Annotated in this window: 53 protein-coding genes and 1 tRNA gene (1 of these 54 running past the window's edge); 35 read left to right on the forward strand and 19 right to left on the reverse strand. The window is 53.5% G+C overall.

Annotated elements, in window-relative coordinates:
* Positions 1-91: 91 nt before the first annotated feature.
* From adhP to TH19_RS19895, 5 genes are all read right to left on the reverse strand, one after another.
* Complete coding sequence (gene adhP / locus TH19_RS19875) at positions 92-1114, reverse strand: alcohol dehydrogenase AdhP (RefSeq protein ID WP_114104110.1); 1023 nt, start codon at positions 1112-1114, stop codon at positions 92-94.
* 135 nt (positions 1115-1249) lie between these two features.
* A complete protein-coding gene (locus TH19_RS19880) occupies positions 1250-2074 on the reverse strand; it encodes a ferritin-like domain-containing protein (protein WP_114104111.1) in 825 nt (274 codons plus the stop codon).
* A 141-nt stretch (positions 2075-2215) separates the two neighbouring features.
* Positions 2216-2986, reverse strand: coding sequence for a response regulator (locus tag TH19_RS19885; protein WP_114104112.1), 771 nt, complete (start codon positions 2984-2986; stop codon positions 2216-2218).
* Positions 2987-3236: 250 nt separating this feature from the next.
* Entirely contained in the window at positions 3237-3701 is a 465-nt protein-coding gene (gene bcp, locus TH19_RS19890; protein ID WP_114104113.1) for a thioredoxin-dependent thiol peroxidase, read from the reverse strand.
* 116 nt (positions 3702-3817) lie between these two features.
* Positions 3818-6799, reverse strand: coding sequence for a bifunctional [glutamine synthetase] adenylyltransferase/[glutamine synthetase]-adenylyl-L-tyrosine phosphorylase (locus TH19_RS19895; protein ID WP_114104114.1), 2982 nt, complete (start codon positions 6797-6799; stop codon positions 3818-3820).
* 274 nt (positions 6800-7073) lie between these two features.
* Here TH19_RS19895 and TH19_RS19900 point away from each other — a divergent pair, with 274 nt between their 5' ends.
* Positions 7074-10613, forward strand: coding sequence for a YhdP family protein (locus TH19_RS19900; protein WP_114104115.1), 3540 nt, complete (start codon positions 7074-7076; stop codon positions 10611-10613).
* Between the two features lie 82 nt (positions 10614-10695).
* Here the strand turns inward: TH19_RS19900 and tyrS are convergent, their stop codons facing one another.
* Positions 10696-11949, reverse strand: coding sequence for a tyrosine--tRNA ligase (gene tyrS / locus TH19_RS19905; RefSeq protein WP_114104116.1), 1254 nt, complete (start codon positions 11947-11949; stop codon positions 10696-10698).
* Between the two features lie 187 nt (positions 11950-12136).
* Between tyrS and TH19_RS19910 the strand changes: the two genes are divergently transcribed.
* Positions 12137-13252 (forward strand): anhydro-N-acetylmuramic acid kinase, encoded by a 1116-nt coding sequence (locus tag TH19_RS19910; protein WP_114104117.1) that lies wholly within the window; start codon positions 12137-12139, stop codon positions 13250-13252.
* A gap of 44 nt (positions 13253-13296) precedes the next feature.
* Here the strand turns inward: TH19_RS19910 and TH19_RS19915 are convergent, their stop codons facing one another.
* The gene (locus TH19_RS19915) at positions 13297-13935 is read right to left on the reverse strand and encodes an alpha/beta hydrolase (protein ID WP_114104118.1); all 639 of its coding nucleotides are present in this window, start codon (positions 13933-13935) and stop codon (positions 13297-13299) included.
* Between the two features lie 245 nt (positions 13936-14180).
* On the opposite strand from TH19_RS19915, the gene cysE reads away from it, so the two are divergent.
* The 17 genes from cysE to TH19_RS20000 all read left to right on the forward strand — a co-directional run bounded on the left by cysE (position 14181) and on the right by TH19_RS20000 (position 29066).
* Positions 14181-14918 carry a serine O-acetyltransferase gene (gene cysE / locus TH19_RS19920; protein WP_114104119.1) on the forward strand — a complete coding sequence of 246 codons (738 nt, stop codon included), beginning with the start codon at positions 14181-14183 and terminating at the stop codon, positions 14916-14918.
* An 87-nt stretch (positions 14919-15005) separates the two neighbouring features.
* The gene (locus TH19_RS19925) at positions 15006-15488 is read left to right on the forward strand and encodes an Rrf2 family transcriptional regulator (RefSeq protein WP_114104120.1); all 483 of its coding nucleotides are present in this window, start codon (positions 15006-15008) and stop codon (positions 15486-15488) included.
* Between the two features lie 50 nt (positions 15489-15538).
* Positions 15539-16666, forward strand: a complete 1128-nt coding sequence (locus tag TH19_RS19930; RefSeq protein ID WP_114104121.1) for a cysteine desulfurase family protein — start codon at positions 15539-15541, stop codon at positions 16664-16666.
* 28 nt (positions 16667-16694) lie between these two features.
* Entirely contained in the window at positions 16695-17918 is a 1224-nt protein-coding gene (locus TH19_RS19935; RefSeq protein ID WP_114104122.1) for an IscS subfamily cysteine desulfurase, read from the forward strand.
* Between the two features lie 61 nt (positions 17919-17979).
* A complete protein-coding gene (gene iscU / locus TH19_RS19940) occupies positions 17980-18378 on the forward strand; it encodes a Fe-S cluster assembly scaffold IscU (RefSeq protein ID WP_114104123.1) in 399 nt (132 codons plus the stop codon).
* Between the two features lie 44 nt (positions 18379-18422).
* A complete protein-coding gene (locus TH19_RS19945; protein WP_068518526.1) occupies positions 18423-18764 on the forward strand; it encodes a HesB/IscA family protein in 342 nt (113 codons plus the stop codon).
* Positions 18765-18907: 143 nt separating this feature from the next.
* Entirely contained in the window at positions 18908-19528 is a 621-nt protein-coding gene (hscB, locus tag TH19_RS19950; protein ID WP_114104124.1) for a Fe-S protein assembly co-chaperone HscB, read from the forward strand.
* Between the two features lie 31 nt (positions 19529-19559).
* Complete coding sequence (hscA, locus tag TH19_RS19955; RefSeq protein ID WP_114104125.1) at positions 19560-21458, forward strand: Fe-S protein assembly chaperone HscA; 1899 nt, start codon at positions 19560-19562, stop codon at positions 21456-21458.
* A 144-nt stretch (positions 21459-21602) separates the two neighbouring features.
* Positions 21603-21938, forward strand: a complete 336-nt coding sequence (locus TH19_RS19960; protein ID WP_114104126.1) for a ferredoxin family 2Fe-2S iron-sulfur cluster binding protein — start codon at positions 21603-21605, stop codon at positions 21936-21938.
* A 53-nt stretch (positions 21939-21991) separates the two neighbouring features.
* Positions 21992-22189, forward strand: a complete 198-nt coding sequence (gene iscX, locus TH19_RS19965; protein WP_114104127.1) for a Fe-S cluster assembly protein IscX — start codon at positions 21992-21994, stop codon at positions 22187-22189.
* 137 nt (positions 22190-22326) lie between these two features.
* A complete protein-coding gene (gene tenA, locus TH19_RS19970) occupies positions 22327-23031 on the forward strand; it encodes a thiaminase II (RefSeq protein ID WP_114104128.1) in 705 nt (234 codons plus the stop codon).
* A 129-nt stretch (positions 23032-23160) separates the two neighbouring features.
* Positions 23161-24309 carry a tRNA 2-thiouridine(34) synthase MnmA gene (gene mnmA, locus TH19_RS19975; RefSeq protein WP_114104129.1) on the forward strand — a complete coding sequence of 383 codons (1149 nt, stop codon included), beginning with the start codon at positions 23161-23163 and terminating at the stop codon, positions 24307-24309.
* 220 nt (positions 24310-24529) lie between these two features.
* The gene (locus TH19_RS19980; protein WP_114104130.1) at positions 24530-24991 is read left to right on the forward strand and encodes a hypothetical protein; all 462 of its coding nucleotides are present in this window, start codon (positions 24530-24532) and stop codon (positions 24989-24991) included.
* Between the two features lie 213 nt (positions 24992-25204).
* Positions 25205-25672, forward strand: a complete 468-nt coding sequence (locus TH19_RS19985; RefSeq protein WP_147250801.1) for a hypothetical protein — start codon at positions 25205-25207, stop codon at positions 25670-25672.
* Positions 25673-25912: 240 nt separating this feature from the next.
* Positions 25913-25989 (forward strand) — tRNA-Met (locus tag TH19_RS19990).
* A gap of 374 nt (positions 25990-26363) precedes the next feature.
* Positions 26364-26570 carry a hypothetical protein gene (locus TH19_RS19995; protein WP_114104132.1) on the forward strand — a complete coding sequence of 69 codons (207 nt, stop codon included), beginning with the start codon at positions 26364-26366 and terminating at the stop codon, positions 26568-26570.
* An 18-nt stretch (positions 26571-26588) separates the two neighbouring features.
* Positions 26589-29066 (forward strand): AAA family ATPase, encoded by a 2478-nt coding sequence (locus tag TH19_RS20000; protein ID WP_114104133.1) that lies wholly within the window; start codon positions 26589-26591, stop codon positions 29064-29066.
* A 361-nt stretch (positions 29067-29427) separates the two neighbouring features.
* Here TH19_RS20000 and TH19_RS20010 read toward each other — a convergent pair whose 3' ends face one another.
* The 3 genes from TH19_RS20010 to TH19_RS20020 all read right to left on the reverse strand — a co-directional run bounded on the left by TH19_RS20010 (position 29428) and on the right by TH19_RS20020 (position 31268).
* Positions 29428-29931, reverse strand: a complete 504-nt coding sequence (locus TH19_RS20010; protein ID WP_114104135.1) for an SRPBCC family protein — start codon at positions 29929-29931, stop codon at positions 29428-29430.
* Complete coding sequence (locus TH19_RS20015; protein ID WP_114104136.1) at positions 29921-30265, reverse strand: ArsR/SmtB family transcription factor; 345 nt, start codon at positions 30263-30265, stop codon at positions 29921-29923. The genes TH19_RS20010 and TH19_RS20015 overlap by 11 nt, the downstream gene beginning before the upstream one ends.
* Before the next feature lie 130 nt (positions 30266-30395).
* Entirely contained in the window at positions 30396-31268 is an 873-nt protein-coding gene (locus tag TH19_RS20020) for a LysR family transcriptional regulator (RefSeq protein WP_114104171.1), read from the reverse strand.
* Between the two features lie 112 nt (positions 31269-31380).
* Here TH19_RS20020 and gstA point away from each other — a divergent pair, with 112 nt between their 5' ends.
* The 3 genes from gstA to TH19_RS20035 are packed head-to-tail and all read left to right on the forward strand — an operon-like array spanning position 31381 to position 32591.
* A complete protein-coding gene (gene gstA, locus TH19_RS20025) occupies positions 31381-31989 on the forward strand; it encodes a glutathione transferase GstA (protein ID WP_114104172.1) in 609 nt (202 codons plus the stop codon).
* Positions 31989-32366 carry a nuclear transport factor 2 family protein gene (locus tag TH19_RS20030; RefSeq protein ID WP_114104137.1) on the forward strand — a complete coding sequence of 126 codons (378 nt, stop codon included), beginning with the start codon at positions 31989-31991 and terminating at the stop codon, positions 32364-32366. Before gstA ends, TH19_RS20030 begins: the two co-directional genes overlap by 1 nt.
* A 3-nt stretch (positions 32367-32369) precedes the next feature.
* Positions 32370-32591, forward strand: coding sequence for a tautomerase family protein (locus tag TH19_RS20035; protein ID WP_114104138.1), 222 nt, complete (start codon positions 32370-32372; stop codon positions 32589-32591).
* A 65-nt stretch (positions 32592-32656) separates the two neighbouring features.
* Here the strand turns inward: TH19_RS20035 and TH19_RS20040 are convergent, their stop codons facing one another.
* A complete protein-coding gene (locus TH19_RS20040; protein WP_258548052.1) occupies positions 32657-33646 on the reverse strand; it encodes a DMT family transporter in 990 nt (329 codons plus the stop codon).
* Positions 33647-33906: 260 nt separating this feature from the next.
* A complete protein-coding gene (locus TH19_RS20045) occupies positions 33907-34893 on the reverse strand; it encodes a DMT family transporter (protein ID WP_258548053.1) in 987 nt (328 codons plus the stop codon).
* A 171-nt stretch (positions 34894-35064) separates the two neighbouring features.
* On the opposite strand from TH19_RS20045, the gene TH19_RS20050 reads away from it, so the two are divergent.
* The 5 genes from TH19_RS20050 to TH19_RS20070 all read left to right on the forward strand — a co-directional run bounded on the left by TH19_RS20050 (position 35065) and on the right by TH19_RS20070 (position 40006).
* A complete protein-coding gene (locus TH19_RS20050) occupies positions 35065-35994 on the forward strand; it encodes an AraC family transcriptional regulator (protein ID WP_114104139.1) in 930 nt (309 codons plus the stop codon).
* Between the two features lie 439 nt (positions 35995-36433).
* A complete protein-coding gene (locus TH19_RS20055; RefSeq protein ID WP_114104140.1) occupies positions 36434-37414 on the forward strand; it encodes a C4-dicarboxylate TRAP transporter substrate-binding protein in 981 nt (326 codons plus the stop codon).
* 88 nt (positions 37415-37502) lie between these two features.
* Complete coding sequence (locus TH19_RS20060) at positions 37503-37955, forward strand: TRAP transporter small permease (protein WP_114104141.1); 453 nt, start codon at positions 37503-37505, stop codon at positions 37953-37955.
* Positions 37955-39235 carry a TRAP transporter large permease gene (locus TH19_RS20065; protein ID WP_114104142.1) on the forward strand — a complete coding sequence of 427 codons (1281 nt, stop codon included), beginning with the start codon at positions 37955-37957 and terminating at the stop codon, positions 39233-39235. Before TH19_RS20060 ends, TH19_RS20065 begins: the two co-directional genes overlap by 1 nt.
* Before the next feature lie 54 nt (positions 39236-39289).
* The gene (locus tag TH19_RS20070) at positions 39290-40006 is read left to right on the forward strand and encodes a GntR family transcriptional regulator (protein WP_114104175.1); all 717 of its coding nucleotides are present in this window, start codon (positions 39290-39292) and stop codon (positions 40004-40006) included.
* A gap of 111 nt (positions 40007-40117) precedes the next feature.
* Here TH19_RS20070 and TH19_RS20075 read toward each other — a convergent pair whose 3' ends face one another.
* Positions 40118-40957, reverse strand: a complete 840-nt coding sequence (locus TH19_RS20075; protein ID WP_114104143.1) for an SDR family oxidoreductase — start codon at positions 40955-40957, stop codon at positions 40118-40120.
* Between the two features lie 184 nt (positions 40958-41141).
* Between TH19_RS20075 and TH19_RS20080 the strand changes: the two genes are divergently transcribed.
* The 5 genes from TH19_RS20080 to TH19_RS20100 all read left to right on the forward strand — a co-directional run bounded on the left by TH19_RS20080 (position 41142) and on the right by TH19_RS20100 (position 46694).
* The gene (locus TH19_RS20080; protein WP_181846497.1) at positions 41142-41747 is read left to right on the forward strand and encodes a TetR/AcrR family transcriptional regulator; all 606 of its coding nucleotides are present in this window, start codon (positions 41142-41144) and stop codon (positions 41745-41747) included.
* Between the two features lie 103 nt (positions 41748-41850).
* Positions 41851-42669 (forward strand): AraC family transcriptional regulator, encoded by an 819-nt coding sequence (locus TH19_RS20085; protein WP_114104144.1) that lies wholly within the window; start codon positions 41851-41853, stop codon positions 42667-42669.
* 117 nt (positions 42670-42786) lie between these two features.
* Positions 42787-43689 carry an aromatic amino acid exporter YddG gene (gene yddG / locus TH19_RS20090; protein ID WP_114104177.1) on the forward strand — a complete coding sequence of 301 codons (903 nt, stop codon included), beginning with the start codon at positions 42787-42789 and terminating at the stop codon, positions 43687-43689.
* A 187-nt stretch (positions 43690-43876) separates the two neighbouring features.
* Positions 43877-45649, forward strand: a complete 1773-nt coding sequence (locus TH19_RS20095; protein WP_114104145.1) for a tetratricopeptide repeat-containing sulfotransferase family protein — start codon at positions 43877-43879, stop codon at positions 45647-45649.
* Between the two features lie 70 nt (positions 45650-45719).
* The gene (locus TH19_RS20100; RefSeq protein ID WP_114104146.1) at positions 45720-46694 is read left to right on the forward strand and encodes an adenosine deaminase; all 975 of its coding nucleotides are present in this window, start codon (positions 45720-45722) and stop codon (positions 46692-46694) included.
* Between the two features lie 77 nt (positions 46695-46771).
* Here the strand turns inward: TH19_RS20100 and TH19_RS20105 are convergent, their stop codons facing one another.
* Positions 46772-47752, reverse strand: a complete 981-nt coding sequence (locus TH19_RS20105) for a phytanoyl-CoA dioxygenase family protein (protein WP_114104147.1) — start codon at positions 47750-47752, stop codon at positions 46772-46774.
* 143 nt (positions 47753-47895) lie between these two features.
* Between TH19_RS20105 and TH19_RS20110 the strand changes: the two genes are divergently transcribed.
* Positions 47896-48831 (forward strand): helix-turn-helix domain-containing protein, encoded by a 936-nt coding sequence (locus TH19_RS20110; protein ID WP_114104148.1) that lies wholly within the window; start codon positions 47896-47898, stop codon positions 48829-48831.
* Positions 48832-48835: 4 nt separating this feature from the next.
* On the opposite strand, the gene TH19_RS20115 is transcribed toward TH19_RS20110, so the two are convergent.
* From TH19_RS20115 to TH19_RS20125, 3 genes are all read right to left on the reverse strand, one after another.
* A complete protein-coding gene (locus TH19_RS20115; protein ID WP_258548055.1) occupies positions 48836-49795 on the reverse strand; it encodes an alpha/beta fold hydrolase in 960 nt (319 codons plus the stop codon).
* Positions 49792-51090: an alpha/beta hydrolase gene (locus tag TH19_RS20120; protein ID WP_114104149.1), complete on the reverse strand. Its 1299-nt coding sequence runs from the start codon at positions 51088-51090 to the stop codon at positions 49792-49794. The genes TH19_RS20115 and TH19_RS20120 overlap by 4 nt, the downstream gene beginning before the upstream one ends.
* A 176-nt stretch (positions 51091-51266) precedes the next feature.
* On the reverse strand, positions 51267-51671 hold the full coding sequence (locus TH19_RS20125; RefSeq protein WP_114104150.1) for an OsmC family protein: 405 nt from the start codon (positions 51669-51671) through the stop codon (positions 51267-51269).
* A 201-nt stretch (positions 51672-51872) separates the two neighbouring features.
* Between TH19_RS20125 and TH19_RS20130 the strand changes: the two genes are divergently transcribed.
* Positions 51873-52208 carry a hypothetical protein gene (locus TH19_RS20130; protein WP_114104151.1) on the forward strand — a complete coding sequence of 112 codons (336 nt, stop codon included), beginning with the start codon at positions 51873-51875 and terminating at the stop codon, positions 52206-52208.
* 162 nt (positions 52209-52370) lie between these two features.
* The gene (locus TH19_RS20135; protein WP_258548056.1) at positions 52371-54023 is read left to right on the forward strand and encodes a diguanylate cyclase domain-containing protein; all 1653 of its coding nucleotides are present in this window, start codon (positions 52371-52373) and stop codon (positions 54021-54023) included.
* Positions 54024-54062: 39 nt separating this feature from the next.
* Here the strand turns inward: TH19_RS20135 and TH19_RS20140 are convergent, their stop codons facing one another.
* On the reverse strand, positions 54063-55865 hold the full coding sequence (locus TH19_RS20140; protein WP_114104153.1) for a tetratricopeptide repeat-containing sulfotransferase family protein: 1803 nt from the start codon (positions 55863-55865) through the stop codon (positions 54063-54065).
* A gap of 114 nt (positions 55866-55979) precedes the next feature.
* Positions 55980-57671, reverse strand: partial view of a tetratricopeptide repeat-containing sulfotransferase family protein gene (locus tag TH19_RS20145; RefSeq protein WP_114104154.1) — the 3' portion only. 66 nt of this gene lie beyond the right edge of the window; only the last 1692 of its 1758 coding nucleotides appear in the window; the start codon falls outside the window, past its right edge; the stop codon is at positions 55980-55982.

Consider the following 57671-nt stretch of genomic DNA (forward strand, 5'->3'; position numbering starts at 1 on the left):
AAAGGTGACAACGTATTTCAGGACGAGACAGCGCGAAAATAAAAGGCTGCCATTTGGCAGCCTTTTACGGTTCTGGCGACATAGGTCGTGATCAGATCGACATCACGATGCGGCCGTCGATCTTGCCATCACGCATGCGATCAAAGATCGAATTGATGTTTTCCATTGGTTCAGTGGTGAAGTGCGAATGCACTTTGCCGTCGCCTGCAAATTCCAGCGCCTCCTGAAGGTCGGCACGCGTGCCGACGATGGACCCGCGAATGGTTTTGGCTGACAGAACCGTATCAAAGATATCAAGCTCGAACGTTCCGGGCGGAAGTCCCACCAGCGACATGGTGCCACCACGGCCCAACATGCCAACACCCTGTTTGAATGCGGCCCGCGAGACTGCCGTTACCAGAACGCCGTTTGCACCACCCATTTGCTTTTGCACTTCGGCAATGACATCGGTTTCGGCGGCATTCAATGTCCAGTCCGCACCGAGATCACGGGCAAGTTTCAGTTTGTCCTCGGCGATATCAACAGCAATCACCTTCATGCCCATGGCCTTGGCATATTGCACAGCCATGTGACCAAGGCCGCCGATCCCGGAAATCACAACGGTTTCACCGGGTTTGCATTCGGTTTCCTTCAGGCCCTTATAGACGGTGACACCGGCACACAGAACCGGGGCAGCATTGCCAAATTCAAGTGCCTTTGGCAGATGCCCGATATAGTTCGGATCAGCCAGAACATATTCGGCAAAGCCGCCATTGACGGAATAGCCGGTATTAAGCTGTTCGCCACACAGGGTTTCCCAACCTGTTATGCAATGATGGCAATGACCGCAGGCCGAATGCAGCCACGGCACGCCAACCCGATCCCCTTCCTTGACCGATGTCACACCTTCGCCAACTTCGGCGACGATGCCGACACCTTCATGGCCCGGAATGAACGGGGGATTTGGTTTGACCGGCCAGTCACCCTCGGCGGCATGAAGGTCGGTGTGACAAACACCCGATGCTTCGATCTTTACCAGTATCTTGCCAGCGGAAACTTTGGGGACGGTGACTTCTTCGATGGAAAGCGGTTTGCCAAACTCGCGAACGACGGCGGCCTTCATAATGCGTGGCATGGTGGTGCCTCCTGACGGAATGCAAAAATAGCCGCCTTGTCGCGGCCCTCTGATTCTCGTCAAAAGACTAGTGATGAAGACCTTTGCACGCATTGCGCTGGGTCAAATTTTAAAAACCTTAAGAAGGAAGGGGACCTAAAGGTCGGCTGCTTCTTCGGGCAGTTCCAGAACATAATCCTGATAATAGTCCGGCGGCATCCCCGCCTCGTAACGGGCTTCATCGTTAAACGGCGGTTTCAATGGGCCGCGGAAATGTTTGCGCAGCATGTCATGCCAGGTGGTGTAATAGGGCAGATCGCGCTGATCACAGACATATTCATAATATTTGCGCCCCGCAGCTACATGGGCAATTTCATCATGGGCGATGATTTTAAGGATACGGGCACTTTCGGTATCCCCATGCGCCAAAAGCCGTTCAATGGTTGGCGGTGTGGCATCAAGGCCGCGGGCCTCAAACACCATCGGCACCACGGCAAGACGTGGCAGGATGTCATATGCCGTATCCATTGACGTCTGCCACAGGCCATCATGGGCAGGCAGATCGCCATAAGTTGCGTCCATCTCGCCAAGGCGCTTGTTGATCATTTTGAAATGCCGCGCCTCGTCATCGGCGACCTGTACCCATGCATCGTGGAAATCACGCGGCATGTCGGCTTCGGGAAAACGTACGCACAAATCCCACGCCAGATCGATGGCATTAAGTTCGATATGGGCAAGTGCATGCAAAAGCCCGATGCGGCCCTGAACGCTGCCTTTTTTGCGTTTGGGCATTTTGTTGGGCGCCAGAAGTTCCGGCTTGGCCGGGCGGCCGGGACGGTCGGGCAGATCAGTCGATCCGACTTCGGTGATCTCGCCATTGCGCCACATTGCCGCAAGTTCGGCCGTAACATCGGCCTTCTCTGTGGCATCCTGGGTCAAAAGCGCACGTTTTGCTGCTTCGGCGAGGGTAAGCTTGGTCATGGCGGCCCGGTTTTCAGAATGATTTTCAGATCGGCTTTGTCTGCCATCTGCAGGGGATGTGGTCAATGGGCAAAGAAAAGGGCGGCCTGTGAAATCACGGGCCGCCCTCATAAATATTTTGCCGTTACGGGGTTGCCGCCATTACGTGATGTTGAACCGCGCCAGTGCCTCGGCCAGATCTTCGCCAAACGCATTGCCCTTGCGAATGATCGCGGTACGGCACGGAAGATCCTGCAAGGACGGATGGTTCGGCGCGTCTGATGTCAAAACCGCGGTCGGAATGGCGCGGGTCTTCGGCATGGCTTGCAGGGCATTGGCAAGATCGACGCCACTGAGTTCATCAATGGTTTTGGCAACGATGATGAAATCCGGACGGGTACGCACGGCAAGTTCAATCGCCTCGAACGAGGTTTGCGTGACCGAGCTGCGATAACCGCAAGCTGCCAGTTCACGTTCAAGAATGGTTGCCATCGAACGCTGCGGGATTACCAGCAATGCTTCGACATTGGCTTTTTTAAGCCAGTTCGGATCAATGTCGGGCGCACGTTTGGACGGCAGTTCGCGCACGAACTCGGCGGTATCGGTGCCACCTGCGGTCATGTCACCTTCAAGCAGGCTTTGGATTTTGTCGACAAAGGCCTGAATATCTTCGATGGAACCTTCATTCAGTTCCTTGCAGGTGGTGACATAATCGGCCAGACGATGACTGGTCAGGTTGATCAGCGGGGCTGCAACCGACTTGCCCTTGTATCGCAGATTGAAGACTTCGCGCTGGATGGCGGTCAAATGCACAGGATCGCTTTTGCCGCGCGCATTTTGCAGATGAACGTCAATCGAATTGATGATGTCATTTGCTTCATCGCGAAAATCCGCAAGCATCTGATCGTCGAGATCAACAACATTCTTGTTCATTGTATTACCTGCTTTGCCGGCACGCCGGTTGGTTATCTATTAACGGGGGAAGTTGATCTTCACCCATACTCCCATATGTAAATTCTTATCCTGACATGTAAGCCAAGGCAACCAAATCAATGTGCAGTAACGGGCATATCCGGCAACATTCCCGTTAAGTTTCAAAGTCACGCATATCCCGAAAAACACAAGGCCCGACAAATAGTTGCCGGGCCTTTGAATGATCTTAAAGATCAGTAGCACTGGTCAATCAAAGTGCGCGTACAGCGTCCAGAACTTCGGCGACGTGACCTTTGACTTTGACCTTGCGCCATGCGTTGCGCACGACGCCATTGCCATCAATGACAAAGGTCGATCGTTCGATGCCCATGTATTTTTTGCCATACATGCTTTTCTCGGTCCAAACGCCGAAATCTTCACAAACGGTGCCGTTTTCATCAGATGCCAGAATGAAGTTCAGGTCATGCTTGGCCTTGAACTTGTCGTGGCGGGCAACGCTGTCTTTGGAAATGCCGATGATCTGGGCATTGACTGCGCCGAAATCCGGTTCGGCATCCCGAAATTCGCAGGACTCCGTCGTGCAGCCCGGTGTCATGTCCTTGGGATAGAAATAGATCACCACCGGTTTTCCTGCCAGATCAGACAGCTTGACGCTGTTATCGCCATCGGTCGGCAGTTCGAAATCGGGGGCCTTGTCACCTACTTCAAGTGTCATGTTCCATCCTTTGTCTTTTTGTGTCGCTATGCGATCCGGTTCGCACTGAAAATACAATCCTTTATAAGGATGGCAAGGCGGACTGGATCAGTATGCCGTTCATATCGTGATCAAATTTAATGGGCTTCTTCGGGCGGCGTGATCTTTTCCGCCGGTTCGGTAATGATCCGGTCATAGATCGCCTTGATCCGGGTTGCGGTGGCTTCGATCTTTTCCTGTAAGGCGGCGAAGTCATCACACTTTCCGGCCCGTGCCATCATCTGTTGCAAGTCCGTGCTGGCGCGTTCGGGATCAAACGGCCCCTCTGTGGTCAGGCGCAACATCGCCTGAAGCGCCAGCCAGAATGATCCGGCATTGGCAAGGAATTCTGCCTCCCCGGTTTCAAGGATGCCGGCTGCGCCAAGCTTTTTGAAAACTTCGCGGGTGGTCGGCGACAGAATGTCACTGTGCTGGTGCGCATGACGCAATTGCAGATATTGCGCGATGAATTCCAGATCGACCAATCCGCCCCGGCGCATCTTGATCGCCCAGGGATGGTTGTCACCTTTGCCCGCATCCATGCGATTGCGCATGTCAAAGACGGCACGCACCAGCTGATCCGGATCGCGTTCCTTGCACAAAACGGCATTGGTGGTGGCAAGAACCTTGTCGCACAGGGATTTGGGGCCATAAACCGCGCGCAGGCGGGTCAATGCCATATGTTCCCACGTCCATGCTTCTTCGTTCTGATAGGTCGCGAAACTTTTGAAATGGGTGGCAAGCGGACCTTTTGATCCACTGGGCCGCAGACGAAGGTCGGTTTCAAACAAGACACCTTCGGCGGTCGGGGCCGAAAGGGCGTTGATATAGCGTTGGCTGAGCCGGATGAAATAATGTCCGGGTGTCAGCGGCTTTTCACCATCGGATTCTTCTGCCTCGTCCGGGACATCATAGATAAAGACCATATCAAGGTCCGATCCGGGCGAAAGCTCCTGCCCGCCATGTTTGCCAAGCGCAAAGACCGCAAGCCCGCCATCCTTGAATTCCCCGTGCTTGGCGGCAAAGTCATTGGCAATACGCGGGAACAGGGCGCGAATGGCAACGTCGGCAACATCGGCAAGGGCACGACCGGCTTCGTGCGGGGTTTGGCGGTTTTGAATGGTCTGAACATCAATCTGGAATTTCTGATCATTGGCCCAGCGTCGAGCCGCATCAAGCCAGTCTTCGACCATGTCTTCACGTGACAGGCGGGCATCAAGCTCGGCCAGCATCGCATCCGCATCGGGAAGCTGTTCGTGGAAACCCGACATCAAAACGAAATCAAGCACCGATGCATTGCGCCCGATATATTTGGCCATGCGCGGAGCGGTTCCCGCAATCTGGGCCAGAAGTTCAAGCAATTCCGGATGGGCCGTAAACAGCGAGAATAACTGTACCCCGGCAGGCAGGCCTTTCAGGAATTCGTCAAAGGCACGGAACGCCATATCCGGGTTGGTGGTTTTTGAAAGCGCGCCCAACAAGGTCGGCATCAGTTCTGTCAGAATTTCACGGGCCCGGCGTGACCGGGTGGCGCGATAGCGCCCATGATGCCAACCGCGCACTGTGACCGATACATTCTCGGCATTCTCAAATCCCATTTCGCGCAGATTTGAAAGCGTATCGGGATCGTCTTCGGTGCCGGTAAAGACCAGATTGCCTGTTGTGCTGTCACCGGTCAGGGGGGTGTCATCTTCAAACAGTTCGGCGTAATTGTTTTCAACATTGCGCAGATGAAGCAACAGATCGGCCTTGAACGCATCAAGCGTCGCGTAGCCAAGGAATGTCGCAAGCGCGGTCAGGCCATCATCGGTATCCGGAAGGGTCTGGGTCTGCTGATCATTGATCATTTGCAGGCGATGTTCGACCGTGCGTAGAAACTCATAAGCTGCCAGCATCTCGTCACGGACTTCTTCGGAAACCTGTCCGAACTTGGTCAGTGCGCGCAGGGTATCGCAGGTCGCCTTGCCACGCAGGGCCACTTCGCGCCCGCCCCAGATCAATTGCTGTGTCTGGGCGAAAAACTCGATCTCGCGAATGCCGCCACGGCCCAGTTTGATGTTATGGCCGGGAATGTTGATCTTGCTGCCGCCCTTATGGGCATTGATCTGGCGCTTGATCGAATGGATGTCCTGAATGGCAAGGAAATCAAGATGCTTGCGCCAGACAAACGGGCGCAGGATTTCCAGAAATTCCTGTCCGGCCTTGCGATCCCCGCCAACGATGCGGGCCTTGATCATGGCCGCACGTTCCCAGTTCTGGCCCACCGTTTCGTAATAGGTTTCAGCCGCAATCATCGACAGGATCGGCGGAGTTGACGCCGGGTCGGGACGCAGACGCAAGTCGGTTCTGAAAACGTAACCATCGCCTGTGCGTTCTTCCATCACGCGCGTGATGTCACGCACCATACGGACAAGGTCCTGTTGCAGGCGATCCGGGTCGAGATAGGTCACAACATCCTGATCATACAGGAAAATCAAATCGATATCGGAGGAATAATTCAGCTCGCACGCGCCCAGTTTACCCATGCCGATGGCAAAAATGCCCGATCCTTCCAGCGGGTTTTCAGGATTGGGCAAATCATATTTGCGTTGCCGCGCCATGGCACACAGGCAATGGGCGATGGCGAAATCAAGGGTGGTTTCGGCAGTCTCGCTGATGGCGGCGGTGATTTTATCAAGTGACCATGCCTTGCAGATATCGGCCATTGCGATCACCAGTGCCGCACGGCGCTTGGCCTTGCGCACAACGGTCATGGTGGTTGCCTGATCAAGATCACGGGCGTCCGCACTGGTGCGCACCGGTTCAAGGGCTGCGGCAAAGGCATGGTCAAGCCCGTTATCAAACACATCGCACACGATGTCTGGATCACGCAGACACAGGTTGGTCAGATAGGGGCTGTTGCCAAAAAGTGCCGCCAGAACGGCTTTGCTTTCCGGGTTGGACGCAATATCGCCAATTTTGGATGCAAGATTTTCGAATGCCGGACGTTCTCCTAATATGTTCCAACGTTCAAAAGCATTGGCAACACGTTCGGCATCAAAGGGTTGGGGCAGGTCCTGCGAAATCCAGGAAAGAGACACTTTTTGCGTTCCTTGTATTGCGAAAAGGTAACGAACCGGGCTATGCACAAACTTGTGCCTGATTGCATGCTCTTGGCAAGGAGATTGCAGCCCCGATCACAAGGGTGACTGTCTCTATGTAGCTTTTCTGCGATCAGACAAAAAGGGAATAGATCAACAAGTGTCTGGTACTTTGGGCCAAGTCTGTTTCATCTTTCAGGGCAGGCAGGGCAGCCAGACTATGTGCGGCGGTGCTATTGCGACATATGATATCGGGAAGACAGGGTAAATAAGGGTGCGCCTCGTTAAAAGCTTTGCCGGATGGCTGGCGCTGATTTTGTCGGCGATCGTCCTGTTTGTTGGCGTGTTCGCGGCGGTCACCATCTGGCGACTGTCCCAGGAACCTGTGTCTCTGCATCGGATTACGCCCTATATCGTTGATCATCTGAATAAATCGATGGGCGACAGCCGACTTTCGGTTGGCGATCTGGTTCTGCGCTGGCGTGGCTGGGCGGAAAAATTCGATGTCGGGTTGCGCGATGTTGTGATCATTGGCGCGGATGATCGCGAAATGCTGCACATCCCCGAGGCCGACGTTGTGTTTTCAAGCAAGGCCCTGTTTGAAGGCGTTCTTGCCCTGCGTGAAATGACCCTGATCGGGCCGCGCATCCGTCTTGAACGGCGCGCCGATGGTCAGATTGATATCGGGTATGTTGCAGAAAATGCTGCACCGGAAGGGGATGCATCAAGCGATGCGTCTGCAAACCCGACCGAACAAACCTATGATACCGGGCGCGGGGCATCCATCACAATGGATCTTCCTGACAGCAATAACGCCGAGCCTGCCGATCCGGAAATGTTGCGCACCGATACCGCGGCCGAGGTAAAGCCATTGCCATCGCAACAGGATGGCGCACCGATCGAGCAATCCGGTCTCGATATTCTGCGCGATGTTGTGGCGATCCTGTCGGGTGAAAGAACGGACTTTGCCGCTGCTGCATATTTCGAAAGCTTCGGGATTGTAAACGCCGATTTGCAGGTGCGCGATGAGCAGCTTGGCGTTGTCTGGGCGGCCCCGCAGGCGGACATCCTTTTGTCGCGTAAACCATTGGGTATCGGGGCCGAGGCATCATTACAGGTCAGTGCCGGGGCATTGACCACCCGTGTCAGTGTCAGCGGGGATTACAGCACCAGTTCCGGCGAAATTGACCTCAAAGCTGAACTTGGCGAGGTTGATCTTTCCGATCTGGTCAGTATTTCCGACATCTTCAAGCCGTTGCGCGATGCCTATGTACCGGTATCGGGTGCGGTTAATGCCAAATATGATGTTGATGGCACGCTGGTATCTGCATCAACCGATCTTGTGGTGGGCGGTGGTGTCATATCCCTTCCCGAAGAAATGCGTGCAACTTATCGCGTCACCGATGGGCGTATTGTGACAAGCTATGTGCCCGGGCGGTTCAGTCTAGATGATGTGACGCTGAATGTCGGGGACGCCAGTGCGACATTCAAAGGTGTGGTGCTTGATCCATTCGGGCAATGGCAGGTCAATCTTGATGCCCTGGCGACCAATGTTGCGACCAATGATCTGGATCGTCTGTGGCCGGAATCCCTTGGCGATGACGCGCGTACCTGGGTGGTGACCAATCTGTCCGAGGGTATCGTTCATCAGGCGACCATGCATACCGAACTGCATCAGGATGATGCGGGCGAGGTGGCACTGGATGCACTGGGTGGCCAGATGACCATGTCCGGCGTTACCGTGCATTATCTTGGTGACATGCCCGAGGTCGTCGATGCCGGCGGTCATGCCGAGTTTGATGCCACCAGTTTCCGGATTTACGTTGATCGCGGGCAGGCCGATGGTCTGACCGTGACAGATGCCAGCATCCTTTTCACCAAGCTGGATGAGCCGATCCCCTCGGCCGATATCGAAGTTGTCGCCAATGGCAGTGCGCGCAAGGCGCTGGATTTGATCGAGGCACAGCCACTTGGTTTCGCAACCCGTCTTGGTATTGATCCGGCACAGATCAGTGGTGAGCAGGCAACCCGTGTCAAATTGCACTTCCCGTTGTTGCGTGCTGTGACCTTTGACGATGTTGAAGTTGCCGCCGCATCCCGCATTGAAAAGGCCAATATCACCAATGCTTTCCGTGAACTTGATATCAAGAACGGCAGTTTTGAACTTCAGGTCAACACCAAGGGGCTTGAACTGAACGGTACGGCGACGGTCGGCAAGGGCAAAACAGCGATCAACTGGGTCGAAAGGTTCGACGCTGCGACCAAAGTCAGAAGCCACTATTCCCTGTCGGGTGATCTTGATCTGGCGGTGATGCCCGATGTTGAACTTGATGTGGCGCCTTATCTTGCCGGAATGGGCAAGGGGAAGATCGATATTCAGGTGATGTCTGATCGGGTCGGGCTTAAGGGTGATGTCAAGCTTGATGATGTTGCCCTGTTCATTCCAATCGACGGGATGGATTACAACAAGGCGGCCGGTGTTGAAGCCAAGGCAAGCTTTGATGTATCGGTCAATTATGCCGGTGGTGGAAAGCTTAATTCCGTTGCGGTTTCAGCACCTGCATTGCTGGTTTCAGGCAAGGGTAATTGGCGCGGGGATAACCCGATTGCGGATCAATGGGCGTTTGAAATTGATAGCAGCCGCTTCCGCGAAAATACCGGCCTGTCCGGCACCATTCGCCTTGGCAATGATGACAAGCTGACGGTTGACTTGCAGGGCGCGCAGTTTGATCTGCGCCCGATTATCGAAGAAAAGGCTGCCTTAAACGCGGCCGACGCCAAGGATACCAAACTCGACGACCTTAATGTCGCGATCTCTCTGACCGGGACCGGGTTCCTGCTTAAAGGTTCTGATCCGCTTTTGAATGACGGAAAGATCACCTTTAGTCAGGAAAATGGTAATCGCGAAATCGAAATCACCGCCCGGCAACTGATTGCAACACCCTGGATTGTTGCTGATGAAAATGCCGATCCCGATAAGGTCAAAGATGCAAAGGCCCCCAATAGCGGCGGGATCGGACAACAGGCAAGTCGCGAAGGCGGTACGACCGAGATCTTTTTGAACATCGAACAGGTGGTCATGGCCAATGGCGAACTGTTTGGTGACGTCAAAGGATCAATTCATGTGGTCGGGCAGGAATGGGATCGTCTGGTTCTGAACGGTGCACTTGCCGACCGGGCCAATGTCTTTGCCCAGGTCAGCCGCGAAGATTTCGCATCCCGCAAAGTCACCCTGACAGCCGAAGATGCCGGCAAGTTCCTGCGCGCCCTTGATATGTATGAAAACCTTCTGGGCGGGAATATGTCGGTTGAAGGTGTGGTCGATGAAAGCGATGTGGCTCAACCCTTTGCGGGCAAAGTCAATCTTACCGAATTTCGTGTGGTCAATGCCCCGATTGCTGCCCGTGTTTTGGGTGCTGCATCACTGTCGGGGTTAAGTGACGTGTTGCAAGGAAACGGCATTGCCTTTGCCGAGCTTAATGGTGACTTCACCTATGTGAATGATGTGCTGACCCTGTCGAAGGTTGCGGCAAATGGCACGGCGGTTGGTGTTACGGCAAACGGATCAATTGATCTGGCAAAATCTGAAATCCGCCTGGCGGGTTCGATTGTGCCGATCTATGCCCTGAACTCGGCCCTTGGTGCGATCCCGATCCTGGGTGACCTGCTGGTGGGGGAAGAGGGCGGTGGTATCTTTGCCCCGACCTACACCGTCGAAGGTGATCTTGCTGATCCCGATGTTTCGGTTAATCCGTTATCGACCTTTGTGCCCGGCGTGTTTCGTAATCTGATTACCGGTGCGGAGCCGGGCTAAGCAAAGGCTGGCTGGTCATCCAAAACAAAAGCCCCGCAGCATATGGCTGCGGGGCTTTTTTGATTTTTACGTATTTTGGTGATCAGACCGGTTTGATCAGAACGTGGCGTTTTTTGCCTGCCGAAACCTTGATCACACCATCGGCATTCAGGGCGTCCGAGGTGATGTTGGCGTTTTCATCGCTGACTTTTTCGTCATTGATCTTTGCACCACCTCCCTTGATCAGACGGCGTGCTTCGCCTCCGGTATTGGCCAGTTCGGCACGACGGAACAGATCAAAGGCCGGGATACCGGCATCAAGTTCGGCCTTGGGAACTTCAACAGTCGGAAGATCGTCGGCAAGAACACCTTCTTCAAAGGTTTTGCGTGCGGTTTCAGCCGCGGTCAGGGCAGCTTCTTCGCCACGGCAAAGCTTGACGGCTTCGAACGCCAGAACCTTTTTGGCTTCGTTGATCTGCGATCCTTCAAGCTTGACGTACTCGTCGATCTGTTCAAGCGACATTTCGGTAAACAGTCGCATGAATTTGATGACGTCGGCATCTTCGGTGTTACGCCAGAACTGGTAATAGTCATAGGACGACAGGCGTTCTTCGTTCAGCCACACCGCACCGGCAGCCGTTTTGCCCATCTTCGCACCGGACGCCGTGGTCATCAGCGGCGTGGTCAGGCCAAACAGGGATTTCTCGTCAACGCGACGGCCCAGTTCCACACCATTAACAATGTTGCCCCACTGATCCGAACCACCCATCTGCAACATGCAGCCATAGTTGCGGTTCAGTTCAACAAAGTCATAGGCCTGAAGGATCATGTAGTTGAACTCAAGGAAGCTCAGCGACTGTTCACGTTCCAGACGCAGCTTGACCGAGTCAAAGCTCAGCATGCGGTTGACCGAGAAGTGGCGACCGAAATCACGCAGGAATTCAATATAGTTCAGCTTGTCGAGCCAGTCGGCATTGTTGACCATAACCGCATCGGTCGGGCCTTCGCCAAAAGTCAGGAACTGCTGGAAGACCTTTTTGATGCCTGCCATGTTGTTGGCAATGACTTCGTCGGTCAGAACCGGGCGCGCATCATCGCGGCCGGTCGGGTCACCAACGCGCGTCGTACCTGCGCCCATCAGGACAATCGGTTTATGCCCGGTTTTCTGCAACCAGCGCAGCATCATGATCGATACAAGTGATCCAACATGCAGGCTGTCTGCGGTGCAGTCATAACCCACATAGCACACCACCGTATTTTCCGACGCATAGGCATCAAGGCCTTCAAGATCAGTACATTGGTGGATGTAACCGCGGTCATTCATGACGCGGAGAAAATCAGACTTCAGTTCAGTCATGGTTTTTGCGCTATGTTGGTTGTGATAGAAAATTCGAACCGCCTAACGGGCGGAGGCGATGATCTAGCACAGAAAATACGTGCTGGGCAACGCATCGGCGCGCAGATCTGCCATCATGGTAACGATTTCGCCAGAATTTTGTCCTAGGTTGCATTTTCACAACCATAAATAAGCGACGGAGAAAGACATGACGCAAGGCTGGATAACGGCAATCGGTATGATGAGCGGGACATCCCTTGACGGTGTGGATGCGGCCCTGATTGAAACCGATGGCGTCGAAGTGCGTCGCCTTGATCAGTCTGTCTTTGTGCCCTATGCGCCGGAACTGCGCGAACGGATGCGGGCCTGCTTTGGCAATCGCAGTGCAACCAACAGCGAACATGTCGTGGCCGACGATTTGACGCAGGTGCATGTTGATACTGTTAACATGCTGCTTGAGAAAACCGGAATGTCGGCGGGCGATATCGGGGTGATCGGTTTTCACGGGCAAACCGTGTTTCATGAGCCGGCATGCGGCCTGACCCGTCAGATCGGAACCCCTGATATGCTGGCCGAAAAAACCGGCATTCCGGTTGTGGCCGATTTCCGTCTGGCTGATGTTGCAGCAGGCGGCGAAGGTGCGCCACTTGCCCCGGTTTATCATGCAGCCTTGATGAAAAGTGCCGGTGTGTCCGTGCCGGTTGCGGTTTTGAATATCGGCGGGGTTTCGAATGTTACCTGGATCGGGGAGGGTGATGATATCCTTGCCTTTGATTGCGGTCCGGGCAATGCGCGCCTTGATGACTGGATGTTGCGTCACACTGGAAATCCGGTGGATTTGAACGGGGCAACGGCGGCCTCGGGTACTGGCAATCCGATGGTTGAAATCAAGTTCCTTGAAGACCCGTATTTTGACCGCGTGCCGCCAAAGTCGCTTGATCGCGAAGATATGGCCGCCCGTATTGATGGTCTGGTTGCCGAGGCCAAGTTGAATGTGTCCGATGGTGCCGCAACCCTTGCCAATTGCACGGTGGCGGCCATTGTGGCGGGCGTAAACCATTTGCCTGTCGCACCGACAAGCTGGTTTGTCTGTGGTGGCGGGCGCCACAACCAATATGTGATGGAAACGCTGGCAAGCCGTCTTGGTGTGCCGGTGCGTTCGGTCGATGAACTTGATTGGGACGGGGACGCGGTCGAGGCGGAATGCTTTGGCTATCTGGCCGTGCGCCATCTGCAGGGCTTGCCGCTCAGTTTCCCGGGGACGACCGGCGTGCCTGCGCCGTGTTGTGGCGGGAAGCTTTATACAACGAAAAAGGCCGCCTGATCAGGCGGCCTTGATTTCGAGCTGTTTGGGCAGGCTTGCGGGGCTTATGCGCCGCGCTTGTCCAGATAGGCTGCCGAATGCTTGATCACGTCATCTTGCTGTTTGGCAAAATAGTGATCGGCACCGTCAATCGTGCACATGTCAACTTCAATGCCTTTCTGGGCATTCAGCTTGTCGGCAAGCTTGTTGACCGAAGAAACCGGAATGTTGCTGTCCTGGGCGCCGTGGATCAGAATGCCTGATGACGGGCAGGGGGCCAGGAAGGTGAAGTCATATTCACTTGCCGGGGCTGCAACCGAAATAAAGCCGTCGATTTCCGGACGGCGCATCAAAAGCTGCATGCCGATCCAGGATCCGAATGAATAGCCCGCAACCCAGGTTGCGCGGGCATTGGCATTATAGGTCTGCATCCAGTCAAGCGCCGATGCTGCATCCGAAAGTTCACCGATTCCCTGATCGTAAACGCCCTGCGAGCGACCAACGCCACGGAAGTTGAACCGCATGACAGAATAGCCACGATCCTTGAACATGTTGAACATGTTGAAGCACAATTTGTTGTTCATTGTGCCACCCTGTTGCGGATTCGGATGGAGGATCAGCGCGATGGGCGAATCGTCAGCGCCGTTATGGTGGTAGCGACCTTCAAGGCGACCTTCGGGGCCGTTAAAAATGACCTCAGGCATGGATCAGTCTGCTCCTGTCCACGAATGGAAAGATGTGTGCAACAAAAATATCCGAGTCTTTTTGTAAGTTTTTTCGTGCTTGCGCATAAATTGCTTTGGGCAAATACTTGACCAAGTTACTCGGTTATCCTATATTCCGGCTAACCCGATGGTGCCGTTGAAACCCGATCTTGCAGATAATGCGAGGCCGGGCGTGGGCGTGGCTGCCGGGAATCGAAGCTACTAATTACACAGTGGACCGCCCCATGTTCAAGCTAATTCGTCAGGAAATTGACGCGATGATTGCCCGCGACCCTGCGGCACGCTCCCGCTTGGAGATCGCGCTTTGTTATCCGGCGTTTCATGCAATCATGGGATATCGTGGCACCCACTGGCTTTGGCAGCGCGGTTTCCGTGTCACTGCACGCTTCTTTTCACAGATTCTGCGCTGGTTGACCGGGATTGAAATCCACCCCGGTGCCAAGATCGGCAAACGTTTCTTTATCGATCATGGCATGGGTGTCGTGATTGGTGAAACCGCCGAGATCGGCGATGACGTCACCCTGTATCAGGGGGTTACCCTTGGCGGGACGTCGCCCAGTGTGAACAGTGAAGGTCAGCGCGGCCTGAAACGTCACCCCAGTCTTGAAGACGGTGTGATTGTCGGTTCCGGTGCGCAGATTCTTGGTCCGTTTACCGTGCGCAAGAATGCCCGTGTGGGCGGCAATGCTGTGGTTCTTTCCGAAGTGCCGGAAGGTGCAACCGTGGTTGGTATTCCGGCCAAGATCGTCCGTCGCGAAACCGATGACCGGTTCTGTGCCTATGGTACGCCGCTTGGCGATCTGCCCGATCCGGTTGCCCGCGCACTCGAAGAACTTGGTCGCGAAGTGCAGGCCCTGCGTGGTCAGGTAAGTGCGCTTGAGGCCGAAAAGGCAAGCGGCACTGGAACGTCGGGTGGCGATGTGACGCCGGAAAAACCGCGTATTGTTGCATCGTCGGAATGAAGGCGCGTATCGCGCAACTGAAATGAACAGCCCGCTGTCAGGTTTGAAAAGACCCAAAACCGAAACAGCAAGGCAGGAGGACGCACCGTGAAGCTGAGTACCAAAGGCCGCTATGCCGTTATGGCGATGGTCGATCTCGCTGAAAGCAGCAAGGACCGACCGGTCGCGCTTGCCGATATTGCGGACCGTCAGGAAATTTCGCTGTCCTATCTGGAACAGTTGTTTGGCAAATTGCGTAAGGGCGGGCTTGTCCGTTCCGTGCGTGGCCCGGGTGGTGGTTATCTGTTGGCGCGGTCTGCCGACGAAACCCGTGTGGCCGATGTTATTCTGGCTGTTGATGAGCCGATCCGTGCAACCCGTTGCAAATCAGGATCACCCAAAGGCTGCAAGGCAAACAAAGGCCGTTGTCAGACCCATGAATTGTGGGAAGAACTGGGCAACCAGATTTATCTGTATCTGGCGTCGGTCAGTCTTGCAGATGTGGTGGGCCGTAACGTTACCGGATCACTTCGGGTTTTCCCGGGCAAGACAACACAAATAGAAGAGCCGTCACAGGTTGCGGCACAGTAAATGCTCCTCTATATCGAGGGTCTATTGCGAATAAGGATGATTACAAACTGATGGCCGAACAGGTTTATCTCGACTACAACGCAAGCGCGCCGCTGTGCACAGAAGCACGGCAGGCCATGATTGCTGCGATGGATGTTGCAGGTAACCCGTCATCGGTTCATGCCAGCGGGCGTGCTGCGCGCAAGATTGTCGATCATGCCCGGCGGACGATTGCCGAACTGGTTGGTGGTGATTCTGAACGGATCATTTTCACCAGTGGCGGTACAGAGGCCAACAACCTTGCGCTGAACGGTCTTGAAGACGTCACTGTTTTTACCAGTGCTGTCGAACATCCTTCGGTAATCGAAGGACGCGTTGATGCAAAACGCATCCCGGTCGATGGCAATGGTGTGGTTGATCTTGATGCGCTTGAAGCGATGCTCAAAGACGCATCGGCGGCAGGGCAGAAAGTTCTGGTTTCGGTCATGCTGGCCAACAATGAAACCGGCGTGATCCAGCCGGTGGCAAAGGTGGCCCTGCTGGCACGTGAATACGGGGCAAAGGTCCATTGTGATGCCATTCAGGCATTGGGCCGGATGCCGGTTGATATGGGGCGCTTGCTGGTTGATATGGTGTCGATTTCGGCCCATAAGATCGGCGGACCCAAGGGAATTGGCGCTTTGGCTATTGCGCCCGGTGTGATGCTGGTGCCGCAAATCCGCGGAGGCGGACAGGAAAAATACCGTCGTGGCGGTACCGAAAACGTTCTGGGCATTGCAGGCTTTGGGGCCGCAGCCGAACGGGCCGGTGCCCAGATGGCGAACATGGCGAATGTTGCTGCTTTGCGCGACCGCCTTGAAACGGAATTGGCATCAGAAGCACCCGAGCTTCTGATCGCTGGTAAGGGAACGGAGCGACTGGTGAATACAAGTTGCCTGATCTTGCCGGGAATGCCGGGGGAAACCCAGGTTATGGCGCTGGATCTGGCAGGTGTTGCCATCAGTTCGGGATCAGCCTGCTCGTCAGGCAAGGTACGTGAAAGCCACGTGCTTAAGGAAATGGGGGTTTCGGATGCCGGATCGGCCATCAGGGTCAGTCTGGGACTGGAAACCACCGACGAAGATGTTGATACATTTATCCGTGTTTGGAGCCGGATGAGGGGTAATGCAGCGCGCAAGAAAGCGCGTCACGCTGCCTGACAAGAGAGTGAGTGAGGAAGCCTTTAATATGAACGAGCTTAAAGCAAAGCCGATCTATCTGGATTACCAGGCTACGACGCCGACTGACCCGCGTGTCGTCGAAGCGATGCTGCCGTATTTCACCGAGAAGTTCGGTAACCCGCATTCCCGTAACCACAGCTTTGGCTGGGAAGCAGAAGACGCCGTTGAAGTAGCGCGTGCACAGGTTGCCAAGATCATTGGCGCGTCTGCCAAGGAAATCATTTTCACGTCGGGTGCGACTGAGTCGAACAACCTCGCACTTAAAGGTGTGATGAAGTTCTATGGCAAGAAAAAGCCGCATCTGATCACCGTCGTGACCGAGCATAAATGCGTGCTCGACAGTGCCCGCCACCTTGAGCAGGAAGGTTACAAAGTGACCTATCTTGGCGTAAAGGAAAACGGCCTGATCGACCTTGAAGAACTCAAGGCCGCAATCACCGATGAAACCGCACTTGTTTCTGTCATGGCAGTAAACAACGAAATCGGTGTGATCCAGCCGCTTAAGGAAATCGGTGCAATCTGCCGTGAACGCAAAGTGTTCTTCCACACCGATTGCGCACAGGCTGTTGGCAAGATCGATCTTGATGTCGAAGACATGAATATCGATCTGATGTCGATTTCCGGCCACAAAATCTATGGCCCGAAAGGCGTTGGTGCGCTGTTCGTACGCCGTCGTCCGCGTGTTCGCGTTATCGCGCAGATCACCGGTGGCGGTCAGGAACGCGGCATGCGTTCGGGTACGCTTCCGACCCCGCTGATCGTGGGTCTTGGCAAGGCATGTGACATTCTGTCGAACGAAATGGCAGAAGAAAACGCACGTCTGACCGAACTGCGTGACTATACCCTGGCACGTTTCCGTGACCGTCTTGCTGACATCTACCTCAATGGTGATGAAAAAGAACGCGTTTGCGGCAACCTCAATGTTTCCTTTGCCTATGTCGAAGGCGAAAGCCTTCTGATGGACATCAAGAACATTGCGGTTTCTTCCGGTTCGGCATGTACGTCGGCATCGCTTGAGCCGTCCTACGTTCTGCGTGCGCTTGGTGTGGACGAAGAACTTGCACACACCTCGCTTCGTATCGGCATTGGCCGTTACACCACCAAGGAAGAACTCGACACCGCTGTTGATGCAATCTGCACCGCAGTCGAGCGTCTCCGCGAGATGAGCCCGCTTTGGGAAATGGCCCAGGAAGGTATCGACCTCAAGTCGATCGAATGGGCTGAGCACTAAGAAGCGCCTGAATTAACGTCATTGTCTCGCGAGAGACCACAAAGAATATTGGAGAGAAATCATGGCTTATAGTGAAAAGCTGATCGACCATTACGAAAACCCGCGCAACGTTGGTTCCATGGACAAAAACGAACTGTCCGTTGGTACCGGCCTTGTTGGTGCACCGGCTTGCGGCGACGTTATGAAGCTGCAGATCAAGGTCACCCCGGAAGGCATCATCGAGGACGCAAAGTTCAAGACCTTTGGTTGCGGTTCGGCGATTGCGTCGAGCTCGCTGATCACCGAATGGGTCAAGGGCAAGTCGCTTGATGAAGCTGGCGCGATCAAAAACTCGCAGATTGCCGAAGAACTGGCTCTTCCGCCGGTCAAGGTTCACTGCTCGATCCTCGCTGAAGATGCGATCAAAGCAGCCATCAGCGACTACAAATCCAAAAACAGTGCGGCTGACGCTGCTGAATAAGCAGCGTCCCTTCCGCAACGTTTGCCGGAATTTGGGAGAATACCATGGCTTTACCGTCACCGATTTCTGTCACGCCAGTTGCCCTTGATCACATCAAGGCATTGCTTGATAGCCGCGGCAAACCGTCGCACGGCATTCGGCTTGGTGTGCGCAGCAAAGGGTGTTCGGGCCTGTCTTACACGCTTGAATATGCTGACGATGCCAGCGGCTTCGAAGAAGTTGTCGAGCTGGAAGACGGCGTGAAAATCCTGATCGACCCGAAAGCCATCATGTTCGTGCTGGGCACGGAGATGGATTACGAGGTCAACAAGATGGAAGAAGGTTTCGTCTTCCGGAACCCCAACGAAAAAGGTCGTTGTGGTTGCGGGGAATCCTTCCACGTCTGATCGGCCGGGCTTTCCCTGCTTTCTGATTGGTCATGGCCCCGGTTTCATCGCCGGGGCCATCGACTGAAAAGGGTGGTCTGATCCATAGTCCCGACCGTCCTTTGACTGATTTGTTATTGTTTTAATCCTCGGAAGTGCATCGCGTGAGCAATACAGAACATCCGGCACACAAAGCTTGCTGGTCCTGCAAGGGGCCGGTTGAAGTCAGCGCACTGTTTTGTGATACCTGCAACGCCATTCAGGCCCCGGGTCAGCTTGACCATTTCAAGCGTTTTGGTCTGGCGCAGTCCTTTGTCGTCGATATTGATGCGATGGAGGCAACCTACCTTAAACAGCAACAGTTGCTGCATCCCGACCGTTTTGCATCGAAATCCGGCCGGGAACAGGCCCTTTCATCGCAACAGGCGGCCAGCCTGAACGAAGCATTCGAGACCCTTAAAAATCCGGTGGCACGTGCGCATTACATGCTGCGTCTTGCCGGGATCGAACCCGAAGGTGGCGAAGGCCACACCGTCAATGATCCTGAACTTCTGATGGAAGCGATGGAAATGCGCGAAGCGCTTCATGATGCCGAAGACAAGGGCACCATTGATGCGATGATCAAGGATACCCGCAAGCAGGCCCGTGCCTGTGAAAAGGACCTTGGCGATGCGATTGACGGCAATGCCTTTGATGCAGCCAAAAAGCTGACCACCCGTCTTAGATACCTGATGAAAATGACCGAGGAAGCGCGCGCGAAGAAATCGCGCCTTGCCGCTGCCTGATCATTGCAAATAACCGATACGGATAGAATTCATGGCTCTGCTTAAAATCCACGAACCGGGCGAAACGCCGCTCCCCCACGAGGACGAGCGTCAAATTGCCGTTGGTATCGATCTGGGTACCACCAACTCGGTCGTTGCGATTTCACGCGCCGAAAAACCCGAAGTGCTGCGCGATAAATCCGGCGGCAACGCGATTGTGCCGTCTGTTGTCTATTATGGCGATGATGCACCGGTGGTCGGCGAAGAAGCCCGCGAACATATCAATACCGACGCCAACCGTGTTGTATCGTCGGTCAAGCGTCTGATGGGCCGTGGGCTTGAGGATGTCAAATCCGTCGCGGGCACGCTGCCCTATGACGTCGAAATCCCCGAAGGGTCTTCTGATACGGCTGGCGAACCGATGATGGTGCGCCTTAATGTCGGAAACCGCGTTCTGACCCCGGTTGAAGTATCAGCTGATATCCTGCGCGCCTTGCGCGCCCGGGCCGAAGAAGGCCTTGATAAGCCGGTCGAAAAGGCGGTCATCACGGTTCCGGCCTATTTCGACGATGCCGCGCGTACGGCGACCAAGGATGCCGCCAAACTTGCCGGTATCGAAGTTCTGCGTCTGGTCAATGAACCGACTGCTGCTGCTCTTGCCTATGGCCTTGATAACGGGGCAGAGGGGCTTTATGCGGTTTACGATCTTGGCGGCGGGACCTTTGATATCTCGCTTTTGAAAATGCAAAAGGGCGTGTTCCAGGTCAAGGCAACCGGCGGTGATGCCGCGCTTGGTGGCGATGATTTTGATCACGCGATTGCCGAACATCTTTTGGCCGAACGCAAGGATGGCGGTGCGGCCGATACCCTTGATGCGTCGGATGCCAAACGTCTGCTGAAAACCGCACGCAAGGTCAAGGAAGGCCTGACCGATCAGGATGCGGTGGATGTTTCCGTGAACCTGAATGGTTCGGAAACCAGTCACACGGTTACCCGTGCTGCGTTCGAGGCAATGATTGCCAAGCTGGTGGCGCGCACGACTGTCATTACCGAACAGGTTCTTGATGATGCCGATATCCTGCCCGAAGACGTAAAGGGCGTGGTGCTGGTTGGCGGATCAACCCGTGTACCGGCCGTGCGCAAGGCGGTGGCGGACCTGTTTGAACAGGAACCGCTTTCGGATATCGACCCGGACGAGGTCGTGGCCCTTGGCGCGGCCCTTCAGGCCGAAGCATTGACCGGTGGTTCTGATAACCTGCTTCTCGATGTTACCCCGCTGTCGCTTGGTCTTGAAACCATGGGCGGGATTGTCGAAAAGGTTATTGATCGCAATACTCCGATCCCGGTTGCCAAGGCGCAGGAATTCACCACCTATCAGGATGGCCAGTCGGCCATGATGATCCATGTGGTGCAGGGCGAACGCGAAATGGTCGATCAGTGCCGTTCGCTGGCCCGTTTTGTTTTGACAGGTATCCCGTCGATGGCCGCAGGGGCGGCACGCATCCGGGTCCAGTTCAATGTTGATGCCGATGGCCTTCTGACCGTTTCGGCCCGCGAGGAAACCACGGGCACCGAACAGGAAGTCGCGGTCAAGCCGACCTATGGCATCAATGAAATCGATATGGCCAACATGCTGCGTGAAAGTATGGTTCATGCCCGCGAAGACATGCAGTTGCGTGTCCTGACCGAGGCGCGCGTCGAGGCGCGACGGAACATACTTGCCGTACAGGCCGCAATGGAAGCGGATCGGGCGTTACTGACGTCCAATGACGAGGAGACCATCAAAAACGCAATTGCCGCCCTTGAAGCAGCAATGGCGGGCGATGACCGTGATGTGATCAACGAGGCCGCCGAGGCCCTTGAAAATGCATCGCGACCCTTTGCCGAAACCCGAATGGATAGCCGGATCCGGCAGGCACTTGCCGGCCAAAATGTTGATGAAGTGAATTAATCGACACCGGTGGAATTGACAAACCGGTCTTCTGCGGCGATTGTCCCGAACAACCGCCAAGGTCAGGGCCGGACAATTGCGCTGTTTCAAGCAGCGCAGCAAACAGAGATCGAACGAAAAGTATTACCGAGGAGAAAGGCACAGATGCCTAAGATCGTTTTTGTTGAGACCGATGGCACCGAAAAGGAATTCGAAGTTGCCGACGGCCTGTCCGTTCTGGAAGCTGCCCATAAGAACGGTGTTGACCTTGAAGGCGCATGCGAAGGTTCGCTGGCCTGCTCGACCTGCCACGTTGTTCTCGACGAAGAATGGTTCGACAAACTTGACGAACCGTCGGAAGACGAAGAAGACATGCTTGATCTTGCTTTCGGCCTGACCGAAACGTCGCGCCTTGGCTGCCAGATCATCATGAGTGACGAGCTTGACGGCCTGCGCGTTATGCTGCCGGCTGCGACCCGCAACATGATGGTCGACAAGTAAGTTTGACCTTCTTTTGACCGCGGCCCTGGTGCCCGGCACCAAAGGAGACGGATATGCGTTGGACAGATATTCAGGACATCGCGATCGAGCTTGAGGAAGCCCATCCTGACAAGGATAACCTCAACCTTCGCTTTACCGACCTGCATAAGTGGGTTTGTGCGCTTGAAGGTTTCGAAGACGATCCCGAGAAATCAAACGAAAAGATTCTCGAAGCCATCCAGATGGCCTGGATCGACGAACGCGACGACTGATTTTTTGAAGGGTTGTGACGTGCGCCTTGCGGCCTGCACCCTGACCACAAAAAGACCGGACCAGCCTGCATCTGCGGGCTGGTCCGTTTTTGTTTAAGCCACAATAAATCAAAACCAGCATACGGGACGAAACATCCATGAGCCAGACCGCCACCTTTACCGACATCATTCCGGCCGACAGCCTGTTTGGCAAATTGCGCGCGCGTGCAAGGGGAGCGTGGGAAAGCTATGTCTGCCATGATTTCGTAAAACAGCTTGGCAACGGAACCCTGCCGGAAGCCGCCTTCAAGCATTACCTGATCCAGGATTACCTGTTTCTGATCCAGTTTGCGCGTGCCTATGCGCTTGCAGTCTACAAGGCCGAAGACCTGACAACCATGCGCCAATTTTCGGGCACCGTTCATGCGATCCTTGATATGGAAATGAGCCTTCATCTTGATTTCTGCAAAGGCTGGGGCCTGTCCGAGGCCGATATCATCGCCGAGCCGGAGGCACGTGCGTGCGTGACCTATACCCGCTATGTTCTGGATCGGGGCGTGCAGGGCGATGTGGTTGATCTTCAGGTTGCCCTGATGCCCTGTATGGTTGGCTATGCCGAAATCGCAAACCGCCTGATGGCAAGTTCTGATACAAAGCTGGACGGTAATCCGTACCGGGCATGGATTGAAATGTATGCGTCCGCCGAATTCCAGGACGTGGCCAAGGCCGAAATCGATTTGCTGGAACATACCGTCGCCAAACGCGGTGGTCATGATCGCATTGATGGTCTGGTGGATACCTTTGCCATGGCAAGCCGCCTTGAAGCCGATTTCTGGCAGATGGGACTTGATCTGGCAAAATAGGCAAACATCGCCTATATAAGCCCGAATAAACCGTCACGGGTGGCCTACGCGCCGCCCGTTACATATTTGAGATCGATCTTTCGATAAATTCTTGTCGCTGCGGCCTTGACCCGCAGATGGGTGGGAAAAATGAACTCTCTTGGCTTTGATAAGGCCCCCGAAGATACCCGTGTGGTTGTTGCCATGTCGGGTGGTGTTGACAGCTCCGCGGTTGCGGCCCTTCTGAAATCAGAAGGCTATGACGTGGTGGGCATCACGCTTCAGCTTTATGATATGGGTGCAAATGCACCGACCCGTGCGAAATCCTGTTGTGCCGGGCGCGATATTTATGATGCGCGCAAAGTGGCCGAGGATATCGACATTCCCTATTACGTACTGGATTACGAATCACGCTTCCGCGAAGAGGTGATTGATGATTTTGCCGACAGCTATATGCGTGGCGAAACGCCGATCCCGTGCGTGAAATGCAATCAGACCGTCAAATTCCGTGATCTGCTTGAAACATCGCATGATCTTGGTGCGGACTGCATGGCGACGGGCCATTATGTGCAGCGTAAGCTGGGCGCAAACGGTCGGGCCGAATTGCATCGTGCGGCCGATCCGAACCGCGATCAAAGCTATTTCCTGTTTACCACCACCCAGGAACAGCTTGATTTCCTGCGCTTCCCGCTTGGCCATTTGATGAGCAAGGCCGAAACCCGTGCCCTTGCTGCCAAGTTTGGTCTTGAAGTTGCAGACAAGCCCGACAGCCAGGACATCTGCTTTGTCCCGGATGGCAAATATGCCCGTCTGGTCGAACGCCTCCGTCCCGAGGCGGGCGAGCCGGGCCAGATCGTTGATATCGACGGCAATGTCATGGGCGATCACCGTGGCCTGATCCATTACACGGTCGGCCAGCGCCGTGGTCTGAATATCGGTGGCACGGCAGAGCCGCTTTATGTCGTCAAACTGGTCCCGGAAAAACGTCAGGTCGTGGTCGGCCCCAAGGCCGCCCTTGCCAAGAAAATGGTCTATGTCAAAGACCTGAACTGGCTTGATGGCGATCAGATCAATGAAAACGGGGTCGAGGTCGAAGTCAAACTGCGTTCGGCCATGCAGCCGACCACAGCAACCGTCTTCCCCGAAGCCCGCGGCGAGGCCCGGATTGAACTTCACGACGCCCAGTTCGGTGTCGCACCGGGGCAGGCGGGTGTGTTCTATCAGGGCGAACGCGTCCTTGGTGGCGGCTGGATCACCCGCGAAGAACTGATTTCTACCAGTACACCGAATGCAGCATGATGAACGACATTGCCGTTACGCAATCTTAAGTTGTTGAGATGAAACGAAAACCGGGCAATGTTAAATTGGCCGGTTTTTTTTTGTTACTTCCATATGCTCGTAATGGTTGTTTTTGTGCGCCTCAATGTGGTACAAATTTCCCTTAATTAGGATTGGTTAACTTAACGCATGGTAGAGACGGATAAACCGCGCACCATGTTTCGACGTACTTGGGGGAATAATGACACGCGATAGTCACATCAGACTCGCGGCATTGCTGTGCGGTATCTATGGGGTGGCACTTGCTGCCTATTTTCTGCAACAAACTGCTGCTGTCGACTGGTTGCCGCCTTCAACGGCCTGGCCATTGTCAAATGTGCCCAACTTGCTGCTTCTGAAGGTCGCTGTATTTATTTTTATGCTGATTTCGACCTATCGGGCGGCCCGTCGGCAAATTACGCCGCATAGATGGAAGCGCCGCCTGTATCAACTGTTTGGCTGGGCTCTACTGATTGTTGTTCTGGTGCGGGTCGGGCTTGACGTCGTTGCTGGTTCCTTGGGCCCGTTGGGTGAAATTATTCTGTTTGATGTTGTGCCATTTGCCGTGCCGCTATTTGTTCTGGCACTTGGTTATAACCTGTCAAACGAGGCCAAACGTCGCAAGCAGCGCTATTTCGAGACGCTGGGGATTTCACCGGCCTGATTGGCGGCGCTGTTATGGCATTGCTCCCTCGGGAAATGCTGTTAGGGGCGCATCACTTTGGCGTGTTCGCGGCCCTTATACTTATCAATCAGGGCCATCGGGGTTTGCAGTCAGCTTGCTGCGATCACACATAAAAGAAATGAAATCCTCCATCCGCGCCTGATTCGCACGTCTTTGCGTTTCTCCGTCTGGCATCTCTGATCGGGAGTCCTCATGATCAGATGGTACTACATCTCCTTTATGACCTTGCTGTGCGGGCTTTATGGCTTTCGCATCGCGGGTCAGTATGTGCAGCGTGAATGGCCGCAATCGTGGCTGCCGCCTGCCGGGATGTGGTATTCCGGCGATCTGGGCTATTCCTATCTGCTGGCGATACAGGTTCTGATCCTGATCTTCATGCTGGTGACGACCTGGCGGGCAGGCGCCCATCACATCACCCCGCGCAGCTGGAAACGCCGACTGTGCCAGATCGCAGGGTGGGGCTATCTTGTTGTCATTCTGGCACAGATGATCCCGGGGATTTCATTTCCGCCCGATGCGGCCTGGCTTGCCCATGCCTTTCCGCTGTTTTTCCAGATGATCCTGGCAATTTATATCATCACCCTTGGCATCTATCTGACCTATGATGCGGCACGCCGGAAAGAACATTATTTTCAGGGCTATGGCGCACCCGATAGCTAGGGTGCATTTCCCAAAGGCACGAAAATCCGGCCGGAACGGCAATTGTGAATATATGTTGGGCAGGGGGCCTTGCCCGATGAACTGCTATCGTGTGGCAAGCTTGTACCGCACGGCTTTCGCTTTACGGTTTTATCGCAATCTTTTTTGATAAAAACGTCAAAAAGGCGCTTGACGGGGACGCCTCCCTGACTTAAAAACCGCCTCGTTCCGAACATTGCGGAACACCGCAGAATATACTGTGGCCGAGTAGCTCAGCTGGTTAGAGCAGCGGAATCATAATCCGCGTGTCGGGGGTTCAAGTCCCTCCTCGGCTACCAATTAAATAAGCCCTGCATCACTCGATGCGGGGCTTATTTAATTGGTAGCCTTGGATCGGGCTTGCCCCCGTGGGTTCGCGAGAAAGCGAGGCACGCAGCTTTCGAGAGACATCGCCAAGGATAAAAACCAGCCCAAAGGCTGGTTTTTACAATTCCCTCTTCGGCTATCATCGAATTAAAAAAAAATCCGCTGCCAGAGAGGTAGTCCTTTCCCCACAAGGCATTGTAGTAAAAAGATTTTCTCTGATTTTCAGTTAAGTGCATTTTCATTCTGGAATTGTATTAGGGGGTTTGCAACTAAAGATGGTATCGTCGAAGGTATAAATCCTTAGGCTAGCGTACTGCGTTAGTTTGCTTATTCAGCGGAGCCCCAGATGCCCGAAGAACACCCAAGTTTCGAGTTCGATGACTCCGCCACATTCGATGAGAATATCGCAGCCTTCGTAGAGGTAATCAAAGAGTTGGACGCTCCTCTCGCGGAGACATTGGCTTTAGTTCTCATTGGTCTTGGTAATGGAGAGGAGGTCGAGCAAGCGACTATCCTCAATAGCTTGTACAAAGCTACCGGTATCGAAGGTTAATAGCGAGCACGAGGGGGCATGATGTCAGGGTGGTACTTAGAGAAAATCTCAATTGAGGGTTTCCGCGGGGTGAACAACGAAGGTGCCCCTCTCGTTCTCAAGTTCAAATCGGATGCTGTAAATTCGATTTTTGCGCCGAATGGCGTTGGAAAGAGCTCCATATATGATGCACTGCTATACGCGATAACCGGTAAAATCCCCAAGCTAGACTTATTGCCAGCAAACGAGCAGGGGCAGGGTTACTACCTCAATAAGTTTCATAGTGGAAATACCGGTACTATTGAGCTTTCGTTGTGCTCCGTGCTTAATGGCAATCGTGCTGAGATTAAAGTAGAGCGTGCGTCGAATGGACAGAGAACTGTTACTGCTCAGAATGGAGTAGACGGTGATGCAGTGCTCAAGGAAGTTGACCGCGAGTTTGTTCTGCTGGATGGCGAAACATTTAGGGAATTCATTAATGCGCAGCCGAAGGAGCGAGGGCGGTCTTTTGCTAGCTTACTCGGTCTAAGAAAATACTCTTTGATTCGGCAGGCCCTGACAAAGTTCAGCAACACCGTTTCTTTCGGGAACCACTTTGATCTGCGAGTGAAAACTGCGAAGTTTTCTCAATATCAAACTAGCGCTAGGGATGCATCATCGGGCAGGGCAAGAGCTTATCGAGAGTTAGTGGGAGAGGACTTTGATCCGGCACTTGATGAAAAGGTGCATGTTGAGAAGGCATATTCAGCTCTAAATGGTATAGAGCTCTTGAAGCCTGCTTGTGAAGGGAAAGGGTTTGAAGAAGTCAGTACCGAGACTTGCTTCGAGCTCACTAAAGCGGCTGAAGGTGGAGAAGAGCGAACGCGTTACGAAGCATTGCTCAGGTCTTGTGCTGCGTTAACGGAGGCAATTAAAAAAGTTCCTTCTTCGGGGAGCCTCACCAGTTTAGTTGAGTTGGCTATACAAAGAGATGCAGCGCTATCGGACACACAGGGCGAGGTTTTTAGAGAGCTTTATCTCAGTAGCCAAAAAATTCTGACTGATGAAAGTTGGAAAGATAAAACTACTTGCCCGACCTGTGAAAGAACTGGTTCAGAGTCCGTTCTCGATCATGTTTCGGAGAAAATTGCTTCTTATAGCAAAGTGGTAGAGCTGTCAGGTCAGGTCATGAAGCTGGGTGCTGAGAGTGGTTTTTCTCAGATAAGTGATCTGGAAAAGTTGACGGCAGAGTCAGTCGAGGAAAATGGCTCTTGGTCTACAAATTATAGGGAGTGGATATCGGCAGGGACTATCAATGAAGTGCAAGCTAAGGCCTTCGCCGAATATGCCGATGAAGTAAAGAGTCGTGCGGCCGGAAAACTCAAAGAACAGGAAGAAGAAAAAGACGTTCTGGAAAAGGGGTTGCCGCCAAAACTGACAGATGTAATGCAGAAGATTCAGGCAGCAAAACAACTGCAAGAGAGTATGTCTGCGCTACGTGATGCTATCCAGAACGCTGCAAAGCTTGAAGCAGAGTTAAATCGAATTCAGCGGGTAAAACAGTTCTTGGATGGAGCTAGGGATATGTTTGCTGGCGCGGAGGGCGCAGCAGCTACTCGACGATTAAATGCGATTGAACCCAAAATGCGTGAGTTCTTTGGCGAGGTGATGCACAGTGAGGTGGTTCCTGCGTTGCAGCGTAGTGGGCGTGCAGAGGACATCAATATCTCTCTAGAACAATTTTGGAATCTTCCAAATGTATCTGCGCGAGCTCTGCTGTCAGAGAGTTACCGGAATGCATTTGCAATCAGTGTATACTTAGCCGCTGCGTCCCTTTATGGCGGTGACGCAAAGTTTGTTGTTCTTGACGATGTGACATCGAGTTTTGACTCAGGACATCAACTCCACTTGATGAACGTAATTAAACGATTGTTCGCGCGACCAGCTGTGCCCGATGGACCTCAAGTGATATTACTCAGTCACGACACAGCTCTTGAGAAGCTGTTTAATACCTATAACGGTGAGGCTGGTTGGTATCATCAAGTAATTCAAGGTACAGCTAGAACTTCAGTTCTTCCTCAATCGTCGTCAGTTGACAAGTTAAGGGATGCAACCATCGATTTCCTTAATTCAGGAAACACTTTTGATGGAGCGCCTCGGGTGCGGCAATATCTTGAGTTTAAGCTCCAACACGTCATACATAAGGTAAATATCCCGGTTCCGTATGATATCGTGTTTAGTGACGACAAAAAGATGGCCCAAAATCTCATCACTGCTATTAAAAATGCGGTGGACATTCATCAAGCAGCAAACCGGTTGGTCCTTGAGAATAGCCAAGTTAACGGCTTGGATACAGCCCTTGCTACGATTGTCGGTAACTTTGTAAGTCATTGGGGAACAGGGCAGGGGCAAGCATTTACTGCGCATTCGTTATTGGGCGTTATGCGTGCTATTGATGCGTTCGCAGATTGCTTCAAATACGAAGATCCTGCTGGAAGTGGTAGCCGAAAATTTTACTCTTCACTCAGTAGGCGATGACCTTGCTTGGTGGCGTGTCCCTGCGATTTTGATGGTTTGAGTGCCGTCTTGGTAGCGGGTTCAATAGATGTTTGTGTGGATGGATCTGCTAAGTCATTTATTAACAAGGGATGCAAATGAGAATGCGTGGGTGACTGCCTTGTTGGTAGCCTTGGATCGGGTTTGCCCTCGTGGGTTCGCGAGAAAGCGAGGCACGCAGCTTTCGAGAGACATCGCCCACCGGGCGATGGTCCGCAGGGCAAAGCCCAAGGATAAAAACCAGCCCAAAGGCTGGTTTTTACAATTCCCTCTGGCTTGTTTTACCCGCGGAGTGCTTTGATTTTCTGCGGATCAAATAAGTCTGACGCCTGTTTGCCAGCATCTATCGACTAAATTTCAACAACAACTCATCCAGTCGTTCGAGTGTTGAGGTCAGGCCTGCTTCCATGCCCATATCAATGACGGTTTGCAAGTCTTCTGCCGAGTTATAGCTTACTACTGTTTCGGTAAGCGTATGGTCGCCCTGATCGGTGAAGGTCATGGCGAGGTGGGAGCGCGGCAAATCTGGGTTTGCGACGCCCGTTTCATCGGTAAAGCTGTCATAGCCGGTATAGCCGTCAATCGGGTTGATTGTGTCGTAATCCGTGCGGCTCCAGTAATGGGTGCCATTCGGGTCGATCATGGCAAAGTGCCAGTGACCGCCTTCGCGGAAATCAAACGACTGGGTTTTTGTTGTCAGCGGCTTGGGTGCGTACCACTGATCAAGCAATTCGCTTTTGGTGTAGCAATCCCAGACCAGCTGGCGCGTGGCGGCAAATTCGCGGCGGACGGTCAAAGTGCCTTTTTGCATGTCGGCGATAAAGTTGAAGCGCAAATCAGGTTTCATCATTTCCTCCCTGAAGGGATGTCAGCAAATTATCAAGATTGTCAAAGCGGCTTGCCCAAAGGGCGCGTTGTTCATCGAACCACTTTTCTGCTGTTTCGAGTTTGTCAGGGTTAAAGCTGCAGGTCCGCACGCGACCCTGCTTCTCTGAGGCAATCAGTCCGGCTTGTTCCAGAACGTTAAGATGTTTCATGAAGGAGGGCAGGGCCATGTCATAGGGGGTTGCCAATTCCTTCACCGGCGCTGGTCCTTTGACCAGACGCTGGACCACGGCCCTGCGGGTTGGATCTGCGAGAGCGTGAAAGAGAGTGTCGAGTGATGCTTCATACTTATCCATGCGGCTAACTATATGTGCATTTAATAGTTAGATCAATGGCTAAGTTTTATTTGCTGTTTGGACTGGCGTTCGCAGCAATCAAGGGGCCGTCAATCACTGCCAAGCGGCTCGCGAGATACCCGGTTGTATCCTAGGCCTGAAGGGCTCGCCAGATTTCACCCATGACCCGGCCCATGGTTTGATCACGCCGTCGAATGGCAAATATTTCGGTGTGTCGGGGTCGGAAGCCTTCGACATTAAGTGCCACCAGTTCACCGCTGTTAAGTTCGTCCGAGATCATATGTTCCGGAAGACCGCCCCAGCCGTGCCCATTCATGATCACCGATTTTTTGGTCGCGAAATCCGATACGGTCCAGCGTCGACCACCTGCAAGCACATCGCGCGTCTGATCAAAATCCGGGCCGCCGGTGCCCGAAACAATCACCTGGACATAGCTTTGCATTTCCATGCGTGATCGCATGCCGCTGCGCCCCGCGATGGCAAAGTTTTTATGGGCGACCGGGCGGATCACGACAGAACCAACAGGCGTGGTTTCGACATGATCGATATCGACACCTTCCAGCCCCGCGATAATAAGATCGGCATTCCCCTTCATCAGACGGGCCAGCGGGCCACCCATCATCTCGGTTGCAACCGCGATATGGGTGTTGGGGAATTTGTCGCCGATTTCGCCAAGTACTTTCAGGATTGGTTCAAGCGACATGGTCGCAGTCAGCGCAATCCGAACCAAAGGTTCCTGTGTGCTGCGCAGTTCTTTGGCGGTGGCCTGAAGCTGGTGGAACTGATCAAGTACACGGGTCGCTTCGCGCAGGAAAACTTCGCCTTCTGATGACAGGCGGGGGCGGTAATCCTCGCGCGAGAAAATGGCAAAGCCCAGCTCATCCTCAAGCTTGCGGATTTGGTGGCTGATGGCTGATTGCGCCTTATTGAGGCGCTCGGCCGCACCGCGAAAGGTGCCGGTACTGACAACTGCGTCAACCGCAATGAGTTGTTCCAGGTTCATCGGGGCCTCAAGATGATCTATATTATAGATCGTTATCATGAAAACTCGATATTATCAATTGCTCGTCCGGTTTGGCAAAAAAGGGGCATACACCAAACCCAAGGAGCACCCAATGAAGCTTTATTATCTTCCCGGCGCCTGTTCGCTTGCCAGCCATATCATGTTGCACGAAGTTGGTGCGCAGTTTGACATCGAAAGCGTCAACACCAAGGAAGGCCGTACCGAAAGCGGCCGTGCATACCGCGAGATCAGCCCGAATGGCTATGTCCCGGCGCTTGAGATTGAAACGGGCGAGCATTTGACCGAGGGGGTCGCGGTTCTCCAACATATCGCCGACACCCACCCCGACCGTGCATTTTCGCCAAAGCCGGGTTCGGTCGCCCGCGCACGTTTGCAGCAGTATTTGAACTTTGCAGCAGCAGAACTGCACAAATCCTGGGGCCCGCTTTTTGCCGATGGCGCAAGCGCGGCAGAGCAGGAAGCAGCAAAGACCAAGATCGCAACAAAGTTCGATCATCTCGAAAGCGTGCTTTCAGACGGGCGTGATTGTCTTGTCGAAAACCGGTTTTCGGTGGCCGATGCCTATATGTTCGTTCTGGTGAACTGGGCGAACTTCAAGAAAATCAACCTTTCAAACTGGCCGAACCTTGCAAGGTTCGTTGACCGTATTTTGGCGCGCCCGGCGACACAGGCCGCGATGAAGGCCGAGGGGCTTGTGTGATGAAATCCGCCGATGAATTGGCAGTCGATGAATTGATGGATCGGTATTTTGACGGTCTCTATCATTCCGATAGTACCGTTTTGCGAACGGTCTTTCATCCCGCGCTTGCCTATGTCAATGCGACCGCTGGCAATCATGAATTCATGGATATTGATGCCTATATGACGCGGATCGATAACCGTGAACCTCCGGCAGTTCGTGGCGAGAAACGCAACGAAAGCGTTGATCGCGTCACGTTAACTGGTCGCCAGATGGGCTTGGTCGAGGCCCGCATGACCATGATGGGTCGGGATTATCAGGACCTGTTGACATTGATCCACACCGATGACGGCTGGAAAGTGATAACGAAGGTTTTCGCCTATCAGGAAAAAGGGTAAGCCATGCCTTACGTCAATATCAAGGTGACCCGCGAAGGCGGACCGGATGGCACCGGCCCGACATCAGAAGAAAAAGCCCGCCTGATCAAGGGTGTTACCGACCTGCTTCAGGATGTCCTGAATAAATCACCCGCAACAACCTTTGTGGTGATTGACGAGGTGTCACTCGATGACTGGGGCATATCGGGGCGATCCGTCCGTGATATCAGGGCAACACAAAGCTAGTTGCTGAACATTCATCCGTCTGACTGGAAACAAGCCCTGCGACGAATGGTGCAGGGCTTGTTTTATTATATCCTCTGCCCCGTCAGGCGCCCGTCAATCACCGCCAGCCCGACCCCGATAACACCCATTCCGATGATGTGTTGCATCAGAAGCGTTTCGCCAAGGAACCCAACGCCAAGCAGGATCGCACTGACCGGGATCAGGAAGGTGACCAGCAGAAGGTTCGATGCGCCAGCGCGTTTCAGGATCGCGAAATAAAGGATATAGGCAAGCGACGTTGAAAGGGCGGCAATCCCGAAAACGGCAAGGATGGTTTCCGATGACGGAACCGGAAGGGTCCAGGGGTGATCGATAATGGCGGCAAGCGGGATCAGCATGATGCTCGATGCGCTGGTCATTCCGGCCGCGGTCAGGATCGGGTTCATGCCACCAAACCGTTTGCCAAACACTCCGGTGCAGCCATAGCAAAATGTCGCAAGCAGGATCGCAAAGGGCGCAAGCGGGGCCAAAGTCGAGGTTGGTTTAAGCGGGCTTTGATCGCCCGGTGCAAGGTTTTCGACACCGGGCAGGCCGATAATCACCACCACCCCGGCAAAGCCGATCAGAACCCCCAGTGCCTTGCGCAGATTAAGCTTTTCATTATCGGTGGCGATATGGGCGATGACGATGGTGAAAAGCGGTGTCGTCGCGTTCAGGATTGCGGCAAGACCACTTGCGATATGGGTCTGACCCCAGACAATCAGTGAAAAAGGCACAAGATTGTTAAACGCCCCCATAATGACAATCGCGCCCCAGAATTTCGGATCACGCGGGATCGGAATATGACGCAGCAATACCACCCACCACAGGATCAGCGACGCAATGGTGACCCGTGCCAGCACAAGGGTAAAGGGCGGCAAATCAACAAGCGCGATCTTGGTAAAGAAAAACGAGCCACCCCAAAGAACCGACAGGACCAGCAACATCAACCAGCTTGTTCCGTCCATTTTAAGGTCGGGCGTCATTGCGGACTGTGACGGGGCTGGTGTTATGGGGGCTTTGGATTCCGTGGACATGGGGCCGGTATCCTTTGGGTGTGCTGTTTCGCAAACGGCATTGGGGTAAGTGGCGGCGTTCAATCGGGTTTGGTGGCGTGTCGGGGAAACAGGTTTGCGCGAATGCCCGTTTTCATCAAGCGCAAAGCGCGGTGGGGTGATTTCGGTTGGTAACATGATATGTCCGTTCCTTTGTCCTTGGGTGGCGGACAAAGATTAGGCGAGCAACATTTTCGCTGCTCGCCACATTCGGACATCAATGTTTGGTTGGTTTGGTGCGGTTACTTGGCCGGTTCGGTGCGGCCATGCATCTTGATGAATTTCGGAAGCTTGGCAAAGATCGTGATATTGCCAAGCAACACCATGGCAAGGCCGGTTGCGCCAATCGGTGTCCAGACATAGCCTTCAAGGAAGGTCGAAACGGTCAGTGCCACCACCGGGAACAGAACGGTGACATAGGCCGCACGCCCGGCACCAACCCGGTTGACCAGTGCGAGATAGGCAATAAAGGCAACCACCGAACCCGGAATAGCAAGATACAGCAACCCGCCGATATAGACCGGGTCGGTCGGCATCACCGGCGTCTGGCCGCGCAAGGTGGCAAAGACAAACAGCAGTACCGTGCCATAAATCATCCCGCGTGCAACCGCATCACGGTTGGGAATACCCATGCTGTGCAATTTAACCGAAACCATATTGCCGCAACTGAAAACGGCCGTGCCACCAAGGGCCAGCAACATGCCGGTTATCGCATGGGGATTATGGGACAGCGCATAAATCTGGTTGGCAAACAGGCAGGCAATCCCGCCAAGGCCGAATGCCGCGCCAAACACAAAACGGATGCCCGGACGGTTGCCATAAAAGGCCCAGTTGCCCAGCGCATTGAAGATGGTCGAGGTGGTGAAAATCACCGCAACAATGCCCGACGCGATATAGGCGGTGGCCGAATACATCAGGATAAAGTTGATGCCAAAAAGCCCGCAACCCAACAGGACAATCCATGGATGGGCACGTAGCGGAACAGGCCGCCATTTGCGGGCAATCAGCAGAAAACCGCACAGCACGGCAGCGGCAAGGGCAAAACGGTAAAAGATCGAAATTTCAACCGGGATCGGCCCGATCTGAAGTTTGATCGCATACCAGGTAAATCCCCAGCAGATCGTAACAATAGCAAACAAAAAGGCGGTCATTGCGGGGCTTTCATCAAAGGCACGCGGGCGATGGCCCGATCGGGTGGCGCAAGAGGGGCTTGGTTGTGCAACAGACATGTGGGGCATATCCGTCAGGCACGATTAAGACATATTCGGGGGCAGGGTTCTTTCACGTTCTTGCGGTGTTTTACACATTCTTGCGCAAAACAGGGCAGGGATGCGTTCATCGGGCTTTGCAAGTTTCGGGACCGGTGCGAATATGATGGTCAGAAGTATCAGGAAACCTTGATGTCAGAACCGCATGTCGCCGACTTTTCCCGGTCCGGTTTTCAGCCGAACGGGCGCTATCAGAAGTTTGAAGTCTTCAATCAATTGATCGGGGACGCCAATCTGTTGCGCGCGGGTGATTTTGGCGACAGCATCTCGGTGGCGCATTGGCGCCGCAAAGCCGATGTCATGACGCGTTATACCGATCCCGATCATCACACCATCAGTCTTTATGTAAATGGTGGTACCGGCATTCAACGCCAGCTTGGTGCCGATCCCTTGACCGGGGGCGGACCGGGGCGTTGTTGCCTGATGCCGGCATTCATGACATCCGACTGGCTTGTTCAGGGCGAGGTGGAGTTGTTCCATCTTTACATTCCCCATGCCGCATGGGAACGCGCCGTGGTCGAGGCATTTGATATCGAACCCGACGCGGTCGAGGTGCCGGAAAAGACCTTTTTCCTTGATCCCCTGATCGAACATACAGTGCGTCATGCCATGTTGCCGCTGGACTGGAATATCCCCGCTGACCGGATGGCAATGTCTAATGCCGGGCAGCTACTGATGGGCCATATGCTGCGCAGCTATTCGACCCGTCGCGATCTTGGTTTCAAGATTCGTGGTGGCTTGTCACCGGTTGTAAAGCGCCGGGTGATTGATTTCGTTGATGCCCATCTTGATCAGCCCCTGACAATCGAAGAACTGGCTGCTGTGGCCGATCTGTCTGCCTATCACTTTGCGCGCATGTTCCGCAAAACACTGGGCGAGGCCCCGCATAAATTCGTTCTGCGTCGCCGTATTGAACGTGCAATGGAAATGCTGCGCGATGACCGGTCATCGGTGGCCGAAATTGCCGTTGCAACCGGCTTTTCAAGCCAGGCCCACCTGACCACACGTTTCGCCAGTTTTACTGGCCTGACTCCGGCAAAATATCGCGCCGTCGCACAATAAGCGGTCCCTTGTGATGACAAGTGGCGTGAATGCCCCTGTGCCGGGCGCAATTCCCGTTTTCTTCCCAATGCATTTCCAGATGGTCGCAAGGCTGCCAAGTCCCGGTTTTTCAACTGATTAACCGATCTGTGACTTATGGTCGGATCGTCCCGTTTCTCCCTTGAAAATCAGAATTCCCTAACAGTTTTCGTCTTGTGCCAAAGACGGGAAAGGGGCCGCGTATGCGCGTTTTGACTGGGGTGGTATTTGACCTGTTTGCGTCTTGGTTGATTACAAGTGGCGTTCTCTATGAAGTATGAAATATTCTAAGTCATTTTAATTAAACGATTTTTACAAGTGGAGAATTTCGTTGACAAGATTGGGGAATGATAATTAGGATTTTACAACAACTAAAATATCAATTTTGGCAAAATGCCAATTCAACGGGAGGATATCCAAAATGAAACTTGCGGTAAAAACACTCGGACTGTGTGCTGTTCTGGCGGGTGCAGTCACATTTGCCATGCCGGCAACCGCGGCGACGACCCTTCGGATCGGGACGGTTTTGTCGCCGAATGATCCGATGGGACAGGGACTTGAAAAGTTCAAAGCCGATGTGGAAAAGGCAACCAACGGTGATGTGATCATCGAGGTTTTCCACAACTCGCAGCTTGGCGATACCACGGAAATGATCGATCAGGCCCGCGCGGGTGCAGCTGTGGGCACGGTTACCGATGTAGCCCGTCTTTCAAGCTTCGTGCCGTCGCTTGCCATCATGTCGGCACCCTTCCTTTTTGATACCTATGAAGAGGCCGATAAATTCGCCCTGTCCCCGGAATACATTGCCTGGGGTGACGAGTTGCGCGAAAAATCCGGTCTCGTGATGATTGCATCAAACTGGTATCAGGGTGCGCGCCATGCACTAACCCAGAAACCGATTTCAAGCCCGGCTGATCTTTCCGGTGTTCGTATGCGGACCATCGGTGCGCCGGTCTGGATCGAAACCATCCGTGCCATGGGTGCCGAGCCGACCCCGATTGCCTGGGGTGAAGTTTATACCGCCTTGCAGCTTGGCTCGATTGATGCTGCCGAAGCACAGCCGACCGCAATCTGGAACGCCAAACTTTATGAAGTGATCAAGAACGTCACCAAAACCGGTCACATTCAGCTGGTCACCGCCCTTGTTGTCGGTGCGCAGGCATGGGACGAAATTTCCCCTGAAAATCAGAAAATCGTCCGTGATCTTGCCGTCGAAGATGGCCGCTACGCGTCCAAACTGACCATCGAATTGGGCGAAAAGGCACTGGCCGATGTTGCGGCAAGCGGCGTTGAAGTCAGCGACGTTGATCTGGCTCCGTTCAAGGAAGCCGTTGCACCGGTTTACAAGATGCTCGATCTCGAAGCCGAGGCTGCAACCGTCAAAAAGGTTCTGGGTCGCTAATCCCTGCGAACTGACCAATTTGTCTTGCCTCCGTGCGTTGCCTTTTCCCAAGGCAACGCACACCAAACTTCAGGATGGAATTGAATAAATGCTCAAGCGAATTGAGTTTGCATGTGCCGGGGGGCTTCTGGTTGCTGTTGTTGTCCTTGTGGCAATTGCCTCAGTGGCCCGTGCGATGGGATCGCCAATTATCTGGTCGGTCGAAATGGCACAGCTGATCTTTGCCTGGCTTTGCATGCTGGCAGCCGACATCGCCATGCAGGAAGACCGGCATTTCGGGCTTCAGGTTCTGCAAGAAATCTTTTCTGCACGGACCGTTGGCCTGATCGAGATTTTCAACATTATCGTTGTCATCAGCTTCCTTGCCTTCCTGCTTTATTACGCATGGGGAAATATGATCCTGATGCATCCGCGCCTTGTTGGCGCAGCCCAGATTAATGCCTCCTACATCCATGCGTCGATGGTGGTCGGTATCCTTCTTATGATGCGAACCATGGTGGTCCAGCTTGTTCGGCGCATTCGGAACTGGGGGACCGTCTGATGTTGATCTTGATTGCAGTTCTTTTCGGGGTTTTCCTGATTATCGGAATGCCGGTCGCCTTTGCGCTTGGTCTGGCTTCCATTCCTGTTTTTGTCGTCAGTGGTGCTATGCCGCCGACCGTGGTCATTCAGAAAATGGTGACCGCGACCCAAAGTTTCCCACTTCTTGCCGTGCCGTTCTTTATTCTGGCCGGCAACCTGATGAATGTGACTGGGATTACCTATCGCCTTGTTAAATTTGCCCGTCTTTTGACCGGCTGGATGGCCGGTGGTCTGGCACAGGTTTCCATTGTGCTTAGTTTCATGATGGGCGGTATTTCCGGATCGGCGGTGGCTGATGCCTCGATGGAGGCACGCCTTCTTGGCCCCAGCATGATCAAACAGGGATTTTCCAAGGCATCAACGGCGGCGGTTCTTGCATTCGGTTCGGTTATTACCGCAACCATCCCGCCCAGCATCGGTTTGATCCTGTTTGGCTTTGTAAACGAAGTTTCCATCGGTCGTCTGTTCCTTGCCGGGATCATTCCGGGGATCTGTCTGACCATTGTTTTGATGATCACGTCCTGGTTTGTCGCAAAAAAGAACGGCTATAAACCCGATCTTCCGCATATGCCCGGCAGCAAGGAACTTCTTAGCAGCTTTGGCGAAAGCATCTGGGCGCTGGCCTTTCCGGTGATCCTGATTGTCGGGTTCCGGTTTGGCCTGTTTACCGCGACCGAGGCCGGTGCGTTTCTTGTTTTCTATGCGCTTGCAGTTGGTCTTTTTGCCTATCGCGAACTTGATTTCGCAAAGTTCAAGGAAGCGGTCACAAGCTCGGTCTCCGATCTTGGCATGGTGATGTTGCTGATCATTATGGCGGCGGTTCTTGGCTATGCCATGACGATTGAACGTGCCCCGCAACAGATTACCGAATTTGTAACGACCCTGACGGAAAACCCGACGGTGATCCTGATCCTTGTTGTTGCGGTTCTGGTGATCAGCGGCATGTTCCTGGAAGGGGCGGCCAACATCCTTTTGGTCACGCCGATTGTCATGCCGGTTCTGGTCAATGCCGGTTACGACCCGGTGCATATGGGCATTCTGATCGTTACCCTGATCAATTTTGGCGGGCTTACGCCGCCGGTCGGGGTCATCATGTTTACGGTATGCGGCATTCTTGACGTCAAAACCGGGGCCTATTCCAGGGCATCGATCCCGTTCTTCATTGCGATGGTTATCTTCTTCATCCTGATGGCGGCGATCCCAAGTTTGACGTTGTTGTTGCCTAACGCATTAATGTAATCAGTGATCTCAAGGATTTAGGCATTCAAAGAATTGCCAGGGAGATAGATGAAAATGAACACATCTACACACGGACTGATTGGGATCGCAGATGGCGGGATCAAGGGGAATGCCCATGTTCCGGCGTCGGCACTGGTCTATGAAGATATCCGCAACCGGATCATTTCATTGGCATTGTTGCCCGAAACCACCTTGGTCCGTGCCGAACTTGCCGAAAGTTTCAAGGTCAGCCAGTCACCGGTGCGCGAAGCCATCATGCGTCTCGAACAGGACGGGCTGGTGGTGTCCTATCCGCAGTCTCGTACCGTTGTGACCAAAATTGACGAAGCCCGCATTCGCGAAGAACATTTTCTACGTGTTGCGGCCGAATGCGAAGTTGTGCGCCAACTGGCCGATGTCAAGGAATCCAGTGCCGTGACCAAGGCCAAGGGTATCCTGAAAATGCAGGAAGCTCTGGTTGATGACGTTGAACAGGTTGATCTGTTCAAGCAGCTTGATGACAGTTTTCACGCCACATTGTTTAACGGGGTGAACCAGTCGAACCTGCATCTTCAGATCACCGCACGCAGTGGCCATCTTGCGCGTGTGCGTACCCTTGATCTGCCGCGTGCCGGTAAAATGGTCTCGGTTCTCGAAGGGCACAAGGCGGTCATTGATGCCATTCAGGCGGGTGATGCTGCGGCGGCGGTGACCGAAATGCGCCAACATCTGTCGGGAACGATGGAACGGCTTCCACTGATCATCAAGGAAAACAGGGACCTGTTTTCCTGACCACAGACTCCCTATTCCTGAGGTAGGGTGTTGCCGGGATCAAGGCTTGTGGATTTAAGGTCTGATCCTGACTGGTGCGTAGCAATTCCTTGCTGCGCACCATTTTTTTGATCAGGCGCGTTTTGCCAATTGCCACAGGCCGGTTTTGGCAACGGTTTCGGCGTAGCGGATCAGGCTGTTGGGATCGCGTCCCAGAATTGCTTTTACATCCTGTGTCGGTGTGCTGTTGCGACCGTCCAGAACTTCACTGAACAGATAGCGGATCAAACCCCGGAATTCATCCGGCACAGCATCTGCCGCCAGACCGTTGTCAAGTTCATCAAGGGTGATGGGAACGAAATGGACCGGGCGGTGGATTGCCTGTCCGATGATTGCAGTGACATCGGCAAAGGTCAGGGCCTCGGCCCCCGAAAGCTCATAGGTCTTGCCGATATGTGCAGGATCAAGCAGGCAGGCAACCGCGCATTCGGCGATGTCATCGGCATCAATAAACGGTTCCGGGATATCGCCAGCGGGCAGGGCAAGGGTGCCCGACTGGATATAGGGCAGGAAAAGATCCTCGCTGAAATTCTGGAAGAACCAGTTGGCGCGCAAGATCGTGGCATCGGCACCTGATTGCAAAAGAGCATCTTCCGCCCGGTGGGCAGCTTCTTCGCCGCGCCCGGATAACATCACAAGGCGTTTGGCCCCGTTGGCAAGGGCCGCCTTGGCAAATTGCGCAATGATGGCATCCGATCCCGGTACTGCAAGATCGGGCTGGAAGGTAATGTAAACGGCATCAACATCCTTAAGGCAATCCTGCCAGCTATCGGGGTTGGTCCAGTCAAAGGACGGGCTGGTGCTGCGCGACACGGCGCGCACTTCATGGCCTTGCGCACGCAGTTTGTCGGCAACGCGGCGACCGGTTTTGGCGGTTGCGCCAAGGACAAGATAACGGGGTTTTTTACTCATTTCCGGGGGCTCCTGATCGGGGTTTCAAAATGTGAATAATCCTCACATTTGCCAAATGTGATAAATCCTCGTATTCTGTCCGTCAAGAGAGTTTGGTGTTCACAAACCTGTGTCCGCATCCAAATCGGGTGGATGGTTACAGGTGAAAACAGGGCGCAAGTATTTGTCGGAAAACGCGAAAAAGATGCGGAAGCTCCCCACGCAAAAAAGAAGCCGCGAACGGGTTGAAAACATCCTCAAGGCTGCGTGCGAGCTGATTGCAGCACAGGGAAGTGATGCGATGAAGATGGGGGAACTCGCAGAAAAGGCGGGAGTCCCGATTGGATCGCTTTATCAATATTTCCCGGACAAGGCGTCAATCATTCACGCACTTGCCGATCGATATAACGAGGATTCTCAACATTGTATCGAAGAAGCTCTTGCCGGTGTGACAAGTGCCAGGGACCTGATCGCGGCCTTTGATCAGTTGATTGATACCTATTACGAGCTGTTTCTGGCCGAACCGGTGATATGTGATATCTGGACCGGGACACAGGCCGACAAGACCTTGCGCGATATGGAACTTGAAGTCAGTCGCGCCAATGCGGCCCTTTTGACCAAGACGGTTTTACGTATCCGCAACAATGACGGGGATGCCGGTAAACTTGCCGCGCGTTGTTTGCTGATCATGTATAACGGCGAAGCAACCATGCGCCTTGCCGTTTCTGTCCCGGCCCGCGAAGGACGCGAAATCGTTGCGAGCTATAAACGCATGATCCGCCGCGAATTTGAAGAAATGCTGCGGGTCTGAAGTGATTGGCATATCCCGATGGTGGTGCCGACTGATATCATGAAGCCTGCTTGCGTCGGGGTTTAAACCTTCAGGAAGCGCGCTTCTGATTTACGGGGAAGATATGCATTACAGCCTGCGGCAATATCGCGCCCAAGCCGAAAGTCATAGTCACAGCGATTTCCACCAGATCATTATTTCCGATCTGGGACGGCTTGAGCTTGAAATAGAAGGGCGTGGCGGGGAAGTCTGCGGGCGGCAAATGGCATTTGTTGAAGCCGGACGAACCCATGCCTTTCGCGCCGAGGGACTGAACCGCTTTCTGGTGCTGGATGTGGATATCACTCTTGCGCAGAGAACCGGGATTGAGGCCCTTTGGCATAAATCCGGGAATGCATCCTCGTATCTTGAAATCCTGAGCGGCTATCAGGGTGGACTTGTCGGGTTGCTTGAGGCGCGAAATCATCAAACGCAAATTCGGCTTACCCGTACTGAGTTCACTGATCCCGGTGATGACAATACAGCATTGATGAGTGGTTTGCGTCATCTCCTGGCCCATAGCCGTGCGACCATCGGTCGACACCCCGATACCGGGAACGCACTACCATCGCGACTTATCCGGGTGACGGCCTGGGCGGAAACCAGACTGGCCGAGGATATCAGTATTTCTGATATGGCCCGGATTGCCGCCCAATCTGAAAGCAGCCTGTTTAGTGCCTTCCAGCAATATCTTGGCACCAGCCCGATGCGTTGGCTTGCCGAGCAACGATTGCAAACAGCGTTGGCCATGTTGCAGGACGAGCAGATCGGGCTTTCAATCGGTGATCTTGCCTGTGCGGTTGGCTACAAAGATCAAAGTGCCTTTTCGCGTGCGTTCTCGCGGCGTTTCGGTTGCTCCCCTGTGGTGATCCGGCACAAGAAACACCCGGTGCTCGACGCCTGATCTCACCTTGTATCTATAATCTGCTTGCCATGTCCAAATTCGGAGTTTGGGCAAAGACGTGTTGCCGTGTTTTACGCATCTTCGGGTTTGTTGATAACGCAAATGCAGGTGCAGGACATGAACGTCGGGCCAGGAAAACAAACAGCGACGATGGTTGGGACGACTGCTGTACTCCTGTGGTCGCTTCTGGCGCTTTTTACCACAGAAGTCTCTGATATCCCGCCGTTCCAACTGGTTAGTTTGTGTTTCTCGATTGCCAGTATCCTAAGCTGTATCTGGATCATGGGGCGGGGTGGGTCGGTGATTTCAGCGTTACGCCAACCGCTTGGGGCCTGGATTCTGGGTGTTGGCGGGCTGTTTGGTTATCACTTTTTCTATTTCGTCGCCCTTGCCAATGCGCCCGCCGTTGAAGCCAGTCTGATTGCTTATTTATGGCCGCTTTTCATTGTTCTGTTTTCGGCCCTTTTGCCCGGCGAAAGATTGCGCTGGTATCATGTTGCGGGTGGCGTTCTTGGGCTGACCGGGGCTGTCTTGCTGGTAAGTAAGGGCAAGGGCCTGTATTTCGATCCGGCCTATGCGGTGGGGTATGGGGCGGCGATTGTTTGTTCTTTCCTGTGGTCAGGCTATTCGGTTTTGAACCGTCGTTATGCTTATGTACCGGTAAATGCCGTATGTGGATTTTGTGCCGGGGCGGCTGTTTTGGGCTTCATAACCCATGGCATGACAGAAATATGGGTCGTTCCAGACATGACCCAGTGGCTCGCTATACTTGCCTTGGGGCTTGGCCCGGTTGGTGCTGCATTCTTTGTCTGGGATTACGGCACCAAGCATGGCGATATCCAGATCCTTGGTGTCGCATCCTATGGTGCGCCGTTGCTCAGTACCTGTTTTCTGATTGCTTTTGGCAAGGCCGTGGCAACGCCGGTTGTGGTTGCCGGGTGCTTTTTGATCGTTACTGGTGCCATCCTGGCATCAAAAGAACTTCTGTTTCGGCCTTTGCGCAACGTGTCCCGGAAGTGAGCCGGATACTGTTTTTCGGCAGCAAATTAGAAGAAAATTCTGTCAGAGATATGTTGATTTCACAAATTCGTGATTTTTCCCGTTGGGGTAGTTGTTTGTGCTTTGCGTCATCAATTAAATGACTTATGGTCTTGTTGTACTTGGGGAGGGGGCGTGAGATTAATTGATCGCATCCAGGGACAAATGAATGACGCAGTTGAAAACCGATATTGCCGCTGATCTTAAAAAGGCAATGTCTGCCGGTGACTTTGAAACGGCTGCGAAGGTCGGTGTTCGCATTTTGCGCACGCATCCGAAACGTGCCGATATCCAAATTATGACTGCTGTTAGCGAGTTGCAGGGTAAGAACCCTTCTGCTGCGGGCCCTCGCTTGATTAAACTGTTTAGAGCTGTTCCCCGAAACGACAAGCTTTTTGATGCGGTTGTACAGAATCTGCGCCAATATTCACAAATTACAAATGACTTTAGTTCAGTCGAATCTGTTATAGAAGAGCGCCTTAATGCTGCGCCGCAAGAATACGTATTTGCGTACCTGTTGGGAGACACGATTTTTCAACGCGTTATAGCTGTCAGCCCCGGTAAGTGCGTTGATTCAAGGCTCAGCCTAGCTGTTGAGGTGCTTCAAAGGATACCTGAAAGCAGCAAATTTTTTAATGATGTTCAAAAGCTGATTGCAAACATCCATTTGCATCAGGAAACATATGATATTGCGTTGGAAGTGTTAGAAAAGGCCTTGGTACGTGAGCCGGGGAACCTGGATCTGCGTGTGTTTTTAACCTCCTGCTATGCAATGGCTGGAAAAGTAGAGCAGGCGGTTAAAAGTAGTTTGGCTGTGATATCGGAACAGCCGGAGTACAGCGCACAGCCATATGTTGTGATCTCATTCATGCGACCACAGGCAATGCCTGAGAGTTCCGTTGCCAGCCTTGAAGCAATTCTCGCTAACCCCAGATCGGACGGGGCTACAAAGTACAAGGCTTATTTCGCTTTGGCGAAGATTGCAGAAACAGATGGCGATATGCAGCGAGCTTTTGCTTGCTATGAAAAGGGTCACGCCGCAAATCGTTTAGCAAGGCCCTTTGACATGCACCAAGAGCTTGGACAAATGCAAGTTCTGGAAGATACCGTAAGGAAATACGCGTTCCAGAGTGATGTGGCATTCGAAGCGAAGGATGCCGATGCTGCTGGCCCAAAGCCAATATTTATCGTCGGAATGCCGCGATCCGGTACCACCCTTACTGAGCGTATCTTGGGTGCACATCCAGATGTTTATGCTGCTGGGGAAGTAGGTGACTTCGCAAAGGCCGTTGCGGAGGTTGTTGGCCGGGGAACCATGACCGAACAGCTTATGCGCCTGGACAAGAAGGCAATTCGGAAAATCAGATTGAAATATCTGGCGGCGTTGAATGCCTATGCACCAGAAAAACGCTTTGTCACGAACAAGACACCGGCAAATTTCTTGCGTCTTGAGATGATCCGCCGGGTGTTCCCTGATGCTCCGATCATTCACACCCATCGTCATCCGCTGGCGACCTGTCTTTCGATCTATACAACGCCATTTGCCGTTCCGATGCGCTATGCCGATGATCTGGGTCAGTTGGCGGATTACTATCGCGCTTATGTTTCCCTGATGAAGGTGTTCTTTGAAACCGATCAGGCGGGTAAGTTGTATGATCTGACTTATGAGGATCTGATTGCCGACCCGGAAACGGTGGCCAAGGACTATCTGGCGCATTGCGGGCTGGATTGGCGTCCGGAATGTTTGGAGTTTTATAAAACCGATCAGACGGCGGCGACCGCAAGCATGATTCAGGTCCGTCGTCCGATTTTCAAAGACTCGCTCGGTAAATGGCAGCGGTTTGAACCCTATATCGGACCGCTGGCGGAACTTGCCGATGGCAGTGATGACAATATGGCAAACGCGGCACAGAAATCATCGCGCAAAGCGGTTGCTGCGTGACCTTATGGGGGCTTCGGGTTAGAAAGTATCTTGAGATAAAAAAGATACCGACATAACCGGAGCGCCCCTTATGACCCTGACGATCCCGAAGGCCGAGCTGCATCTGCATCTTGAAGGGGCATTGACGCCCGCGCTTGTGCGTGCATTTGCCAAGCGCAATAACCTGACCTTGCCTGATGGCATCTATGACGATCAGGATCGTTACATCTGGGGTGACTTTCCGGAATTCCTCAAAAGCTTTGACAAGGCCAGTGCGGCCATCCGGACCAAGCAGGATTATTCCGATCTGACCCACTTCTACCTGACCGAACAGGCCAAGGTGGGCGCGCTTTATGTCGAGCTTTTCTGTTCACCGACCCATGCGGCGGAATGTGGCCTGTCTTATGATGATCATCTCGAAGCGGTGGTTGACGGCATTGATCGTGCCGAAAAGGAAACCGGGATTATCGGCCGGATCATTATGACCTGTGTGCGCCATGTTGGGGGTGATATCGCGGTCAAGGTCGCAAAAGAAACAGCCGATTGCGGTCATCCTTATATCGTCGGATTTGGGATGGGCGGGAATGAAAGCATGTTCTCGCAGGAAACGTTTTATCCGGCCTTCAAGATCGCTGCGGACGCTGGTTTGGGCTGCACCACCCATGCTGGCGAAGTGCAGGGACCAGAAAGTGTCTGGGATGCGATTGATAAACTGCCTGTGACCCGGATCGGGCATGGTGTGCGCTCGATTGAGGACCCGAAACTGGTCGAAACACTGGCAAAGCGCGGAATTGTTCTGGAAGTCTGTCCGGGCTCGAACATCTCGCTATCGGTCTATCCGGATTATGCGTCGCACCCTTTGCGCAAATTCCATGATTCCGGTGTGAAAGTCACGCTGGGGTCTGATGATCCGCCGTTTTTCCACACCAGCTTGGCCGAGGAATATCAACGCGCCAAGGACGTGTTTGGCTTTAGCGATGATGAATTGCTCGGTGTCACCCGCACAGCACTTGAAGCTGCCTTTGTCGATGACGCAACCAAGGCGAAATTGCTGGCCAAGCTTTAAGGTTATCGAGTTTATCAATTTGAAAAGAGCGCCCGGCGTGATTGCCAGGCGCTCTTTGCTTTTGGGGATATCAATGCTTACCAGGGTGTCTTGCCCAGTATCTTTTCCCCAAGTGGTGTCAGTTCTGCACGTTCGTAGCGGGTCTGTTCCCAGTTCCGCGGATCACCCGGAAAGGCGTAGCCCCGGGCGGGCAGGCGTTCGGACCAGCTTTTTACACGCCAGTCGACAAGATCCTGTTCTTCCGGGGTAGCCGGTGCCATCGAGATATATTGCGCGATGCGGGCCTGATCGGATCGGTTGGCGCGAATACCATGGGCCAGCAGGCTGTTGAAAATAACAAGGTCACCGGCCTTCATGGCGATGCGTTTGGGCGCATAGGGGATGGTGTCCATATTCGGGCGGAAGGGATCGCGATCAGACGGTGCAGTTTTGCGCCATTCCTCGAAATTCGCAAATAGGTCAGGGATGCACTGGAAACCGCCCATGTCATCGGTGGTATCAACCAGTGACAGTACGCCTTGCACATTGATCGGCAGCGGATCGGCACTGGTATCTGCATCCCAGTGAATGAAACCGTCAAAGGTACGGGTGCCCTTGTTTGGCGTGTTCAGGTTGGCGCGATCAATTGACACCCAAAGGTCTGTACGATCCCAGATATCAACAAAGGCATCATAAACGCGCTGCGTCTGGCGATTGTCCCAAAGAGTTTGATGGTTATAAATCTCGACCATGCCGGAATTGTTCAATTCCTTCATTTCGTTGTCGCGCATTTGCGGACGGCCCCAGCTTGCCGGATCGTTGGGGTTCATTTCTTCGAACTCCCACAAAAGATCAACTGTCGCCTTAACCTGTTCGGCCGGGACAGCATTGGGAATGACGACATATCCATAAGTCTGCCAATGGGCAAAGTCTTCCTCGGACAAAACGCGCAGCGGCAGTTTCTTTTCAAGGTCGCGCAATTGCGTGCCGCTGACTTCCTTGGTTGATGCATTGCCCGGGCGGTCGCTGTTGGGCGTCATGGTTGGTGCCATGGTTGGGGCATTGGCGAGCATGGACATGATGTTCCTCCGTCATCCTGTTTTGATCTGTTCAAATTAAAGCAGCATCCAGATGACCTGCCCACTGACAGCCCGGACAAAGAATGATACTATTTGGCCAAAATGATCTAAAAATCGTACCGTAAAGGCGTGGTATTGGTCTGATGAAGCTTTTGTTCGAACATGTGCAGATCGCGCCGGACCGTTCATGGAAGGGTCTTTATCGTAACCTTATGGCGATCCCGTTCGACTGGCACTTTCATCCGGAATACGAACTGACCCTGACGCTTGGAAGCCACGGTCAGCGCTATGTCGGGGACCATATCGGGACTTATGGTGACGATGATCTGGTATTGCTGGGGCCAAATTTGCCCCACACATGGCATTCTTCAAATGCCGAACCACCATCGGTTACGCATGGCGAAGTGCGCGCATTTGAAACGGCCCTTCGGGTTGCCGGAAGGGACAAAGGGCATCAGGCCTTTGTCTTCTGGTTTTCTGCGGACTGGATCAACACCGTTTGCAAGACAATGCCCGAACTCTCCGGGCTTGAACGGGCGTTGCAATTGTCAAAGCGCGGCGTGCAGTTTGACCAAGAAACCGCCCGCAAGGTCGCTGCGTTTGCGACGGTGTTCGAAAAAGGGAACCCGGCCGACCAGTTGGTCATGTTGATCGAAGTCTTGCGCACATTGCTTGACGCCACCGAACTGACGCCATTGGCATCCGAACGCTTTGATGCAGCAATCCCTGAACATGGTGACGCAAGCCGGTTGGGCAGGGTGCTTGATCTTCTCCACGGTTACTATGTCGAGCCGGTCAGCAGTGCCTGGATCGCTGAAAATGCCGGGATGAGCGAACGCACCCTGCGTCGCTTTTTCCAACGGCACATGGGATCGAATATTCAGGATTATCTGATGGGGCTTCGGTTGGGGCGCGCAGCAAGCTTGCTGTTATCGTCCGATCTGCCGATCTATCAGGTGGCTGAACAATCGGGTTTTCAGAACCTGTCCCATTTTAACCGGCAATTTCGCCGTCATCGCGGTGTTGCGCCCAGTGCCTATCGAAAATCGCGCTTTGAGGGTTCTGGCGCAAAGGCCTGATCAGCTATGTATTATGGTGCGCCATATGCTGATCAAATGCCTGCCAGAACTGGTCACGAAACAAATCGCGTTCTTGCAAAATCTCGTGGCGGGCCTCGGGGATTTCCTTAATCGTGATGTTCGGCTTTCCGGCAAAAAGAAATTCCGTGGTCTTGTTGGAAACGACCTGATCGTCGCCGGCAAGAACCATGGTAATTGGCGGAAGGCGGTGAAAAGAATCATCTTCGCGCAAGTAACGGGTGACGGTTTCCTGGGCCCTGAAACAGGCATCAAGCCAGCCTGCCGACGTGCCGCCAACAACAAAATCCGGGTTACCCTTAAGCAAGGCCAGGTTGGATTGATAGCGCGTCATATCCGATGTCAGGACATTTTGCGGATCAAAGGCCGCAACCGGATCGTGATTGCGTTGTCCGGGCAAATAGCGTTTGTCAAATCCCGATCCGCTCATCCCGCGTGACAGAACCCGTGCTGCCTGAACAAACAGGCGCGGTCCGGCCAATCCGAAAAACGGGGCAATCATGATGGCGTTGCGCCAAAGATCGGGTTGATCCAGCATCATGATCATCGCAACCAGCCCGCCGGTCGAATGGGTTAGAACTGTTTTGAACTCAATTCCGTGGCGGTCTTTGACATATTCGATGACATGGCGGGTGTCCGCCACATAATGGGCGACGTCGCGGATATAACCCATCGCACGATCCCCGCCAAACCGCGTTGACCCGCCATGTCCACGAAAATCAAAGGTGACCGTGCCATAACCGCGCGCGGCCAGATCAAGGGCGGCTTCATGATATCGTTCGATGAATTCGCCCCGACCTTGCAGGACAAGAACATACCCAACCGGGTCGGCTGGTGCCATGACACCAACACGCAACGTCACTCCGTCCGGTGCGACAAAGCTTTCAACATCAAAGGTCAAGTTGCCGTCCGGGCGCAAATAGGAGGAGCCTGAATGCAAATTCATTGGGGCTTCTGGGTGCCAAGGGTTGCACTTACAAAGGTTACCATCTTGTCCATCATTGCGGCAAAGTCGGGGTTAAAAGTACCACGGCGCAAGGTGCCGGGTGTGGCCGATTCAACAAGATTGCGCTCACCGTATACCGTATCCGTGCCGGTCTTGCAGCTAAGCTGATCAGCCGGATCACTGTAATGACCGCAATCACGGATCACGCCATCAAGACCGTAAACCGGGTTTTCCGGGCTCATGGTAATCGCGGTATGCGCGTGATTGATGGTGCGCATTTGATCATTGGACGAACTGACAACATCGATGCGATCACATTTTGGATGTTCATCCAGGATGTTCGTTTCGCCCTGATACCAGATCATATGTTTGATGGACGCGTCATTCTTTGTGCAGAAATAGTCGACAGCAACAAGGGGATTGACTGTCTGGTCATCGGAACTGATGGCAGCAAAAAGCGGCACATTGCTTTTGGCAATCGATCCGTCGCGATAGGGCTCGGTCACAAGGTGAAACTCGGCGGCGGCATTCATGGCCATGGAGCCATATTTGACCGGATCGCTTTCTGTTGCTTGGCCAACCCATTTTTTGACATAGCGGACATAGGGGGTAAGCCATGCCATCTCGCTTTTGGCGGCAAGACCGGGCGACAGCATGATCATCGCACTGATCCGCGGATCGTTGTTACGCTCGGCAACTTCCCGACCAATCAAGGCTGCACCCATCGAATAGCCGACCGGGATGATGTGGGTGATATCGCTATCAAAGCCATCAAGCCCGAAGCGGACCGTATCGAGCCAGTCCTGATACGTAACATCGGTCAAATCAGCCGGCGCAGTCCCGTGTCCGGGCAAGATCACACCATTGAAAACAGCACATGGAAACTGAACGCGAAGCTGGTCACGAATATCGGTTAACCAGTATGGACTGTCGGTCAGGCCATGGACTGCCAAAAATCCGACCTTCTCGCCCTGTGCCAAATCGCGCCCGGCAATGTCACAGGCGGTTTCGTCCGGTGCGATGCTATAGGGGCTTCGCATATCGACGACCTGTTCAAGATCAAAGGGACCAAACGGCTTGTTTTCATGTGCAAAGCGCCCGGCCTTAAGAACTGTACGGATTTGCTGGCGGGTCGCGTGAACATAATCTGCAAATGGTGTTTGCGGCGCAGGGGCCATGATCGGATTGCCCGACGGTTCGTATTGCGCTAGCGCGCCCGATGCTGCCCCGATGATAAAAGCAGTCCCCAGCAGCAAAGAAGTCAGACCGGCTTTTACTGTCTGTGGTGCGACCATGGGGAACTCCGTTTCGGGTTAAGTATTTGTGTAATGGGCTGTTATCGAAATCGTTTTGGGTGTTGCGCAATCCTAGCGCGTGCAGGCGCCATGCGCGAGTAACAAAAAAAGCGGACTGAATTCAGCCCGCTTTTAATATCGTAACATCGTGACCAGTTAAGGGCAGTAATGCCCCCTTATTCGATCACTTCCCAGCTGTGGGTGACTTCGGCCGCCTTGGACAACATGATCGAGGCCGAGCAATATTTTTCCGCCGACAGTTCAACCGCACGACCGACCTTGGTTTCGTTAAGGTTCTCGCCCTTCACCTTGAAATGCAGGTGAATTTTCGTAAAGACCTTCGGATCGGTTTCGGCGCGCTCTGCCTTGACGTCGGTTTCCACGTCGAGAACATTTTCGCGTCCCTTTTGCAGGATGTGCACAACATCAATCGATGAACAGCCGCCAAGTCCCAGAAGCAGCATTTCCATCGGGCTCGGGCCAAATCCGGTGTCTTTGTTGCCATCCATGACAACACCATGCCCGGTACCGCTGGTGCCGGTGAAGGTAAGGTTTTCAAGCCACTTGACGCGTGCTTCCATGATCGAATTCCTGTGTTTGAAAAATCTATGATCCATCCTCTAGCGCGGTTGGCGCGTGCCTGCAAGGTGCGATCAGGACCGGGGGCGATTTGTGAAAACGGGGAACACGGATTTGAAGTAGTAAACTGTTATAGGTGTTTTTACTTTCCCGCGTAATACTGTCACCAGAATTCAGACCCTTATGGTGTAGGAGTAAAGGGCATGTCACAGGATCCAAACCGCAGCAAAAGCCGTTTCATGATGGGCATGGAGCACGTCCTGCGCGAGATCAACCACGAAATCATCAGCCCGGCGATCCCTGATATGTCGGTTGAAAATGCCGTGCCGCTGATGATTACTGTGGCCCGTCTGCGTGCCGATTACCTGAAATATGCCTTCAAACTCAGTGCGGATCGTAACGAACGGCACCCGACCGAGGAAGAGCTGGCAAAGCTCAAACACTTGCGCGAAACCTATCAGGAAATGCTGGCAGCCGCCCGTGAACTCGAACATTGCATTGATCGCGGATATATCGATCTGCCGATGCCTGGAAAATAAAGCGTCATAAATGCCCGGCATGTCAGAAATTTCATGACTTATCCTCAAGGATATGTAATTGGTGTTGCTTATATAAATAAGGACCGAACAATACGGTCCGATTTGGGACATCAATGATAACATAACCGAGGGAGTGCGCCGTTTCGCGGTGCTCTGGGTATATTGTCTGTCAGTAAAGATGTTGCGGCAACAGCGGCCTTGTCGCGTGATAGCCTTGTTTTCCTTGATAAGAATGACCTTAAGGTCATTCACATAAATCCGGCTGCGAAAAAGCAACTTGCCGACGCCCAGTCGGTTTTGCGCGCCGGAACCGAAATCAAGCAGTTTCTGGCCTATCTGGCCAAGAATGGCGAGTTTTCCGATGGTGATGCGGTCGGATCAGTGCGTCAGGCACTTGCCAGCATTTCATCTGCTTCGCAGGCCGATTTGCCGGGCTTCCGGCTTGGTAAGGCGGTGTTTACCTGGCACTGCGATGCCGGTCCGGGCGATACCATCGCACTTGTGTTGCGCGATGGGGGCAAGGCACAGGAACTTGCCCGTGCGCTGGCCGACCATAAAATTTTCATCCAGCACCTGATTGATGTGCTGCCGATCCCGGTTTATCTGAAAAACCGCGACAGCGTGGTCACACGCTGCAACGGGGCATTTGCCGAGTTGTTCGGCCTTCAGGTGGATGATGTGATCGGCAAAAAGCTGATCGAAGTTGCCCCGGATAGTCTGGCAAAAACCATTGCCGAACATGAAAAGCCGCTTTTGATCGCCGAAGGCCAGGTCCGCGACGATATCAGCTTTGTCCTTGATGATAAGGAACGCGCGGCCCTGTTTGCGGCTTCAAGCCTTAAGGGGCCAAGTGGCAGCATTGCCGGCACCATCGGGTCACTTGTCGATGTTACCAGTCTTAAAAAGGCACAGGCCGAGGTCGCCGAGGCGGCGGATCGCCTGACCGGGTTACTGGAAAGTGCGCCAATCGGGGTCGGGATATCGAACCGCGAAACCGGCGTGTTCCAGTTCTTTAACAGCACTTTTGCCAAGATGCTCGACCTTGAAGAGGAAAAGGATCCGACGGATTCCATTTTGTTGTCGGAACGCTATCGCCAGCAGTCGCTTAAAGACATGGATATGGTGGGCGAACTTCATGATGTTGAAATTCGCCTGCGCCGCCCGCAAATGGCCGAGGCAAAGTGGCTTAAAACATCGCTCGAACCTCTGTCGTTCGAGGGCGAAGAGTCCGTGCTGTGGTGGACAAGTGATATCACCAAGCAAAAGCACGCAGCCCGCGAACTTCAAAACAAGGCCAATAACGATGAACTGACCGGGTTGGCCAACCGGGCGCGCTTTATGCAGAAACTTGAACAATGCGAAAATGTTCTGCGCGGGACCAATACACCGGCATCCCTGTTTATTCTTGATCTCGACGGGTTCAAGAATCTCAATGATACCAAGGGACATGCGGCAGGCGACTGGTTGTTGACGGAAACGTCAAAACGCCTGAAACGTGCCGGACGACGCGCCGAGGAAGTCGCCCGTCTGGGGGGCGACGAATTCACCATGCTGTTCATCAACAAGGGGCGCGAAAAGGAAATGTGCGAGATCGCGGGCGCGATTCTGGCCGAGCTCAATCAGCCTTTCATGTGGAAAGGCGAGGATTGTGGTGTTTCCGCATCAATCGGGTTCTCGGTCTTTGATGGCGGGCACTGCGATATGAATGAACAGCTTAGACGCGCAGACAAGGCAATGTATCAGGCCAAGGCCGCAGGCAAGGCACAATATTGCCTTTATACCCCGGAACTTGAACCGGAACTGCATCACGACTGATGATTGTTCCGCGTCCCTTCATCGGGAAAAGGCCAGCTTTTAGCTGGCCCTTTTTGATTGTGCGGAAACCGGATTGCCGCTTTCATCCAGTCCAAGTGTTTCAAGCAACGGACCAAGGTGTTTTACATAGGGCTCCCAGCCCTTAAGGCTGCTTCGATAGATCGGCTGCCGCACCTGTAGGGCGCTGTGTGTGCGGACTTGTCGTTCGGTCTTGTGGAAATCAAGACATGCATCATCCCAGCCAAGTCCGACAAATGCGATCAAACGCCGAGCTTGATCTTCAAGGTTTTCGACAACGTTTTCATAATCAACCTCGATAAGACGGTCTGCCGGCAAGACATCCCGCCAGTGATCCATGAAGCTTTCATAGGTGTTGTAGTAATGCCCCAGGTCGCGCTGGTCATAAGCGAAATTCTGCACGCCGCCAAAACGGCGGTTATAGATTGAAAAACACGATGCCAGCGGATGACGGCGGCAATGAATGATCCGGGTATTGGGGAGCATCAAGGCCAGCATTCCCGCACGGGTGAAGTTCGACGGCAGCTTGTCGACAATTCTGCGCGGCGGGTGGTCCGTGGCCCCGGCGGCCTGAATGCGTTTGATGCGACCCAATGTTTCCTGGCGATAGGCCTGCCCAAGAATGTGGATGAAGTCATCATCGTATTTCATGACATCTTCGCGCTTGCGGCCATTGCGCACCTTGTGTTCGATCAGGGCGTGGTGGTGAAACACCATCGTATCAAGTTCCCCGGCGCCAAAGACCTCAGGGTGGGAGCTTAAAATCTGTTCGATCAGGGTCGTGCCCGAACGGGGCATGCCGACGACAAAGATATGTTGCGGTTCATCTGCGTCGTGACGGATCGGACCAAGATGGGCAAAGCGTTCTGCCGGGAAACATTTCCGCACATGTTCCAGCATATCTTCGATGGCGGTCGGGGAATAGGTGATGGTCTGACGCTTGGTTTTGTTGGCCTCGTTCAGTGCCTTCATTGCTGCGTCCGGATTTTTGCGCTCCATCTCGACCTTGCCGATGGAAAACAGAAGCATTTCCTGTTCATTTACCGGCATCGTCTGATAACGACCCGATTGATAGATATCGTAAATTACCGCACGGGCAGGGTGTTCCTGGGGGACCTTGGTGGCAAGGGTCAGGCAATGCCAGGCACGGATATTGTGGGGTTCGTCGGCAAGAACGGCTTCAAACAGTGCACATGCTTCTTTGACATTGCCCAGTTCCTTTTGACATTCGCCAATACTGATCCGGATATCACTGACGGCTTTTTTATCGCCCTTTGCCATCGCGTATTTCAGGGCTTTGGCAAGATGTTGCAAGGCAGCCTCGATATCATCAAGCGACAGCAAAACAACTCCCATCGCACTCCAGGCTGTCCAGTCATCCGGGGCAAGCGCAATGGCGCGTTTAAGATGTGGAATGGCGTTACGTGTTCCCATGCCGCGTGCTTCGATCAGGCCCAGCTGAAGATGGATTTTGCCATCGCGCGCAAACCGTTTGACGGCTTCTTGCAGAACCGGTTTTGCCTGTGCCTCGTAGCCGGCATTGGCCAGAACGGCGGCAAGATCGGTGAAATACACGGCCTTTGGTGACGGGCTGTTGCACGCACTTTCAAGACTTTTGACCGCTTCGGGGATTTCGCCGCTTTCATTGCAGATCAAACCATTAATCTGCAAAAGATCACCGTCGTTTGGGAAATCCGTCAGCAGCTTCTTGCAAAGCTGTTTGGCCACACGCCGTTGCCCGCTTGTCCAGTTGCTTCTGATTTCCGCCAGACCGCTGACAAGTTTCTGTGCCGGGTGATTTCCTGCGATGGCCTGATCATTCATCGGTCGATCCCTGTTTTCTGCATAAGGCGGACAGAAACACAGTTCCACCCGTTACGCTTAAACACGGATCAGTTGGCAAAAACTGGCGATCTATGTGTTGATTTCTTGATCAGATCAGTCTGGCTGTACGCCAAGTTCTTCAAACAGCGGAACAAGATCGTCCTGATAGGGGCGCCAGCGTTCCATACTGCTGCGATAGACAGGTTTACGGACTTCAAGGGCGCTGTGGGTTCGGACTTCGCGTTTGGTTGCGTAAAATTCAAGGCAGGCTTCCTGCCAACCAAGTCCGAGAAACTCTATCAGGCGGCGGGCTTCGCCTTCGAGGTCATCAATGACTTTTTCATAATCAACCGTGATCAATTGTTCAGGCGTAAGGATTGTCTCCCAATAGGCCATCAAGTCCCGGTAGCTCAGATAAAAGCGACCGATCTCACGCAGGTCACAAAGATGCTTGTGCCCGTCACCAAAGAAATGGGTAAAGCACGAAAACGCCGTATCAATCGGGTCCCGTCGGGAATGGATGATTTTTGAATTGGGAAAGGCCATCGCAATCAATCCGGCCGAAACAAAATTCCCCAGCATCTTGTCCACAATATATCGCGGGCCTTTGCCGTTCCGAATGGCTTCGGGAGGCAAGGTGCGAAGGACTTCAGCGCGATATGCCTTGGCAAGAAATTCAAGACGCTTGGGATCGGTCAGGAACTTTTCATGTATCGGCTGTGACGGGAAAAGTTCGCCGTAAATCCGTTTAACGAGATTGGGCATGGTGCGGATTTCGCCAACCCCGAATGCGTCGCTATGCTGATCAAGGATTTGTTCAAGCAGCGTCGATCCGCTGCGTGGCATGCCGACAATAAAAATGAACTGTTGTTCGTCGCCATTCTCGGTCAGTGCGTGTTGCGCAATGATTTCCGGCGTAAAGTATTCCGGTAGATGTTTGAGGTAACCGAGTGTCAGGCCTTCATCATAATTAATCTGGTCACGTTGAAGTCGGTTGGCCTTAACATAATATCCCATGGCCAGCTTGCCATCGCCACGCGTCATATGCGCAAGGCCGAGTGCATAATAGAGATGCTGCAAATCGGAATTTGAAAGTTTCGTCTGGTCTGACCGGATCATTGTTTCGACCATGGTGAAATCTTCATCCCCGAATGCCTTTAGGGATGCCAGTTCCGTCCAGGCACGGGCATGATATCTGGAATGCCCAATGGCGGTTCGCACCGCGGTTTTACATCCTTCGATGTCACCAATCGTTTTAAGGTGTTCGGCCCTGTTCATTTCAAGACGGGCAAGGTCAGAATTCTGTGGTGGCGTGATCGATGTCGTCGGTTTGTTTGCTGCTGCGTGGGCGACTTCAAGTGCCTGGTCAAAAAGGGCACCGGCCTGCGCCGGGCGGGATGATTTGGCGATAGTACGGGCATATAAATCCCAACGCTGCCAATCACCGGGCGTTTCGGACAGGACATGGTTGAACAGCTTTACACCCTGATCAAAAAAGCCGTTCAGGATCAAAACATGCGCCAACTGACTTTGAATTTCGCTATCTCCCGGATCACGCTTCATCGCGACATTCAGAACATTCTGGCTTTCCATAAACATGTTCTGCCGGATCATCAGTGCGGCGAGATCAAGGAAGTACTGATTTTGCGGGGCCGGGGACTTGCAGGCAAATTCCAGATGTTTCAGAGCACCGAAAATGTTGCCCTTTTTTTCAAGGATACCAGCAAAGAAATGCAGCAACGGGCCGTGATTCGGGTTGGCACGCAGGCAAGTTGCGCAAATCTGATGGGCCTCGTCGATTTTGTT

Source organism: Thalassospira profundimaris (assembly GCF_003326675.1).
GTDB classification, from domain to species: domain Bacteria; phylum Pseudomonadota; class Alphaproteobacteria; order Rhodospirillales; family Thalassospiraceae; genus Thalassospira; species Thalassospira aquimaris.

Coding starts and splice junctions, on each gene's coding strand:
- TH19_RS20115 (WP_258548055.1), bottom strand. CDS start 49,795: ATGAATTTGCATTCAGGCTCCTCCTATTTGCGCCCGGACGGCAACTTG.
- TH19_RS20070 (WP_114104175.1), top strand. CDS start 39,290: ATGAACACATCTACACACGGACTGATTGGGATCGCAGATGGCGGGATC.
- TH19_RS20035 (WP_114104138.1), top strand. CDS start 32,370: ATGCCTTACGTCAATATCAAGGTGACCCGCGAAGGCGGACCGGATGGC.
- iscU (WP_114104123.1), top strand. CDS start 17,980: ATGGCTTATAGTGAAAAGCTGATCGACCATTACGAAAACCCGCGCAAC.
- iscX (WP_114104127.1), top strand. CDS start 21,992: ATGCGTTGGACAGATATTCAGGACATCGCGATCGAGCTTGAGGAAGCC.
- TH19_RS20020 (WP_114104171.1), bottom strand. CDS start 31,268: ATGAACCTGGAACAACTCATTGCGGTTGACGCAGTTGTCAGTACCGGC.
- TH19_RS20010 (WP_114104135.1), bottom strand. CDS start 29,931: ATGAAACCTGATTTGCGCTTCAACTTTATCGCCGACATGCAAAAAGGC.
- adhP (WP_114104110.1), bottom strand. CDS start 1,114: ATGCCACGCATTATGAAGGCCGCCGTCGTTCGCGAGTTTGGCAAACCG.
- TH19_RS19885 (WP_114104112.1), bottom strand. CDS start 2,986: ATGAACAAGAATGTTGTTGATCTCGACGATCAGATGCTTGCGGATTTT.
- TH19_RS20125 (WP_114104150.1), bottom strand. CDS start 51,671: ATGGAAGCACGCGTCAAGTGGCTTGAAAACCTTACCTTCACCGGCACC.
- TH19_RS20140 (WP_114104153.1), bottom strand. CDS start 55,865: ATGAATGATCAGGCCATCGCAGGAAATCACCCGGCACAGAAACTTGTC.
- TH19_RS20100 (WP_114104146.1), top strand. CDS start 45,720: ATGACCCTGACGATCCCGAAGGCCGAGCTGCATCTGCATCTTGAAGGG.
- TH19_RS20080 (WP_181846497.1), top strand. CDS start 41,142: ATGCGGAAGCTCCCCACGCAAAAAAGAAGCCGCGAACGGGTTGAAAAC.
- yddG (WP_114104177.1), top strand. CDS start 42,787: ATGAACGTCGGGCCAGGAAAACAAACAGCGACGATGGTTGGGACGACT.
- TH19_RS20075 (WP_114104143.1), bottom strand. CDS start 40,957: ATGAGTAAAAAACCCCGTTATCTTGTCCTTGGCGCAACCGCCAAAACC.
- TH19_RS19985 (WP_147250801.1), top strand. CDS start 25,205: ATGATCAGATGGTACTACATCTCCTTTATGACCTTGCTGTGCGGGCTT.
- gstA (WP_114104172.1), top strand. CDS start 31,381: ATGAAGCTTTATTATCTTCCCGGCGCCTGTTCGCTTGCCAGCCATATC.
- TH19_RS19980 (WP_114104130.1), top strand. CDS start 24,530: ATGACACGCGATAGTCACATCAGACTCGCGGCATTGCTGTGCGGTATC.
- TH19_RS20055 (WP_114104140.1), top strand. CDS start 36,434: ATGAAACTTGCGGTAAAAACACTCGGACTGTGTGCTGTTCTGGCGGGT.
- TH19_RS19995 (WP_114104132.1), top strand. CDS start 26,364: ATGCCCGAAGAACACCCAAGTTTCGAGTTCGATGACTCCGCCACATTC.
- tenA (WP_114104128.1), top strand. CDS start 22,327: ATGAGCCAGACCGCCACCTTTACCGACATCATTCCGGCCGACAGCCTG.
- TH19_RS20060 (WP_114104141.1), top strand. CDS start 37,503: ATGCTCAAGCGAATTGAGTTTGCATGTGCCGGGGGGCTTCTGGTTGCT.
- TH19_RS20040 (WP_258548052.1), bottom strand. CDS start 33,646: ATGTCCACGGAATCCAAAGCCCCCATAACACCAGCCCCGTCACAGTCC.
- TH19_RS20030 (WP_114104137.1), top strand. CDS start 31,989: ATGAAATCCGCCGATGAATTGGCAGTCGATGAATTGATGGATCGGTAT.
- TH19_RS20120 (WP_114104149.1), bottom strand. CDS start 51,090: ATGGTCGCACCACAGACAGTAAAAGCCGGTCTGACTTCTTTGCTGCTG.
- TH19_RS20105 (WP_114104147.1), bottom strand. CDS start 47,752: ATGTCCATGCTCGCCAATGCCCCAACCATGGCACCAACCATGACGCCC.
- bcp (WP_114104113.1), bottom strand. CDS start 3,701: ATGACACTTGAAGTAGGTGACAAGGCCCCCGATTTCGAACTGCCGACC.
- TH19_RS19930 (WP_114104121.1), top strand. CDS start 15,539: ATGGCCGAACAGGTTTATCTCGACTACAACGCAAGCGCGCCGCTGTGC.
- TH19_RS20095 (WP_114104145.1), top strand. CDS start 43,877: ATGACGCAGTTGAAAACCGATATTGCCGCTGATCTTAAAAAGGCAATG.
- TH19_RS19935 (WP_114104122.1), top strand. CDS start 16,695: ATGAACGAGCTTAAAGCAAAGCCGATCTATCTGGATTACCAGGCTACG.
- TH19_RS20130 (WP_114104151.1), top strand. CDS start 51,873: ATGTCACAGGATCCAAACCGCAGCAAAAGCCGTTTCATGATGGGCATG.
- TH19_RS19910 (WP_114104117.1), top strand. CDS start 12,137: ATGACGCAAGGCTGGATAACGGCAATCGGTATGATGAGCGGGACATCC.
- TH19_RS19960 (WP_114104126.1), top strand. CDS start 21,603: ATGCCTAAGATCGTTTTTGTTGAGACCGATGGCACCGAAAAGGAATTC.
- mnmA (WP_114104129.1), top strand. CDS start 23,161: ATGAACTCTCTTGGCTTTGATAAGGCCCCCGAAGATACCCGTGTGGTT.
- TH19_RS19945 (WP_068518526.1), top strand. CDS start 18,423: ATGGCTTTACCGTCACCGATTTCTGTCACGCCAGTTGCCCTTGATCAC.
- TH19_RS19915 (WP_114104118.1), bottom strand. CDS start 13,935: ATGCCTGAGGTCATTTTTAACGGCCCCGAAGGTCGCCTTGAAGGTCGC.
- TH19_RS20000 (WP_114104133.1), top strand. CDS start 26,589: ATGATGTCAGGGTGGTACTTAGAGAAAATCTCAATTGAGGGTTTCCGC.
- cysE (WP_114104119.1), top strand. CDS start 14,181: ATGTTCAAGCTAATTCGTCAGGAAATTGACGCGATGATTGCCCGCGAC.
- TH19_RS20065 (WP_114104142.1), top strand. CDS start 37,955: ATGTTGATCTTGATTGCAGTTCTTTTCGGGGTTTTCCTGATTATCGGA.
- TH19_RS19880 (WP_114104111.1), bottom strand. CDS start 2,074: ATGACCAAGCTTACCCTCGCCGAAGCAGCAAAACGTGCGCTTTTGACC.
- TH19_RS20015 (WP_114104136.1), bottom strand. CDS start 30,265: ATGGATAAGTATGAAGCATCACTCGACACTCTCTTTCACGCTCTCGCA.
- tyrS (WP_114104116.1), bottom strand. CDS start 11,949: ATGACTGAACTGAAGTCTGATTTTCTCCGCGTCATGAATGACCGCGGT.
- TH19_RS20110 (WP_114104148.1), top strand. CDS start 47,896: ATGAAGCTTTTGTTCGAACATGTGCAGATCGCGCCGGACCGTTCATGG.
- TH19_RS20045 (WP_258548053.1), bottom strand. CDS start 34,893: ATGTCTGTTGCACAACCAAGCCCCTCTTGCGCCACCCGATCGGGCCAT.
- TH19_RS20085 (WP_114104144.1), top strand. CDS start 41,851: ATGCATTACAGCCTGCGGCAATATCGCGCCCAAGCCGAAAGTCATAGT.
- TH19_RS20050 (WP_114104139.1), top strand. CDS start 35,065: ATGTCAGAACCGCATGTCGCCGACTTTTCCCGGTCCGGTTTTCAGCCG.
- hscA (WP_114104125.1), top strand. CDS start 19,560: ATGGCTCTGCTTAAAATCCACGAACCGGGCGAAACGCCGCTCCCCCAC.